Annotated in this window: 55 protein-coding genes, 1 rRNA gene, 2 pseudogenes and 1 riboswitch (1 of these 59 running past the window's edge); of the genes and pseudogenes, 39 read left to right on the top strand and 19 right to left on the bottom strand. The window is 71.3% G+C overall.

Translation table 11 applies throughout. From position 1 onward, the window contains the following. From rrf to ABZX30_RS20640, 11 genes are all read left to right on the top strand, one after another. Window positions 1-95: ribosomal RNA gene (gene rrf / locus ABZX30_RS20590) — 5S ribosomal RNA — on the top strand; the annotation flags it as partial. A 108-nt stretch (window positions 96-203) separates the two neighbouring features. Continuing rightward, window positions 204-812, top strand: coding sequence for a CDP-alcohol phosphatidyltransferase family protein (locus ABZX30_RS20595; RefSeq protein ID WP_355935322.1), 609 nt, complete (start codon window positions 204-206; stop codon window positions 810-812). A 116-nt stretch (window positions 813-928) separates the two neighbouring features. Continuing rightward, on the top strand, window positions 929-3,424 hold the full coding sequence (locus ABZX30_RS20600; protein ID WP_355935323.1) for a mannose-1-phosphate guanyltransferase: 2,496 nt from the start codon (window positions 929-931) through the stop codon (window positions 3,422-3,424). Between the two features lie 167 nt (window positions 3,425-3,591). Next, window positions 3,592-4,431, top strand: a complete 840-nt coding sequence (locus tag ABZX30_RS20605; protein ID WP_355935325.1) for a DUF881 domain-containing protein — start codon at window positions 3,592-3,594, stop codon at window positions 4,429-4,431. Continuing rightward, the gene (locus ABZX30_RS20610; RefSeq protein ID WP_003988855.1) at window positions 4,428-4,760 is read left to right on the top strand and encodes a small basic family protein; all 333 of its coding nucleotides are present in this window, start codon (window positions 4,428-4,430) and stop codon (window positions 4,758-4,760) included. Before ABZX30_RS20605 ends, ABZX30_RS20610 begins: the two co-directional genes overlap by 4 nt. Before the next feature lie 5 nt (window positions 4,761-4,765). Beyond that, entirely contained in the window at window positions 4,766-5,602 is an 837-nt protein-coding gene (locus ABZX30_RS20615; protein WP_355935327.1) for a DUF881 domain-containing protein, read from the top strand. Between the two features lie 190 nt (window positions 5,603-5,792). Then, the gene (locus tag ABZX30_RS20620; RefSeq protein WP_355935329.1) at window positions 5,793-6,608 is read left to right on the top strand and encodes an FHA domain-containing protein; all 816 of its coding nucleotides are present in this window, start codon (window positions 5,793-5,795) and stop codon (window positions 6,606-6,608) included. Between the two features lie 40 nt (window positions 6,609-6,648). Beyond that, a complete protein-coding gene (locus ABZX30_RS20625; protein ID WP_355935331.1) occupies window positions 6,649-7,386 on the top strand; it encodes a MerR family transcriptional regulator in 738 nt (245 codons plus the stop codon). An 85-nt stretch (window positions 7,387-7,471) separates the two neighbouring features. Beyond that, a complete protein-coding gene (locus ABZX30_RS20630) occupies window positions 7,472-7,945 on the top strand; it encodes a bifunctional nuclease family protein (RefSeq protein WP_093771173.1) in 474 nt (157 codons plus the stop codon). A 261-nt stretch (window positions 7,946-8,206) separates the two neighbouring features. After that, window positions 8,207-8,890 carry a MerR family transcriptional regulator gene (locus ABZX30_RS20635; protein WP_355935333.1) on the top strand — a complete coding sequence of 228 codons (684 nt, stop codon included), beginning with the start codon at window positions 8,207-8,209 and terminating at the stop codon, window positions 8,888-8,890. 103 nt (window positions 8,891-8,993) lie between these two features. Beyond that, entirely contained in the window at window positions 8,994-10,376 is a 1,383-nt protein-coding gene (locus ABZX30_RS20640; protein WP_355935335.1) for a DNA polymerase IV, read from the top strand. A 111-nt stretch (window positions 10,377-10,487) separates the two neighbouring features. On the opposite strand, the gene ABZX30_RS20645 is transcribed toward ABZX30_RS20640, so the two are convergent. After that, window positions 10,488-10,871: a PRC-barrel domain-containing protein gene (locus ABZX30_RS20645; protein WP_355935336.1), complete on the bottom strand. Its 384-nt coding sequence runs from the start codon at window positions 10,869-10,871 to the stop codon at window positions 10,488-10,490. 113 nt (window positions 10,872-10,984) lie between these two features. Continuing rightward, window positions 10,985-11,080: riboswitch (glycine riboswitch) on the top strand. A gap of 176 nt (window positions 11,081-11,256) precedes the next feature. Here ABZX30_RS20645 and gcvP point away from each other — a divergent pair. After that, a complete protein-coding gene (gene gcvP, locus ABZX30_RS20650; protein WP_355935338.1) occupies window positions 11,257-14,142 on the top strand; it encodes an aminomethyl-transferring glycine dehydrogenase in 2,886 nt (961 codons plus the stop codon). Window positions 14,143-14,205: 63 nt separating this feature from the next. On the opposite strand, the gene ABZX30_RS20655 is transcribed toward gcvP, so the two are convergent. Together ABZX30_RS20655 and ABZX30_RS20660 are read right to left on the bottom strand one after the other, a co-directional pair. Next, the gene (locus tag ABZX30_RS20655) at window positions 14,206-14,625 is read right to left on the bottom strand and encodes a TOBE domain-containing protein (RefSeq protein WP_355935339.1); all 420 of its coding nucleotides are present in this window, start codon (window positions 14,623-14,625) and stop codon (window positions 14,206-14,208) included. A 114-nt stretch (window positions 14,626-14,739) separates the two neighbouring features. Next, the gene (locus ABZX30_RS20660; RefSeq protein ID WP_355935341.1) at window positions 14,740-15,141 is read right to left on the bottom strand and encodes a helix-turn-helix transcriptional regulator; all 402 of its coding nucleotides are present in this window, start codon (window positions 15,139-15,141) and stop codon (window positions 14,740-14,742) included. A 744-nt stretch (window positions 15,142-15,885) separates the two neighbouring features. Between ABZX30_RS20660 and ABZX30_RS20665 the strand changes: the two genes are divergently transcribed. The 4 genes from ABZX30_RS20665 (at window position 15,886) to ABZX30_RS20680 (ending at window position 20,143) form a co-directional block, all read left to right on the top strand. Further along, on the top strand, window positions 15,886-17,178 hold the full coding sequence (locus ABZX30_RS20665) for an extracellular solute-binding protein (protein ID WP_355935343.1): 1,293 nt from the start codon (window positions 15,886-15,888) through the stop codon (window positions 17,176-17,178). A gap of 9 nt (window positions 17,179-17,187) precedes the next feature. Further along, window positions 17,188-18,186 carry a sugar ABC transporter permease gene (locus ABZX30_RS20670; protein ID WP_355935345.1) on the top strand — a complete coding sequence of 333 codons (999 nt, stop codon included), beginning with the start codon at window positions 17,188-17,190 and terminating at the stop codon, window positions 18,184-18,186. 65 nt (window positions 18,187-18,251) lie between these two features. Further along, entirely contained in the window at window positions 18,252-19,016 is a 765-nt protein-coding gene (locus ABZX30_RS20675) for a carbohydrate ABC transporter permease (protein ID WP_355935421.1), read from the top strand. Window positions 19,017-19,093: 77 nt separating this feature from the next. Beyond that, on the top strand, window positions 19,094-20,143 hold the full coding sequence (locus ABZX30_RS20680; RefSeq protein ID WP_355935347.1) for an endo-1,4-beta-xylanase: 1,050 nt from the start codon (window positions 19,094-19,096) through the stop codon (window positions 20,141-20,143). A gap of 124 nt (window positions 20,144-20,267) precedes the next feature. Here ABZX30_RS20680 and ABZX30_RS20685 read toward each other — a convergent pair whose 3' ends face one another. Both ABZX30_RS20685 and ABZX30_RS20690 read right to left on the bottom strand, forming a co-directional pair. Then, entirely contained in the window at window positions 20,268-20,474 is a 207-nt protein-coding gene (locus ABZX30_RS20685; protein WP_355935422.1) for a DUF5999 family protein, read from the bottom strand. A 370-nt stretch (window positions 20,475-20,844) separates the two neighbouring features. After that, window positions 20,845-21,429, bottom strand: a complete 585-nt coding sequence (locus ABZX30_RS20690; protein WP_355935348.1) for a hypothetical protein — start codon at window positions 21,427-21,429, stop codon at window positions 20,845-20,847. Window positions 21,430-21,987: 558 nt separating this feature from the next. Between ABZX30_RS20690 and ABZX30_RS20695 the strand changes: the two genes are divergently transcribed. Together ABZX30_RS20695 and ABZX30_RS20700 are read left to right on the top strand one after the other, a co-directional pair. Beyond that, a complete protein-coding gene (locus ABZX30_RS20695; RefSeq protein WP_355935350.1) occupies window positions 21,988-23,505 on the top strand; it encodes a glutamate--cysteine ligase in 1,518 nt (505 codons plus the stop codon). A 156-nt stretch (window positions 23,506-23,661) separates the two neighbouring features. Next, complete coding sequence (locus ABZX30_RS20700; protein WP_355935352.1) at window positions 23,662-24,462, top strand: type II CAAX endopeptidase family protein; 801 nt, start codon at window positions 23,662-23,664, stop codon at window positions 24,460-24,462. Window positions 24,463-24,544: 82 nt separating this feature from the next. Here the strand turns inward: ABZX30_RS20700 and ABZX30_RS20705 are convergent, their stop codons facing one another. Continuing rightward, window positions 24,545-25,354: a PhzF family phenazine biosynthesis protein gene (locus ABZX30_RS20705; RefSeq protein WP_355935353.1), complete on the bottom strand. Its 810-nt coding sequence runs from the start codon at window positions 25,352-25,354 to the stop codon at window positions 24,545-24,547. A 219-nt stretch (window positions 25,355-25,573) separates the two neighbouring features. On the opposite strand from ABZX30_RS20705, the gene ABZX30_RS20710 reads away from it, so the two are divergent. Next, a complete protein-coding gene (locus ABZX30_RS20710; RefSeq protein ID WP_355935355.1) occupies window positions 25,574-26,191 on the top strand; it encodes a PadR family transcriptional regulator in 618 nt (205 codons plus the stop codon). A 105-nt stretch (window positions 26,192-26,296) separates the two neighbouring features. Here ABZX30_RS20710 and ABZX30_RS20715 read toward each other — a convergent pair whose 3' ends face one another. After that, the gene (locus tag ABZX30_RS20715; protein WP_355935357.1) at window positions 26,297-26,725 is read right to left on the bottom strand and encodes an SRPBCC family protein; all 429 of its coding nucleotides are present in this window, start codon (window positions 26,723-26,725) and stop codon (window positions 26,297-26,299) included. Between the two features lie 235 nt (window positions 26,726-26,960). On the opposite strand from ABZX30_RS20715, the gene ABZX30_RS20720 reads away from it, so the two are divergent. Together ABZX30_RS20720 and ABZX30_RS20725 are read left to right on the top strand one after the other, a co-directional pair. Beyond that, a complete protein-coding gene (locus ABZX30_RS20720; RefSeq protein ID WP_355935359.1) occupies window positions 26,961-27,512 on the top strand; it encodes a Clp protease N-terminal domain-containing protein in 552 nt (183 codons plus the stop codon). Between the two features lie 82 nt (window positions 27,513-27,594). Further along, window positions 27,595-28,599, top strand: coding sequence for an EamA family transporter (locus tag ABZX30_RS20725; RefSeq protein WP_355935361.1), 1,005 nt, complete (start codon window positions 27,595-27,597; stop codon window positions 28,597-28,599). 161 nt (window positions 28,600-28,760) lie between these two features. On the opposite strand, the pseudogene ABZX30_RS20730 reads toward ABZX30_RS20725, so the two are convergent. Both ABZX30_RS20730 and ABZX30_RS20735 read right to left on the bottom strand, forming a co-directional pair. Then, window positions 28,761-29,385 (bottom strand): annotated as a pseudogene (locus tag ABZX30_RS20730) (FMN-binding negative transcriptional regulator). Then, the gene (locus ABZX30_RS20735) at window positions 29,385-30,068 is read right to left on the bottom strand and encodes a pyridoxamine 5'-phosphate oxidase family protein (RefSeq protein WP_355935362.1); all 684 of its coding nucleotides are present in this window, start codon (window positions 30,066-30,068) and stop codon (window positions 29,385-29,387) included. The pseudogene ABZX30_RS20730 and the gene ABZX30_RS20735 overlap by 1 nt, the downstream one beginning before the upstream one ends. A gap of 46 nt (window positions 30,069-30,114) precedes the next feature. Here ABZX30_RS20735 and ABZX30_RS20740 point away from each other — a divergent pair, with 46 nt between their 5' ends. Beyond that, window positions 30,115-31,446, top strand: a complete 1,332-nt coding sequence (locus ABZX30_RS20740) for an aminotransferase class I/II-fold pyridoxal phosphate-dependent enzyme (RefSeq protein ID WP_355935363.1) — start codon at window positions 30,115-30,117, stop codon at window positions 31,444-31,446. 29 nt (window positions 31,447-31,475) lie between these two features. On the opposite strand, the gene ABZX30_RS20745 is transcribed toward ABZX30_RS20740, so the two are convergent. Next, window positions 31,476-32,414 (bottom strand): DMT family transporter, encoded by a 939-nt coding sequence (locus ABZX30_RS20745; protein WP_355935365.1) that lies wholly within the window; start codon window positions 32,412-32,414, stop codon window positions 31,476-31,478. Between the two features lie 74 nt (window positions 32,415-32,488). On the opposite strand from ABZX30_RS20745, the gene ABZX30_RS20750 reads away from it, so the two are divergent. Beyond that, window positions 32,489-33,391, top strand: a complete 903-nt coding sequence (locus tag ABZX30_RS20750) for a LysR family transcriptional regulator (protein ID WP_355935366.1) — start codon at window positions 32,489-32,491, stop codon at window positions 33,389-33,391. 54 nt (window positions 33,392-33,445) lie between these two features. On the opposite strand, the gene ABZX30_RS20755 is transcribed toward ABZX30_RS20750, so the two are convergent. Then, complete coding sequence (locus ABZX30_RS20755; protein WP_355935368.1) at window positions 33,446-33,913, bottom strand: pyridoxamine 5'-phosphate oxidase family protein; 468 nt, start codon at window positions 33,911-33,913, stop codon at window positions 33,446-33,448. Window positions 33,914-34,073: 160 nt separating this feature from the next. Between ABZX30_RS20755 and ABZX30_RS20760 the strand changes: the two genes are divergently transcribed. Then, a complete protein-coding gene (locus ABZX30_RS20760) occupies window positions 34,074-34,718 on the top strand; it encodes a cysteine hydrolase (RefSeq protein WP_355935370.1) in 645 nt (214 codons plus the stop codon). A 9-nt stretch (window positions 34,719-34,727) separates the two neighbouring features. Here ABZX30_RS20760 and ABZX30_RS20765 read toward each other — a convergent pair whose 3' ends face one another. After that, a complete protein-coding gene (locus ABZX30_RS20765) occupies window positions 34,728-35,234 on the bottom strand; it encodes a Rieske (2Fe-2S) protein (protein ID WP_355935372.1) in 507 nt (168 codons plus the stop codon). 508 nt (window positions 35,235-35,742) lie between these two features. Here ABZX30_RS20765 and ABZX30_RS20770 point away from each other — a divergent pair. Then, window positions 35,743-36,831, top strand: coding sequence for a PP2C family protein-serine/threonine phosphatase (locus tag ABZX30_RS20770; RefSeq protein ID WP_355935423.1), 1,089 nt, complete (start codon window positions 35,743-35,745; stop codon window positions 36,829-36,831). A gap of 34 nt (window positions 36,832-36,865) precedes the next feature. Further along, window positions 36,866-37,405 (top strand): MarR family transcriptional regulator, encoded by a 540-nt coding sequence (locus tag ABZX30_RS20775; RefSeq protein WP_355935374.1) that lies wholly within the window; start codon window positions 36,866-36,868, stop codon window positions 37,403-37,405. Window positions 37,406-37,622: 217 nt separating this feature from the next. Here ABZX30_RS20775 and ABZX30_RS20780 read toward each other — a convergent pair whose 3' ends face one another. Further along, window positions 37,623-39,302, bottom strand: coding sequence for a chloride channel protein (locus ABZX30_RS20780; protein WP_355935424.1), 1,680 nt, complete (start codon window positions 39,300-39,302; stop codon window positions 37,623-37,625). Window positions 39,303-39,596: 294 nt separating this feature from the next. On the opposite strand from ABZX30_RS20780, the gene ABZX30_RS20785 reads away from it, so the two are divergent. From ABZX30_RS20785 to ABZX30_RS20815, 7 genes are all read left to right on the top strand, one after another. After that, window positions 39,597-40,361 carry a HipA family kinase gene (locus ABZX30_RS20785; RefSeq protein WP_355935376.1) on the top strand — a complete coding sequence of 255 codons (765 nt, stop codon included), beginning with the start codon at window positions 39,597-39,599 and terminating at the stop codon, window positions 40,359-40,361. Continuing rightward, the gene (locus ABZX30_RS20790) at window positions 40,358-40,774 is read left to right on the top strand and encodes a DUF3037 domain-containing protein (RefSeq protein ID WP_355935377.1); all 417 of its coding nucleotides are present in this window, start codon (window positions 40,358-40,360) and stop codon (window positions 40,772-40,774) included. The genes ABZX30_RS20785 and ABZX30_RS20790 overlap by 4 nt, the downstream gene beginning before the upstream one ends. A gap of 126 nt (window positions 40,775-40,900) precedes the next feature. Continuing rightward, window positions 40,901-41,662: a 3-oxoacyl-ACP reductase FabG gene (fabG, locus tag ABZX30_RS20795; RefSeq protein WP_355935379.1), complete on the top strand. Its 762-nt coding sequence runs from the start codon at window positions 40,901-40,903 to the stop codon at window positions 41,660-41,662. Between the two features lie 20 nt (window positions 41,663-41,682). Beyond that, window positions 41,683-42,444: an SDR family oxidoreductase gene (locus tag ABZX30_RS20800; RefSeq protein ID WP_355935381.1), complete on the top strand. Its 762-nt coding sequence runs from the start codon at window positions 41,683-41,685 to the stop codon at window positions 42,442-42,444. A gap of 201 nt (window positions 42,445-42,645) precedes the next feature. Further along, window positions 42,646-44,220: an ABC transporter substrate-binding protein gene (locus ABZX30_RS20805; RefSeq protein WP_355935383.1), complete on the top strand. Its 1,575-nt coding sequence runs from the start codon at window positions 42,646-42,648 to the stop codon at window positions 44,218-44,220. Window positions 44,221-44,313: 93 nt separating this feature from the next. After that, window positions 44,314-44,997, top strand: coding sequence for a uracil-DNA glycosylase (gene ung, locus ABZX30_RS20810; RefSeq protein WP_355935384.1), 684 nt, complete (start codon window positions 44,314-44,316; stop codon window positions 44,995-44,997). Window positions 44,998-45,103: 106 nt separating this feature from the next. Further along, window positions 45,104-45,625: a hypothetical protein gene (locus ABZX30_RS20815; protein ID WP_355935386.1), complete on the top strand. Its 522-nt coding sequence runs from the start codon at window positions 45,104-45,106 to the stop codon at window positions 45,623-45,625. 628 nt (window positions 45,626-46,253) lie between these two features. Here ABZX30_RS20815 and ABZX30_RS20820 read toward each other — a convergent pair. Both ABZX30_RS20820 and ABZX30_RS20825 read right to left on the bottom strand, forming a co-directional pair. Beyond that, on the bottom strand, window positions 46,254-46,766 hold the full coding sequence (locus ABZX30_RS20820; protein ID WP_355935387.1) for a DinB family protein: 513 nt from the start codon (window positions 46,764-46,766) through the stop codon (window positions 46,254-46,256). 62 nt (window positions 46,767-46,828) lie between these two features. Further along, a pseudogene (locus tag ABZX30_RS20825) lies at window positions 46,829-47,031 on the bottom strand (TetR/AcrR family transcriptional regulator); the annotation flags it as partial. A gap of 49 nt (window positions 47,032-47,080) precedes the next feature. Between ABZX30_RS20825 and ABZX30_RS20830 the strand changes: the two are divergent. Then, window positions 47,081-47,248 (top strand): hypothetical protein, encoded by a 168-nt coding sequence (locus ABZX30_RS20830; protein WP_355935389.1) that lies wholly within the window; start codon window positions 47,081-47,083, stop codon window positions 47,246-47,248. Then, window positions 47,245-48,159 (top strand): Gfo/Idh/MocA family oxidoreductase, encoded by a 915-nt coding sequence (locus ABZX30_RS20835; RefSeq protein ID WP_355935391.1) that lies wholly within the window; start codon window positions 47,245-47,247, stop codon window positions 48,157-48,159. The genes ABZX30_RS20830 and ABZX30_RS20835 overlap by 4 nt, the downstream gene beginning before the upstream one ends. On the opposite strand, the gene lnt is transcribed toward ABZX30_RS20835, so the two are convergent. Both lnt and ABZX30_RS20845 read right to left on the bottom strand, forming a co-directional pair. Beyond that, complete coding sequence (lnt, locus tag ABZX30_RS20840) at window positions 48,074-49,657, bottom strand: apolipoprotein N-acyltransferase (RefSeq protein ID WP_355935393.1); 1,584 nt, start codon at window positions 49,655-49,657, stop codon at window positions 48,074-48,076. The genes ABZX30_RS20835 and lnt overlap by 86 nt on opposite strands. Window positions 49,658-49,761: 104 nt before the next feature. Then, window positions 49,762-50,244, bottom strand: a complete 483-nt coding sequence (locus ABZX30_RS20845) for a nuclear transport factor 2 family protein (protein ID WP_355935395.1) — start codon at window positions 50,242-50,244, stop codon at window positions 49,762-49,764. A 100-nt stretch (window positions 50,245-50,344) separates the two neighbouring features. On the opposite strand from ABZX30_RS20845, the gene ABZX30_RS20850 reads away from it, so the two are divergent. Both ABZX30_RS20850 and ABZX30_RS20855 read left to right on the top strand, forming a co-directional pair. Continuing rightward, window positions 50,345-50,962: a DUF4291 domain-containing protein gene (locus ABZX30_RS20850; protein WP_355935397.1), complete on the top strand. Its 618-nt coding sequence runs from the start codon at window positions 50,345-50,347 to the stop codon at window positions 50,960-50,962. A 391-nt stretch (window positions 50,963-51,353) separates the two neighbouring features. Then, window positions 51,354-51,908 (top strand): hypothetical protein, encoded by a 555-nt coding sequence (locus tag ABZX30_RS20855; RefSeq protein ID WP_355935399.1) that lies wholly within the window; start codon window positions 51,354-51,356, stop codon window positions 51,906-51,908. Window positions 51,909-52,297: 389 nt separating this feature from the next. Here ABZX30_RS20855 and ABZX30_RS20860 read toward each other — a convergent pair whose 3' ends face one another. After that, window positions 52,298-52,477 carry a hypothetical protein gene (locus ABZX30_RS20860; protein ID WP_355935401.1) on the bottom strand — a complete coding sequence of 60 codons (180 nt, stop codon included), beginning with the start codon at window positions 52,475-52,477 and terminating at the stop codon, window positions 52,298-52,300. A 95-nt stretch (window positions 52,478-52,572) separates the two neighbouring features. Next, window positions 52,573-53,448, bottom strand: a complete 876-nt coding sequence (locus ABZX30_RS20865) for an undecaprenyl-diphosphate phosphatase (RefSeq protein WP_355935402.1) — start codon at window positions 53,446-53,448, stop codon at window positions 52,573-52,575. A 272-nt stretch (window positions 53,449-53,720) separates the two neighbouring features. Between ABZX30_RS20865 and ABZX30_RS20870 the strand changes: the two genes are divergently transcribed. Both ABZX30_RS20870 and ABZX30_RS20875 read left to right on the top strand, forming a co-directional pair. Then, complete coding sequence (locus ABZX30_RS20870) at window positions 53,721-54,869, top strand: Gfo/Idh/MocA family oxidoreductase (protein WP_355935404.1); 1,149 nt, start codon at window positions 53,721-53,723, stop codon at window positions 54,867-54,869. Next, window positions 54,866-55,412, top strand: partial view of a PmoA family protein gene (locus tag ABZX30_RS20875; RefSeq protein WP_355935406.1) — the 5' portion only. Its footprint extends 389 nt past the window's final position; the window shows 547 of its 936 coding nt (coding positions 1-547); the start codon lies at window positions 54,866-54,868; its stop codon lies beyond the right edge, outside the window. Before ABZX30_RS20870 ends, ABZX30_RS20875 begins: the two co-directional genes overlap by 4 nt.

Here is a 55,412-nt window from a genome sequence, read left to right on the forward strand (position 1 = left end):
AAACGCCCGGTTACATTCCGAACCCGGAAGCTAAGCCTCACAGCGCCGATGGTACTGCAGGGGGGACCCTGTGGGAGAGTAGGACACCGCCGAACTCCTTTTAGAGCTCTGGCTCTTGGGCATCAGCCCAGGGGCCAGAGCTTTTTTGCGTTGAGGTAGGGTCAGGGGGCATCGTCGATTCGTTTCCCACAGGAGGCCCCCGGGTGGAGGTCCAGGAGACCCGCGTCCAGACAGACCGGGTCCTCACCATCCCGAACATCCTCAGCATGGCCCGGCTCGTCGGCGTACCCGTGTTCCTGTGGCTGATTCTCCGGCCGGAGTTCGGGGGGCCCAAGAGTGACGGCTGGGCGCTGCTCGTGCTGGCCCTGAGCGGGATCAGTGACTATCTGGACGGCAAGCTCGCGCGGCGCTGGAACCAGATCAGCAGCCTCGGCCGGCTCCTCGATCCGGCCGCGGACCGCCTCTACGTCCTGTCCACGCTGCTCGGACTCACCTGGCGCGAGATCCTGCCGCTCTGGCTGACCGCAGTACTCTTGGCACGAGAGCTGGTTCTCCTGGTGATGGTGGGCATCCTCAGGCGGCACGGCTACCCGCCACCGCAGGTGAACTTCCTGGGGAAGGCGGCGACCTTCAACCTGATGTATGCCTTCCCCTTGTTGTTGCTCAGTGACGGACACGGATGGATCGCGTCACTGGCCGCTGTTTTCGGATGGGCGTTCGCAGGATGGGGTACAACCCTCTATTGGTGGGCAGGAGTGCTCTACGTGGTCCAAGTCCGCCGGCTGGTTCGTGCGGACGCCATGGCCGACTGAACTGGTCGATTGTCCGGACGTAGTGGCTTGCGATGGCCCGCGACGGAAAAGTGCGGGACAATCTGGACGGGTGAAGTCGGCTGGACCGTCGTCTCTTAGAGGAGGACGCTTCCGACATGAAGGCCGTCGTGATGGCCGGTGGTGAAGGCACTCGCCTTCGCCCCATGACCTCGAGCATGCCCAAGCCGCTCCTGCCCGTGGCGAACCGCCCGATCATGGAGCACGTGCTACGGCTGCTCAAAAGGCATGGGCTCACCGAGACCGTCGTCACCGTGCAGTTCCTGGCTTCGCTCGTCAAGAACTACTTCGGTGACGGCGAGGAGCTCGGAATGGAGCTCACGTATGCCAATGAGGAGAAGCCACTCGGTACCGCCGGAAGCGTCAAGAACGCCGAGGAGGCGTTGAAGGACGATGCCTTCCTTGTCATCTCCGGCGATGCCCTGACCGACTTCGACCTCACCGAGCTGATCAATTTCCACAAGGAAAAGGGCGCGCTGGTCACCGTCTGCCTGACGCGCGTGCCCAATCCGCTGGAGTTCGGCATCACCATCGTCGACGAGGAAGGCAAGGTCGAGCGCTTCCTCGAGAAGCCGACCTGGGGACAGGTTTTCTCCGACACCGTGAACACGGGCATCTACGTGATGGAGCCCGAGGTCTTCGACTACGTCGAGCCGGACGTGCCCGTGGACTGGTCAGGTGATGTCTTCCCGCAGCTGATGAAGGAGGGCAAGCCGGTATACGGCTACGTCGCCGAGGGCTACTGGGAGGACGTCGGTACCCACGAGTCGTATGTGAAGGCGCAGGCCGACGTCCTCGAGGGCGAGGTCGACGTCGAGATCGACGGATTCGAGATCTCCCCGGGCGTGTGGGTGGCCGAAGGCGCCGAGGTGCACCCGGACGCCGTGCTCAGGGGACCGCTCTACATCGGCGACTACGCCAAGGTCGAGGCGGGTGCGGAAATCCGCGAGCACACCGTCGTCGGCTCCAACGTGGTCGTGAAGAGCGGCGCCTTCCTGCACAAGGCCGTCGTGCACGACAACGTCTACGTCGGCCAGCACAGCAATCTGCGGGGCTGTGTCGTCGGCAAGAACACGGACATCATGCGTGCCGCCCGGATCGAGGACGGCGCGGTCATCGGTGACGAGTGCCTGATCGGTGAAGAATCGATCGTGCAGGGCAACGTACGGGTCTACCCGTTCAAGACGATCGAGGCCGGTGCCTTCGTCAACACCTCGGTCATCTGGGAGTCCAGGGGCCAGGCGCACCTGTTCGGCGCCCGCGGTGTCACCGGAATCCTGAACGTCGAGATCACACCCGAACTGGCGGTGCGGCTGGCCGGCGCGTACGCCACGACCCTCAAGAAGGGCGCCACCGTCACCACGGCCCGCGACCACTCCCGTGGTGCCCGTGCGCTCAAGCGGGCGGTCATCTCCGCGCTCCAGGCCAGTGCCATCGACGTGCGGGACCTGGAGAACGTACCGCTGCCAGTGGCCCGGCAGCAGACCGCGCGGGGCAGCGCCGGCGGGATCATGATCCGGACCTCTCCGGGTGTGCCGGACTCCGTCGACATCATGTTCTTCGACGGGAACGGGGCGGACCTCTCGCAGGGGAGCCAGCGCAAGCTGGACCGGGTGTTCGCGCGGCAGGAGTACCGGCGCGCCTTCCCGGGAGAGATCGGTGATCTGCACTTCCCGGCGAGCGTCTTCGACTCGTACACCGGCTCGCTGCTGCGGAACGTCGACACGACCGGGATCTCCGAGTCGGGGCTCAAGGTCGTCGTGGACGCCTCCAACGGCAGCGCCGGGCTCGTCCTGCCCAGCCTGCTCGGCAAGCTCGGTGTGGACTCGCTGACCATCAACCCCGGTCTCGACGAGTCCCGGCCGACGGAGACCGCCGAGATGCGGCGCTCGGGGCTCGTACGGCTCGGCGAGATCGTGGCGTCCTCGGGTGCCGCGTTCGGCGTCCGGTTCGACCCCGTGGGCGAGCGGCTGTCGCTCGTCGACGAGAAGGGCCGGATCATCGAGGACGACCGGGCACTCCTCGTGATGCTGGACCTTGTGGCCGCCGAGCGGCGCAGCGGCCGCGTGGCGCTGCCGGTGACCACGACCAGGATCGCCGAGCAGGTCGCGGCCTACCACGGCACCCAGGTCGAATGGACCACCACGTCCCCCGACGACCTCACGCGCGTGGGGGGCGAGGAAGGGACCATCTTCGGTGGTGACGGCAAGGGCGGGTTCATCGTCCCCGAGTTCAGCAGCGTCTACGACGGTGCGGCGGCGTTCGTACGGCTGATCGGGCTGGTGGCGCGTACGCAGCTCACCCTCAGCCAGATCGACGCCCGTATCCCGCGGGCACACGTCCTGAAGCGGGATCTGGCGACTCCCTGGGCCGTCAAGGGGCTGGTCATGCGCCGGGTCGTCGAGGCGGCCGGAGAACGCCATGTCGACACCACCGACGGTGTGCGGGTCGTGGAGACCGACGGGCGCTGGGTGATGGTGCTGCCCGACCCGGCCGAGGCCGTCACGCACCTGTGGGCGGAGGGGCCGGACGATGCCTCCGCGCAGGCCCTGCTCGACGAGTGGGCGGCGGTCGTGGACAGCGCCGGACGGTAAAAACCGCCGCACGCGCGCGTGCCGGACAAGTGTCCCCAAGGGGGCCTGTCCGGCATGCCGGTGGGGCCGTTCGGAGGTACTGGCCGCGACATGCGACGATGTGCGGCATGCCGCAGCAACCCCCCGTTCGGAGCACACCCTCGCGGCCCGCGCGTCCGGATGCCTCCATGTCGTTGATCACCAACGTCATGGACCACAGCCTCGACGACGGGTACGCCGAGGCCGCTGCCCGGAGGAAGGCCCAGGGGGAGGCGGGCGGCCTGCCCAAGACCCTCCGGGCGAAGCTCGGTCTCGCCTCCGGTCTGGTCCTCGCGGCGCTCGTGGTGACCGTGGGGGCGGCGCAGGCACGCGTGGCGGCGCCGGTGGTCGCCAAGGAGCGCCAGGAGCTCATCGACCGCATCGACCGTGAGACATCGGCGGCGGACAAGCTCGAGGGCGACGTGGACAAGCTGCGCGACGACGTGAGCGAGCGCCAGCGGGCCGCGCTGAGCAAGAGCGGCGGCAGCGGCCAGGCGGACCTGGTGGGCGTTCTGTCGGGCGCCACGGCAGTGCACGGGCCCGGCGTCAAGCTCGTCGTGAACGATGCCAAGGAAGCCACCACCGGCGGCGGCGGGAACCCGCGCGAGACCGCGGACTTCTCCGACACCGGCCGGGTCCGCGACCGCGACATGCAGCGCGTGGTCAACGGGCTGTGGGCCTCAGGCGCCGAGGCCGTCTCCATCAACGGACAGCGGCTGACCGCCCTGTCGGCGATCAGGGCGGCGGGTGACGCGATACTGGTCGACAACAAGCCGCTGGTGCCGCCGTACACGGTCCTGGCGGTGGGGGACGCCAAGAAGCTGAGCACCAGGTTCCAGAACAGCGCCGACGGGCTGTATCTGCACGCCCTGGAAGAGAACTACGGCATCCGGACCAGCATCTCCACCGAGAGTGACGTCCGGGTGCCAGCCGCACCGAGTGTGATCGTACGTACAGCACAGCCGAGCACTGAGAAGGGCACATCGTGATCGCCGTACTGGGCCTCGTCGTGGGAGTCGTGGCCGGCCTGTTGGTCCGGCCTGAGGTTCCGGCGGTCGTCGAGCCTTATCTGCCGATCGCCGTCGTCGCGGCGCTGGACGCCGTCTTCGGTGGCCTGCGGGCCATGCTCGACGGCATCTTCGACGACAAGGTCTTCGTGGTGTCGTTCCTCTCCAACGTGGTCGTTGCCGCGCTGATCGTCTTCCTGGGCGACAAGTTGGGCGTGGGCGCCCAGCTGTCCACCGGCGTCGTGGTGGTCCTCGGCATCCGCATCTTCTCCAACGCCGCGGCGATCCGGCGACACGTGTTCCGGGCGTGACATCGATGAGCAACCAGGACGAGCAGCCGGAGAACAGGCTGCGCAAGGAACTGCCCGCCGAGGTGCCCGCGCCGGTCCCCGCGGCCGAGCAGGCCGCCGGGGAGCAGCCTCAGCAGGAGCTGACCGGCCGCCGGCGCCTGGTCCAGGGACTGTGGCCGCCGAGGGTCACCCGGGCCCAACTGATCGTCGCCGTCCTGCTGTTCGGCCTCGGTTTCGGTCTGGCCGTGCAGGTGGCGTCGAACAGCGACAGCGACAGCGCCCTGCGCGGCGCCCGCCAGGAGGATCTCGTCCGTATCCTCGATGAACTCGACGACCGCACTCAGCGTCTTGAGGACGAGAAGCAGGGACTGGAGAAGCAGCGGCAGGAGCTGCAGAGCAGCTCCGACCAGGCCGCGGAGGCGCGCAAGCAGACCGCCGAGAAGGAGAAGCAACTCGGCATCCTCGCGGGCACCGTGGCGGCCGAGGGTCCCGGCATCACGATGACGGTCGACGACACGAAGGGGACGGTCCAGGCGGACATGCTGCTCGACGCGATCCAGGAACTGCGCGCGGCCGGCGCGGAGGCGATCCAGGTGAACGGCGTCCGGGTCGTCGCCGGTACGTACCTCACCGAGTCCGGCAAGAGTGTGAGCGTCGACGGGAACAAGATCAACGCCCCCTATCGTTTCAAGGTCATCGGTAAGCCGCAGGACCTCGAGCCGGCGCTCAACATCCCCGGAGGCGTGGTACAGACTCTCGAGAAGGAGCAGGCCACCGTGACCGTCGAGCGGTCGACCAAGATCGTCGTGGATGCCTTGCGAGCGGCGAAGCGGCCTGACTACGCTCGGTCGTCCCCGCGGTGAACCGAGAGTGCATGGCGGACGTCCGGCAGGGGCATGAGCTTGCGGGGGGTCGGCGCACCGAAGGGGTGGTGCGTGGTGGAAACTGTCTGGTGGCTACGGACGTTGTGAGGGTGTCCGGGTCGGCCGGTGTAGGCAATCAGGGTTCGTCCTGCCCCACGGGCGGGTCTGTTTCGGTCAAGGGGAATCGCCCGTGAAGTTGTTTGCGAAGTTGTTCGGCAAGAGCGCGCGAGAGGGCAGCGACAACGCGACCTCCCGTCATCGCGCACAGCCTGACGCAGAAGGTCAGCGCCCGCTGTTCCGTGACCAGGTCGCTGGTCCGGGTGGTGACATTTCCGGAGGTCAGGGCGCGCCGTCTGTTGACCCTGCCCAGTCCGGCGGCATAGGTTTCGGGCAACCGTCAACCTCAGGTACGGGTGGAGGGTTTACCTCCGGCCCGTACGCGTCCAACGCTCCGGCGGGGCAGGAGGATCCGTCCATGTCGGTCCTGGTGTGCACGAGGTGCGGTAACCGCAACGCGGAGAACGCGCGCTTCTGTTCCAACTGCGGCGCGCCGCTGCGCCCCGGAGCCGTGCCGGAGCGGGCGTCCGAGACGACGTCCACGATCTCCATCTCGGGTCTGGAGGCCTACGACGCCGAGGCGACCGGCCAGACGCCGATGCTCTCCCCGGAGGCTCAGGCGGCCGTCGACGCGCTGCCGCTGGGCTCGGCGCTGCTGGTGGTGCGCCGTGGGCCGAACTCGGGCAGCCGCTTCCTGCTGGACAGCGAGCTGACCACGGCCGGGCGTCATCCGCAGAGCGACATCTTCCTGGACGACGTGACGGTCTCGCGGCGCCACGTGGAGTTCCGTCGTTCTCCGGACGGCTCCTTCACGGTGGCCGACGTGGGCAGTCTGAACGGCACGTACGTCAACCGTGAGCGGATCGACCAGGTCGCTCTGTCGAACGGTGACGAGGTGCAGATCGGCAAGTACCGGCTGGTCTTCTACGCGAGCCGGCAGAGCATCTGACCCTCCCCGGACGCCGTCCGGGGGACCCCAGGGAAGGTCCATGCAGCGAACACCGAGCGGCGGTGCCGGGCACGGCGCCGCCGCCGCGGACGGTGGGCTGATGAGCATCGGCTCGGTGCTGAGCGTGCTGCGCGAGGAGTTCCCCGAAGTCACGATCTCCAAGATCCGGTTCCTGGAGTCGGAGGGGCTGGTCGAGCCGCAGCGGACCCCTTCGGGGTACCGCAAGTTCTCGGCCGGGGACGTCGAGCGCCTCGGTCACGTCCTGAGGATGCAGCGGGACCACTACCTGCCGCTCAAGGTGATCCGCGAGCACCTGGACGCGATGGAGCGCGGCGAGGCCGTGCAGTTGCCGGTCGTGGGGCGCCAGCGCGCCGGCGAGACCGCGCTGGAACCCGTGGAAGGGCCCACGGCCGCCCGGATCGGGCGGGCCGAGCTGCTGGCGGCCGCCGGGATCGACGAGAACGATCTGAAGGTGTGGGAGTCGTACGGACTCATCGCTCCCCTCGAGGGCGGCGTGTACGACGTGGAGGCCGTCACGGTGGCCTCCCTCGTCGCCGAGCTGGGGCGGTTCGGGATCGAGCCGCGCCACCTGCGGGTCATGAAGGCCGCCGCCGACCGGGAGGCCGGACTGGTGGACCAGGTGGTGGCCCCGCTCAGGCGCCACCGCAATCCGCAGACCAGGGCGCACGCCGAGGCCCGCACGAAGGAGCTGGCGGCGCTCACGGTGAGGCTGCACGCGGCTCTGGTGCAGACCGCGCTCGGGGTCCGGCTGCCCTGAGTGGTACGGGGAGCGAGGGGCCGGATCGGACGCCCGTTACCGGCCCGACTACCCAAACATCCCGAGCACGGCCTAGGGTTGCTGTGTGAACGAGCTCGATGTCGTAGGTGTCCGGGTGGAAATGCCCTCCAACCAGCCGATCGTGCTCCTGCGTGAAGTGGGTGGCGACCGGTACCTCCCCATCTGGATCGGACCGGGGGAGGCGACGGCGATCGCCTTCGCCCAGCAGGGCATGGCCCCCGCGCGGCCGCTGACCCACGACCTGTTCAAGGACGTGCTGGAGGCCGTCGGCCAGGAACTCAGCGAAGTGCGTATCACGGACCTGCGTGAGGGCGTCTTCTACGCGGAGCTGGTCTTCGCCAGCGGGGTCGAGGTGAGCGCCCGCCCCTCCGACGCCATAGCGCTGGCCTTGCGTACCGGTACGCCGATCTACGGCAGCGACACGGTGCTCGACGACGCGGGCATCGCGATTCCGGACGAGCAGGAGGACGAGGTGGAGAAGTTCCGCGAGTTCCTCGACCAGATCTCGCCCGAGGACTTCGGTACCAGCAACCAGTGAGCGGGCCGGCCTGCGGCGGGCACGCGGTTCGTGACCGGCCGGCCGACGGTTCGTGACCAGCGGTTCCGAGAGCACGGGCCGACGGTCGGTGAGAGCGTCCTGACGCTCCCCGCCAGCGCATTCGGCTAGCCTTTCCCCGCGGTGGGGCACGGGAAACCACTCTTAGGGTGATTATCACTCGGCGTGCCGAGTGTGGCGATCGTTGACGCACCCCTGGTGACTGCCTACCGTCGAGAAGGCAGGTCAAGGACGGAGGTCGGCGTGAGAAGCAGCGGCGACGGTACGGCTGGGGGTGCCCCCGGACGAGGTTTCGGGGAAAGCGGTCCGTACCCTCCCTCGGGCTCTCGGCTCCGCTCGAGCAGGGGGTATCCCCAGCAGGGCGGCGCGGCCGACCAGGTCCCGCAACGACCGACGGCCGTGCCGAGCGGCGGAGGGGCGGCGTCCATGGCGTCCGAGCAGATCGGCTACCGCGGCCCGACGGCCTGCGCGGCCGCCGGTATCACGTACCGGCAACTGGACTACTGGGCCCGTACCGGGCTGGTCGAGCCGAGCGTGCGGCCCGCCTACGGGTCGGGCACACAGCGGCTGTACAGCTTCCGGGACGTCGTCGTCCTGAAGATCGTGAAGCGCTTTCTGGACACCGGTGTCTCGCTGCAGAACATCCGCACCGCCGTCCAGCACCTCAGGGAACGCGGTTTCCGCGACCTGGAGCGCATGACGCTGATGAGCGACGGAGCCACGGTCTACGAGTGCACCTCCCCCGACGAGGTCCACGCCCTGCTCCAGGGCGGTCAGGGGATCTTCGGGATCGCCGTGGGCGTGGTGTGGCGGGACGTGGAAAGCGCGCTCTCCCAGCTCCACGGGGAGCGCATCGACACCGGGGAGACCCTCGTCGGGCAGAACCCCTCCGACGAACTGGCGCGGCGGCGCAACCGGGCGGTCTGACGGCGCCTGCCCCCGCACGGCGGAGGGCGCCCTGCGTGCCCGCGCCGGGCTGCCCGAGGTGGCCGCCGGGGCATTGTCAGTGGCGTGGTGCAGCATCGGAGATGTGAGAAACGCGCCCACGATCCTGCATCTCGACATGGATGCCTTCTTCGCCTCGGTGGAGCAGGCTTCCAAGCCGAGTCTGCGCGGGAAGGCCGTCGTCGTGGGCGGGCTGGGACCGCGCGGAGTGGTCGCCACCGCGTCGTACGAGGCGCGGGTCTTCGGGGTCCACTCGGCGATGCCGATGGCCCAGGCGCGTCGGCTCGCCCCCAACGCCGCCTATCTGGTCCCGCGCTTCGGGCTGTACCGGTCGATCAGCGAACAGGTGATGGCCTTGCTGCGGGCGCTGTCGCCGCTCGTCGAGCCGCTGAGCCTGGACGAGGCGTTCGTGGACCTGGAGGCGGGGGGAGCGGCCCGGGACGGGGACTCGGCCCGTCTGGCGGGGGAGAAGCTGCGCGCGGACATCCGGGCCGTCACGGGACTGACGGGGTCGGTGGGGCTCGCCGCCTCCAAGATGCTCGCGAAGATCGCCTCCGAGCAGGCCAAGCCGGACGGGCTGGTCCTGATCGAACCGGGGACGGAGCGGGGACTGCTGGGCCCGATGACGGTGCGGACCCTGCCCGGAGTGGGGCCGGCGACGGGGGACCACCTGCGGCGCGCCGGGATCACCACGGTCGGCGAACTCGCCGAGGCGGGCGAGGACGAGCTCGTACGGCTGCTGGGGAAGGCCCACGGCCACGCTCTGTACGCCATGGCACTGGCGCATGACGAGCGGCCCGTGGTGGCGGAGCGGGAGGCCAAGTCGGTGTCGGTCGAGGACACCTATGACGTGGACATTCACGACCGGCTCCGGGTCGGCCTGGAGGTGCAGCGGCTCGCGGATCGGTGCGTCGGGCGGCTGCGCGGGGCCGGGCTGTCGGGGAGGACCATCGTGCTGAAGGTGAGGCGGTACGACTTCTCGACGCTGACCCGGTCGGAGACGCTGCGGGGGCCCACGGACGATGCGGCGGTCGTGCGGGAGGCGGCGGCCCGGTTGCTGGACTCCGTCGACACCACCGGCGGGGTGCGGCTGCTCGGCGTGGGTGTCTCCGGGCTCGCCGACTACACGCAGGAGGACCTGTTCGCTCAGGCGGCGGGTGAGCCGGCTCCGACGGCGCAGGAGGCGGTGCCCGAACCCGTCGCGGAACAGCAGCCGCCGGCCGAACGGCGCTGGCCCGCGGGCCATGACGTGCGGCACGCGGAACTCGGGCACGGCTGGGTGCAGGGCAGCGGGCTCGGGCGGGTCACCGTGCGCTTCGAGACCCCCGGCTCCGAGCCCGGCCGGGTGCGGACGTTCCGGGTCGACGACCCGGCGCTGGAACCGGCGGATCCGCTGCCGTTGGCCGCCGTAGCGGCTGTGAGCGGGCTCCATGGCGGTGTGGCGGGGGCCGGGAGCGGGACGGAGTGACCCGAGGGCGGTGGGGAGCGGGCCTCCGTCCGGGCGGACAGGGGCGGGAAAGGTGCGGGCAGACCCTGACGTGGTGCGGACGAGCCGCTTGGCGGACGGCCCGGGGGTTCGCTACGCCGGTCCGGCCGTCTCGTCCGTGCCCGCCAGGTGGCCGAAGTCGTGGTCCGGGAGCGGGTGCGACGAGGTCACGTCGAGGCCGTAGTGGTGGTAGAGCTGGAGTTCCTGCTCGGGGGAGAGGTGACGGCCGACGCCGAAGTCGGGCGCGTCCTTGATGAGGGACCGGTCGAAGGGGACGCGGAGGGCGCCGTCGATCAGTTCGCTGGGTTCGAGCGGGACGAAGGCGTCCCTGGAGAACAGGCCGGTACGTATGGCCGCCCACTCCGGTTCGCCGGTCGCGTCGTCGAGGTAGACCTCGTCGATCGTGCCGATCTTGTCGCCATTGCGGTCGAACGCCTTGCGGCCGATCAGGTGGCGCGGATCGATATCGGTTCGCACGGTCCCTCCTCTTGGTCGCAACTCATCCGTAAGCACCACAAAAGAGCACATTCAGGAAGGTGGCCACTCGAGGCCCGCGCGTCGGCCTCGCTGGTAGGCTGGCAAACGGCCGCTGACCCCGTGCGGGAGAGTCCTCCGGACACCACCGGAGGCGCCGAAGGAGCAAATCCTCCCCGGAATCTCTCAGGCTCACGTACCGCACGGACGAGGTCACTCTGGAAAGCAGGGCGGTGTCTCCACGGCTTCCGCCCTCACCGACGGTGAAAGCCGGGGCCCTCGGGCGACCCGGTGAAGCTCTCAGGTCGAGATGACAGAGGGGGAGGCCGTCGGGGTACCCGTGCCGGGGTGCCCCTCGAAGGTCGCGTCAGACCAGGAGGCCTCCGCAATGACCGCCCACCGCACCCCGCTCTCCGAGCTCGAACAGGGCATCCCCTTCGAGCAGCGCCACATCGGTCCCGACCAGGAGGCGCGGGCCAAGATGCTCGCGCACGTCGGATACGGCTCGCTCGACGAGCTGACCGCCGCCGCGGTGCCGGATGTGATCAAGAACGCCGACGCCCTGGATCTCCCGGGCGCCCGCACCGAGGCGGAGGTGCTCGCCGAGCTGCGCGCGCTCGCCGGCCGCAACCAGGTCCTCGACTCGATGATCGGGCTCGGGTACTACGGGACCTTCACACCGCCGGTCATCCTGCGCAACGTGATGGAGAACCCGGCCTGGTACACCGCCTACACGCCGTACCAGCCGGAGATCTCCCAGGGACGTCTCGAGGCCCTGCTGAACTTCCAGACCATGGTCGCCGAGCTCACCGGGCTGCCGACCTCCGGTGCCTCACTGCTCGACGAGGGCACGGCGGCGGCCGAGGCGATGGCGCTGTCCCGGCGCATGGGCCGGAACAAGAAGGGCCTCTTCCTCGTCGACGCGGACGCGCTGCCGCAGACCGTCGCCGTGATCCGGACCCGCGCCGAACCGACCGGCGTGGAGGTCGTGGTCGCCGACCTCAGCCAGGGCATCCCGGCCGAGCTCGCCGAGCGTGAGATCAACGGCGTGCTGATCCAGTACCCGGGCGCGTCCGGCGCCGTACGCGACATCAAGCCCGTCATCGACCGGGCGCACGAGCTCGGCGCGCTCGTCACCGTCGCCGCCGACCTGCTGGCGCTGACGCTGCTCACCTCCCCGGGCGAGCTCGGCGCGGACATCGCGATCGGTACGACCCAGCGCTTCGGCGTGCCCATGGGCTTCGGCGGCCCCCACGCCGGCTACATGGCGGTGCAGGAGAGGTTCGCCCGCAGTCTGCCCGGCCGTCTGGTGGGCGTGTCCATCGACGCGGACGGCCACCGGGCGTACCGGCTGGCGCTGCAGACCCGCGAGCAGCACATCCGCCGCGAGAAGGCCACCAGCAACATCTGCACCGCCCAGGTGCTGCTCGCCGTCATGGCCGGCATGTACGCCGTCTACCACGGGCCTGAGGGCCTGAAGACCATCGCGCGGCGCACCCACCGGTACGCCACCCTCCTGGCCGAGGGGCTGCGGGCGGGGGGTGTCGAGGTCGTCCACGGCGCCTTCTTCGACACGGTCACCGCGCGCGTGCCCGGCCGGGCCGCCGAGGTCGTGGCCGCCGCCCGGGCGGGCGGGGTCAACCTGCGGCCCGTCGACGGCGACCATGTCTCGGCCGCCTGCGACGAGACCACGACCCGCGCCCAGCTGGTCGCCGTGTGGACCGCGTTCGGGGTCGAGGGGGACATCGAGGCGCTGGACGCGGCGACCGCGGACGCGCTCCCCGCGGCCCTGCTGCGGACCGACGACTACCTCGCCCACCCGGTCTTCCACCAGCACCGCTCCGAGACTGCGATGCTGCGCTACCTGCGCCGGCTCGCCGACCGCGACTACGCGCTCGACCGCGGCATGATCCCGCTGGGCTCCTGCACCATGAAGCTCAACGCGACCACGGAGATGGAGCCGGTCACCTGGCCGGAGTTCGGGCAGCTGCACCCCTTCGCGCCCGCCGAGCAGGCGCAGGGCTACCTCACGCTCATCCGTGAGCTGGAGGAACGTCTCGCCGAGGTCACCGGATACGACAAGGTCTCGCTGCAGCCGAACGCCGGTTCGCAGGGCGAGTTCGCCGGTCTGCTCGCCGTGCGCGGTTACCACCGCGCCAACGGCGACGACCAGCGCACCGTCTGCCTCATCCCGTCCTCCGCGCACGGCACCAACGCCGCCAGCGCCGTGATGGCGGGCATGAAGGTCGTCGTGGTGAAGACCGCCGAGGACGGCGAGATCGACATCGCGGACCTGCGGGCGAAGATCGAGCAGTACCGTGACGAGCTGGCGGTGCTGATGATCACGTACCCGTCGACGCACGGGGTGTTCGAGGAACACGTCGCCGACATCTGCGCCCAGGTCCACGACGCCGGCGGCCAGGTGTACGTCGACGGCGCCAACCTCAACGCGCTGGTCGGCCTCGCCGCGCCGGGCCACTTCGGCGGTGACGTCTCCCACCTCAACCTGCACAAGACGTTCTGCATCCCGCACGGCGGAGGCGGTCCCGGCGTCGGTCCCGTGGCCGTGCGCGAGCACCTGGCGCCGTACCTGCCGAACCACCCGCTCCAGCCGGCGGCGGGTCCCGCGACCGGTGTCGGCCCGATCTCGGCCGCGCCCTGGGGCTCGGCCGGCATCCTGCCGATCTCGTGGGCGTACGTCCGCCTGATGGGCGGTGAGGGCCTCAGGCGCGCCACCCAGGTGGCGGTGCTCTCCGCCAACTACGTCGCCAAGCGCCTCGAGCCGCACTACCCCGTGCTCTACACCGGCCCGGGCGGTCTGGTGGCGCACGAGTGCATCATCGACCTGCGCCCGCTGACCAAGGCGACCGGGGTGTCCGTGGACGACGTGGCCAAGCGGCTCATCGACTACGGCTTCCACGCGCCGACGATGTCCTTCCCGGTGGCCGGCACGCTGATGATCGAGCCGACCGAGTCGGAGGACCTGGCCGAGCTGGACCGGTTCTGCGACGCGATGATCGCGATCCGCGGGGAGATCGAGAAGGTCGGCTCGGGCCAGTGGCCCGCCGAGGACAACCCGCTGCGGGGCGCCCCGCACACCGCCGCCGCGCTCGGCGGTGAGTGGAAGCACGCCTACGGCCGCCAGGAGGCCGTGTTCCCGGCCGGGGTCTCGGCCGCCGACAAATACTGGCCGCCGGTGCGCCGCATCGACCAGGCCTTCGGCGACCGCAACCTCGTCTGCTCCTGCCCGCCGCTGGACGCGTACGAGGACTGAGCGAGCGACCGGGGCCGGTCTGCCCCGGGGCCCCGTCCGAGTCCGGGCGGGGCCCTCGCGCGTTCACGCGGTCGCCAGCGACACCTCGGTCGACTTGATCAGGGCGATGACGTCCGAGCCCACGAAGAGACCGAGGTCGGCGGCCGCTTCCTTGGTGATCGCCGCGGTGAGTTCGGCACCGTCCACGGTGATCTTCACCGAGGCCATCGCGGTTCCCGTCGTGAGGCGGGTGATGGTGCCCGGGAGCTGATTGCGGATCGAGAGGCCGTCGACCCGGCTGGTGGCCAGGGAGACCTCCGTCGACTTCACCAGAGCGCGGACGGTGGTGCCCGGGGCGAGGGCGAGTTGCCCGGCGGCCTCCGACGTGATGACCGCCGTGACGTCCTGGCCACCGTCCAGGTGGATCTTGACGATGGTCATGACCTCACCGGGCTGGACGGCGGTGACGGTGCCGGGAAGCTGGTTGCGGATGCTCAGGGTCATGGCCCCACACCGTAGTGTGCCGGGTCGTTCAGGCGGGGCATGCGGGGACACGCGTCGCCTTGAGCCCCGCGCGTCGGCCCGGCGCTCCCCGCACCTCGCCGCGGGTACCTGCCGTCACGCCGTGTCGATATGTACGTTCGTCGACTTCACGCGTGCGGTGGCCTCCATGCCGACCTCCAGCCCCAGTTCCTCGACGGCCTCGCGGGTGAGCAGGGAGACCAGGCGGTGGGGGCCGGCCTGGATCTCGACCTGGGCCGCGACGTCGCCGAGCTTGATCGCGGTGACGATGCCGGGGAAGGCGTTGCGGACCGAGGTGCAGGAGGTGCCCGCGTCGTCCTCGCCGCCGCCCGCCTTGGCGAGTTCCACGGAGAACGCGGCGAGGTCCTTGCCGTCGATGAGTCTCCGTCCCGCCTCGTCGCGGTGGGTCGCCATCCGGCCCGCGTCCGCCCAGCGGCGGGCGGTGTCCGGGCTCACGCCGAGCAGCCGTGCTGCCTGGCCGATCGTGTAGGACTGCATGCCGGTCACGATAGGGCGCAGGCGCCGGGGACCGTGGAGAGGGGCCGGTCGTCGGGACGACGCGACAGGGGGTCCGGTCCGGCCATCACCCGGACGGCCGCACCGGCGTATGCGGAGAGTGATGCGTGCGCCTCTGATTCCCGTCCGGGGTGGGCGCCAGGTGCGCGTGGAGAACGCCTCACTGGGCGCCGACGGCCCGGAGGAGGCCAGGTCGAGGGGGTACGGGCCGTCCTCGGGTCGTGCCGGAGGGCGAGGAGACGCCGTCGGCGGCCGGGGCCGACATCGGCAACGCTGTGTGTACGCGGGCCGGACGTCGCCGCTCATCGCCACGGCCACCGGCCGGAGATCCCCGGTGTCCGGGCGGGCGGCCCCGGCGCCGGCACCTCCTCGGCCGCGGGCCGCGCCGCCCCCGATCGATCCGGTCGCCGGCCGGCCGGTCCGACTACCTGGTGCACGACACCTTGACGCCCCTGAACGGCCTTTCTAGAGTCGCCGTTCGGAACGTTCGGTGAGATCGCCGAATGTTTCGATTCGGCCCGGTCCGGGGAAGCCCGTTCCCACCGTCAGTGCAGAAGCCGCAATGCGCGAACCGCACGCACGACTGCGGTGCTTCCGGCCGCGGGGGTCCCAATTCCTGTCGCAGCCGGCGTCGTACAGAGGGTTGCCACGTGCCGAGGGCGGTCTCTAAGGTGCGGCGCAGCTTTCCGGGGTGGTTTCGAAAGTTTCGAACAGAAGGAGCGCATGATGGGCGACCCTGCTCTCTCCCGCCGCGGCTTCCTGGCGGCCTCCGCCGCAGCCGGCCTGGGCATGACGGCACTCAGCGGCTGCGGCGGTGACTCGGACGGAGGGTCGTCGAACGGCACGACCACGATCGAGTGGTGGAACATCTCCACCACCCAGCCGACGAAGACGGTCTGGGCCGGTCTGGCCAAGAAGTTCGAGGCACAGAATCCCAAGGTCAAGATAAAGATCGTCCAGATGGAGAACGACGCCTACAAGTCGAAGATGACGGCGCTGATCGCCTCCGGGAAGCTGCCGGACATCTTCCACACGTGGGGCGGCGGCGTGCTCCAGCAGCAGGTCGACGCGGGGCTGGTCGAGGACCTCACCGACAGGACCAAGCCCTGGGCCGACGGGATGCTGTCCGTCGCCAAGCAGGCGTATCTCCTCGGCGGCAAGCTGTACGGCATCCCGTTCGACATCGGCATGATCGGCTTCTGGTACAACAAGGCGCTCTTCAAGCAGGCCGGCATCAGCACCCCGCCCACGACCTGGAGCGGCTTCCTCGACGCCGTGCGGAAGCTGAAGGCGAAGAACATCACGCCGATCGCGGTGGCCGGCAAGGAGAAGTGGCCCGAGATGTACTACTGGGCCTACCTCGCCATGCGCACGGCCGGTATCGACGCGTTGAAGAAGGCCGACGAGGCCAAGGACTTCAGCGACCCCGGCCTCGTCCAGGCCGGACAGCACCTCAAGGACCTGGTCCAACTCCAGCCGTTCCAGAAGGGGTTCCTGGGCGCCGGGTACTCCACCCCGACCGGCCAGGCGGCCACCGTGGGCAACGGCAAGGCGGCCATGGAGCTCATGGGGCAGTGGGCCCCGGTCGTGGAGGCCGACGCGGGCAAGGGCCTCGGCTCGAACCTCGGTTTCTTCCCCTTCCCTGCCGTCGAGGGCGGAAAGGGCGCGATCACCGAGGTGTTCGGCGGTGGCGGCGCGCACGCGCTGCGCAAGGGCGCCCCGCAGGCGGCCGTCGACTTCCTGAAGTTCTTCGCCTCCGAGGCCACCGACCTGGAACTCGTCAAGAAGACCAACACCCTTCCGGTGGTCCCCGGCGCCGAGAAGGCGCTCTCCGACCCCAACACCAAGGCCGTTCACGACCAGTTGACGGGTGCCACCGGCTTCCAGCTCTACCTCGACCAGGCGTACGCGCCCTCCGTCGGCCAGGAGGTCAACGACAGCGTCTCCGCGCTGATCGCCGGCTCCAAGTCACCCGAGCAGGTCACCCGGTCGATCACCAAGGCCGCGAAGGAAGCGTAGTAGCCGGCGATGACCTCGACCTTCCTCCCGGACAAGCGGACGGACCCCGGCGTCGCCCCCTCCTCCCCGGCGGCGGCGCCGGCCCGGGGACGGGCGCGCCGGCGCCTGCTGAACTGGCTGACCGCGGTCGGCTTCCAGGTGCCCGCCCTGGTGCTGTTCATCGGGCTGGTGCTGCTGCCGATGCTGTTCGCGCTGTACGCCGCCTTCTTCCGCTGGGGCGGCTTCGGCATGCCCTCCGACTACGTCGGCACGGACAACTTCAGCCGGCTCTTCCAGGACGACGTCTTCCTGGGCGACCTGTGGCGCTGTCTGCTCCTGGTGGCCCTGTCCCTCGCCCTGCAACTGCCGTTCGCGCTCGCCATGGCCGTCGCGCTCAACCAGCGGCTGCGCGGGCGGGCCGTGTACCGGATGCTGTTCTTCGCGCCCTACGTCCTGTCCGAGGCGATCACCGGCGTGCTGTTCAGCATGATCTTCGCCCCGGACGACGGGCTCGCCGACCACGTCCTGGGCGCCATCGGGCTGGGCGGCGTCGGCGGGGAGTGGTTCGCCGACCCCTCCTACGTCATGGCGACGCTGTTCCTCGTCATGACCTGGAAGTACTTCGGCTTCCACATGATGCTCTACCTCGCCGGACTGCAGTCCATCCCCGCCGAGCTGACCGAGGCGGCGCTGATCGACGGCGCGAACCCCTGGCAGCGGTTCCGCAACGTCACCCTGCCGCTGCTCGCGCCCACCCTGCGCATCAGCGTCTTCCTGTCCGTCATCGGGGCGATCCAGCTCTTCGACCTGGTCTGGGTGATCACCCAGGGCGGGCCCGACCACCATTCCGAGACGATGTCCGTGACCATGTTCCAGTACGGCTTCAAGCGCTACCAGATCGGCTACGCCAGCGCGATCAGCGTGGTCATGTTCGGCATCTGCCTCCTCTTCGCCCTCGCCTACCAGCGGTTCGTGCTCCGCCGTGACCTCGAAGGGGCCACCACGACGATGAGGGGAGACGGCAAGTGACCCGCAGGACCAAGGCCGTACGCGAACTGCCGCTGCACCTGGTGCTCGTCGCCGTCGGCGCGTTGATGGTCGTACCCCTGCTGTACGCCGTCCTGTCCGGCTTCAAGTCCACCGCCGAGCTCTCCCGCAACCCCTTCGGACTGCCCGAGCACTGGCTGACCGGCAACTACAAGGACATCCTCGGCTCGGGCGACTTCTGGCGGCTGGTGGGCAACAGCACGCTGGTCGCGGTGGCGACGACCGTGCTCGTGGTCGCCGCGTCCGCGCTGGCGGCCTTCTCCTTCGCGCGGTTCGCCTTCCGGGGGCGGGAGTTGCTGTTCACCTTCTTCACGATGGGGCTGATGTTCCCCTTCGCGGTGGCCGCGCTGCCCCTCTTCCTGCTGCTGCGCTACCTCGGCCTGCTGGACAACCCGCTCGGCGTGATCCTGCCGCAGGCGGCCTTCGGGCTGCCGATGACCATCATCATCCTGCGCGGCTTCTTCCGGCAGATCCCCGGTGAGCTGGAGGAGGCGGCCACGCTCGACGGGTGCACCGCCTTCGGCTTCTTCTGGCGGGTGCTGCTGCCCATGGCGCGGCCCGCGCTCGGCACGGTGTCGGTGCTGGCCGTCGTCGCCAGCTGGAACAACTTCATGCTGCCGCTGCTGGTGTTCACCGACTCGAAGTGGTGGACGCTGCCCCTCGGCGTCGCGCAGTTCCAGGGCCAGTACTCGGCGGAGTACGCCCGTGTCTTCGCCTACCTGGTCCTGGCGATGGTCCCGGCCCTCGCCTTCTACTCGGTCGCCGAGCGCCAGCTCGTCGGCGGCCTGACCGCCGGCGCGACGAAGGGATGACCCGCGCCGACGGGTGTACGGCCCCGTCCACACCCGCGTACGACCCCACCCCGCACCGGACCACGAGGAGTCGCACCATGCCCAGGACCCGTACACGCCTCGGACTCGCCGGCGCCCTCGCGGCCGTTCTGGTCGCCGCGGGCATCGCCGCCGGCCCCGCCGCCCAGGCGCACGGGCGGCAACCCACGCTCGCCGAGCTCGCCCACCGGCACGGGCGTTACTTCGGCAGCGCCACCGACAACCCCGAGCTGACCGATGGCGCCTACACGAAGATCCTCGGCACCGAATTCGACATGATCACGCCGGGCAACGGCATGAAGTGGTACGCGACCGAGCCGCGGCAGGGCGTCTTCGACTGGTCGAAGGGCGACGAGATCGTCTCCCTCGCCCGCGGCGACCACCAGCGGGTCCGCGCCCACACCCTGGTCTGGCACAGCCAGCTGCCCGACTGGCTCACCGCACGGGAGTGGACCGCCGCCGAGCTGCGGTCCGTGCTGAAGAAGCACATCACCGAAGAGGTGCGGCACTACCGGGGCGAGGTGTACTCCTGGGACGTCGTCAACGAGGCCTTCAACGAGGACGGCACCTACCGCGAGACCCTCTGGTACAGGACACTCGGACCCGGCTACATCGCCGACGCGCTGCGCTGGGCCCACCAGGCCGACCCGCACGCCAAGCTGTACCTCAACGACTACAACATCGAGGCGACCGGCTCGAAGAGCGACGCCTACTACGCCCTGGCCAAGGACCTCAAGGCGCGGGGCGTGCCCCTGGACGGCATCGGCTTCCAGGCGCACCTGGCCCTCCAGTACGGCTATCCCACCACCCTGGAGGACAATCTCCGCCGCTTCGCCCGCCTGGGCCTGGACACCGCGCTCACCGAGGCCGACGTCCGCATGCGGCTGCCCGCCACGGACGCCAAGCTGGCCGAGCAGGCGACCTGGTACCGGGACCTGGCCGAGGCCTGCCTCGCGGTGCGCCGGTGCGTGGGGCTGACGGTGTGGGACTACACCGACAAGTACTCGTGGATCCCGGCGGTCTTCCCGGGCGAGGGCGCGGCCCTGCCGTGGGACGAGCAGCTGAAGCCGAAACCCGCGTACGCGGCGCTTCGCGACGCGCTCGGCTGACAGCCGGACACGCTCAGTAGTCACCCCCGGACGCGCGTCGGGGCCGGTGCGCACCGAGCGGGTGCGAACCGGCCCCTCAGGTCACCGCGCGGCACGGAGCCGCCCGGCCGGTGCCGGAAAAGGCCTAGGCGGCCGTCATCACCCGGCTGGGGTCCAGCAGGCGGTGCGGGGCGATGATCTGGCCGTCGGGCAGGAGCTCACCGGTGTCCTCGAAGAGCAGGACGCCGTTGCACAGCAGGCTCCATCCCTGCTCCGGGTGGTGCGCCACGAGACGGGCGGACTCCCGGTCGGCGGATTCTGCTGTCGGGCACGGTGGCTGGTGCTGGCACATGGGTGGGATCTCTCGCTCTGTCGTGGTCATGTCCGCCCCCGTGGTCATAAGTCGTTCGGAACCCAGTGTTGCCCTCCGGGCGTCAATCCGCAGGTATTTCGCAGCACCGCTTCTCACAGGTTGATGACGCATCGCCCACATGTTTCGGTTCACCCTCACCGCACTGTCATTTCGGGTGGTTCTCGGTGGCCGGATGGGGCTGGTCAGGGCCGCACGGAGACGTTAGTGGCTCTTGAGAGCGGGCAATTGCTCGTACGAGCGCAACGGTGTCGGCATATCCGCGTGTACCCCGCCACCGAAGGGGCGGCGGGGTACGGAGGCAGTACGCGAGAAGCGGGAGAAAGCCGGCGACAGGGAGGGGGAAGCGGCGTCAGGCGGGTGAGCCCAGCAGCGGGACGGGAGTCGCCCGGTGGGTCAGCACCGGGAGCAGTTCGGCGACCTGGTGCGGACGGTGGGCCGCGATTCCGGGCGGGGCGGGAGCCAGCGGGACGAGGAGGTCGGTGGCGGCGGGATGGCCCTCGGCGCCGTCCGCGGCGCAGTCGCCGTGCAGCCACAGTGTGAGCATGTACAGGCCCGGTACGGACAGCAGGCGGGCCTGGTAGGGCTGCTGCACCGTCTCGGCCTGGCGCAGGGCGCGTTCGGTGGAGGCGATGTAGGGACCCTCGAAGAAGTGCGAGAACGCCCAGCCGTCCGGCGTCAGCCGGGTCTCGGCCGCGGCCACCGCACGGTCGCCGCACCGGATCAGGAACCGCCAGCCGGTCAGCCGGGTCGCGGACACGCCCTCGGCGGTGATCCGGTCCAGTACGTGCAGCGGCAGGGGCAGCTCGGGTGTGGCGGGTCCCTGGGCGGCTCGCAGGGAGGGGGTCCGGGCCTCGCGGACGGCGGTGGGGGACCCGAGGGCCGTCAGGACGGAGCGCAGGGCGGGCACGGGGGCAGGGGGAACGTGCAGGGGCATGGTGGGTCGCCTCTCAGTCGACAGGCGCGAGGGCGCGAGGACGGGGTGGGCGGACGGCGCTGTCAGCTCATGGGGTCAGAGAGGCGGGGGCCCGGGGCGGTGAACGAGAGGTGCGGACGCGGCCTGCCGCACGTCGCCTGGACGGCGGGAACCAGAACGGTGGGCGCCAACCTTCTGCCTTCTTCGCGGAGTTTATACGACTTGTGTTCGGACGATGTTTCGTCTAACCGTTTCCGGCGAGGAGAACAAGTCCGTATTCGGTCGGCGATTCGCGGGAATCATCCCGTTTTCCGGTGCGGGCTGCCCCTGCTGACCTCGGAATACGCCGCCGTAGCGGACGGCCCATTCTCATCGGCGTTTTTCACGAGGCCGATGGGGCACACGAAGATGCGTGCTGCCCCATGCCCCGTGAATGTGCCGCGGGACACATTCCCACAGAGTACCGGGGACGGGGCCCGCGCGGGACGTTATCGATCGCGTCGGGTGGGCATCATCCCACCTGACCCTGGACCCCGGCGGCCGGAGCTTCCGCCCGCCCATCCGAGGAGGGACGCTTCGATGGGGGAGAAGGTCGTGGCAGGGCCGTTCGACCTGTCCGATCGGCAGCGCTACCGGGAAAAGCTCCGCACGTGCCTGACAGGGCTCGAGCGGCTGCTGGCCCAGGAGAGGTTCGATCGGCCCAAGAACCTGATGGGTGTGGAGATCGAGCTGAATCTCGTGGGCCCCGACGGCCTGCCGAAAATGCTGAATGGCCAGGTGCTGGAACGCATCGCGAGCCGCGATTTCCAAACAGAACTCGCCATGTTCAACCTGGAGGTGAACATCGCCCCGCACCGGTTGGGCGGGCGGGTATTCGACCGGCTGGCCGAGGAACTCCGCACCTCGCTGGCGTACGCCGACCGCAAGGCCGGCGAGCTGGACGCCGGTATCGCGATGATCGGCATTCTGCCCACCCTGGACCGTGACGACCTGGTCTCCTCCAACCTCTCCGAGGTCGACCGCTACACCCTGCTCAACGACCAGATCGTGGCCGCCAGGGGTGAGGACTTCCGCCTCGACATCGAAGGGGTCGAACACCTCACCTGCACGTCCCGCTCCATCGTCCCCGAGGCCGCCTGCACCTCCGTACAGCTGCACCTCCAGGTCACCCCGGGCCGTTTCGCCGACGTGTGGAACGCCGCCCAAGTGGCCTGCGCGCCGCAGATCGCCGTCGGCGCCAACTCCCCGTTCCTCTTCGGTCACGAACTCTGGCGAGAGTCCCGCCCTCCGCTCTTCCTCCAGGCCACCGACACCCGCCCGCCCGAGCTGCAGGCCCAGGGCGTGCGGCCGCGCACCTGGTTCGGGGAGCGGTGGATCTCCTCGGCGTACGACCTGTTCGAGGAGAACCTGCGCTACTTCCCGGCCCTGCTGCCCATCTGCGACGACGAGGACCCGCTCGAGGTCATCGAGGCCGGGGGCGCGCCCAAGCTCGCCGAACTCGTCCTGCACAACGGCACGGTGTACCGCTGGAACCGCCCCGTCTACGACGTCGCCGACGGCGTGCCGCACCTGCGGGTGGAGAACCGCGTCCTGCCGGCCGGGCCCACCATCACCGACGTCATCGCCAACGCGGCCTTCTACTACGGGCTGGTGCGCGCCCTCGCCGAGGAACCCCGGCCCGTGTGGACCCGGCTGCCGTTCGAGGCGGCGGCCGCCAACTTCGACGCCGCGTGCCGGTACGGCATCGACGCCCGCCTGGTCTGGCCGCGGCGCGGGCGGTACGGGGGCACGGGCGAGGTCGACGCGGTGACGCTGGTACGCGACGAGCTGCTGCCGCTCGCCGAGGCGGGGCTGAAGGGGTGGGGCGTCGAGGCCGCCGACCGTGACCTCTACCTCGGTGTGATCGAGGAGCGGTGCCGACGCCGGGTCAACGGCGCGTCGTGGCAGGCCGCGACCTTCCACCGGGCCCTCGAACAGGGGCTCTCCCGGGACGCCGCCCTGGCGGCCACGACCCGTCGCTACTGCGCGCTGATGCACCTCGGTGAGCCCGTGCACACCTGGCCGGTGGGGCTGCCGGAGCCGGTGCCGCTGGGCTAGGAGCGGGGCGCGCGGCGCCGGCGCGGGCGGCGGTGGGACGGGGGCCGGTCGTGTCCGGTCGGCGGTGATCGGGCAAGCTGGGACCTCCCGTGACGGTGGTGCCCCATCTTCGTCCTGTCGCCCGACAGCCTGTGGCGCACCCAACTGGAGGCAGGTGTGCAGGTGCAGGCAGGCTCGGTGGCCGATTCCCTTCCGCAGGGACCGGCCTCACGACGGATCCTCCGGGACGAGACCCTGCTCGTCCTGGCCCTGTCGCTCGGCGCGAGCGGCGTGTCCGCCGCGATCAGCTTCATCGGATCCGTCACCAAACCCGGCGGCCTGAAGGACCAGGCGGCCACCCTCAACGCCTCGGCCGCGCCGGGACGCCCCTGGCTCGATCTCGCGTGGCAGCTGTTCGGCATCGCCTCGGCGCTGGTTCCCGTCGCCCTCGTGGCGCACTTCCTGCTGCGCGAGGGCGAGAGCCTGCGCACCCTCGGCTTCGACCGGAGCCGGCCCTGGGCCGACCTGGGCCGCGGGGCCTCGGTCGCGGCGGTGATCGGCAGCACCGGCATCGCCTTCTACCTGGCCGCACGCGGACTCGGCTTCAACCTCACGGTGGTGCCGGAGGCGCTGCCCGGCGTGTGGTGGAAGTACCCTGTGCTGATCCTCTCGGCGATGCAGAACGCGATCCTCGAAGAGGTGATCGTGGTCGGCTACCTGCTGCGCCGGCTGGGCCAGTTGGGCTGGACCCCGGGGACCGCGCTGGTGGCCAGCTCCGTGCTGCGCGGTTCCTACCACCTGTACCAGGGCATCGGCGGTTTCGTCGGCAACATGGTCATGGGCGTGGTGTTCGTCTTCCTGTACCGGCGTTGGGGGCGGGTCGGCCCCCTGGTGGTGGCGCACTCCCTGCTCGACATCGGGGCGTTCGTGGGCTACGCGCTGCTGGCGGGAAAGGTGGGCTGGCTGCCGACGGCGTGAGGGGCCGGGGAGGGGGGCGTACGAGACCGCCGTACGCCCCCCTGCGTGTCGCCCGGGTACGTGCCGCCCGGGTTCCCGCCGCTCAGGCGAGCAGTTCGCCGTCGATGACCGTGACCGCGCGACCGGTCAGCAGGGTGCGGTCGCCGCGCAGCCCGGTGCGGACGACGCCGGTGCGCCGGGAGGCCTGGAGGCCCGTGAGGTCGGGGCGGCCCAGGCGCTCGGACCAGTAGGGGGCCAGGGCGGTGTGGGCGCTGCCGGTGACCGGGTCCTCGTCGATGCCGACGTTCGGGAAGAAGCAGCGGGAGACGTAGTCGTGGCCGCGGGCCGGGTCCTCGGCGCAGGCGGTGGCGATGACGCCGCGTGCCGAGTGCGCGGCCAGGGCCTTGTGGTCGGGGGAGAGGCCGAGGACGGTCTTCTCGTCGGCGAGTTCCAGCAACAGGTCGCCGACGTTCGGCCCGGTGTCGACGGCGGCGACCGGCGCCGCGCCGAGCGCCTCCGCGAGACCGGCCGGGATCTCGACCGGGGTGAGCGGGGCGGTGGGGAAGTCCAGGGTGATCGAGCCGTCCTCGCCGGGCGTGGCGATGAGCACGCCGCTGCGGGTGGCGAACCGCACCTGACCCTGGTGGGCGCCGGTGGTGTGCAGGACGTGGGCCGTGGCGAGCGTCGCATGGCCGCACATCGCCACCTCGGTGACGGGCGTGAACCACCGCAGCGCCCAGTCCGCGTCCCCGCCCTCGGGCAGGCGGTGGGCGAAGGCCGTCTCCGCGTGGTTGACCTCCATGGCGACCCGCTGGAGCCGGTCGTCGTCCGGAAAGGCGTCGAGCAGCAGGACCCCGGCGGGGTTGCCTGCGAACGGGCGGTCGGTGAAGGCGTCGACGATTCGGATGCGCATGGGCCGACGCTAGGGGGTGCGGCCGCCGTGCGGCCAAGGCCAATCGCCGTGTGGTGGACCGAGTTTGTCACCTGCCGAGCCGACCGGTCCGGCTCGCCCGTCGCTGGTGCGCGCCAGGCGCTGGTCACGCGGCTCGGTCAGCGAGGGGCTTGTCGCGCGATCGGTTCCGATATATCGTTGAATCATCGCGACAGATCGACGATGGATGGAGTGATGGCGATGCGTACCCACGGATTCGAGCGTGGACACCGTCAGGACGGCCCCCACGGGCGAGGCCGGGAGGGACTGCGGGCGGCCTTCGGGCCCTTCGGGCCGGGTGGTCCGGGATTCGGTCCCGGCGGGCCCGGTTTCGGGCCGGGGCCCTGGGGGCCACGGGGGCGTGGTGGCCCGAGGGGGCGGGCGCGGCGCGGTGATGTGCGAGCCTCGATCCTGGCCCTGCTGCGAGACCGGCCGATGCACGGCTACGAGATGATCCAGGAGATCGCCGAGCGCAGCGGCGGCGCGTGGAAGCCCAGCCCCGGCTCGGTCTACCCCACCCTTCAGCTGCTGGAGGACGAAGGCCTGATCGCCAGCGCGAGCGAGGGCGGCAAGAAGCTGTTCTCCCTCACCGACGAGGGCCGGACCGCGGCCGAGGCGGGGCCCGAGGCTCCCTGGGAGGAGGCGTCCCGCGGGGTCGACTGGGAGGCTCTCGGTGAGATCCGCCAGGCCGGGTTCGGCCTGATGGAGGCCTTCAGCCAGGTCTGGAAGACCGGAAGCAAGGAGCAGCGCGAGAAGGCGCTGGCCGTGATCAACGACGCCCGCAAGAAGCTGTACCTGATCCTCGCCGACCAGGACTGACGACGGCACTGACGGCCGTACGGCCGTCCAGGCGCCCCGTGGAGCGATCCGCGGGGCGCCTCCGTCGTGCACGGGGGGTGTGGGTGGTGAGGCCGGGTCGCCGGGTCAGGTCACCAGGCCGCCCAGTTTGCGCAGCGACTCGTTCAGGGCGGCCGTCGCGGAATCCTTGAGCTTGCCCGCCATCAGGGAGACGGCCGCGCCGGTGAACTCGCCGTCGATGCGCACCGTCGTGCCCTCGTCCTGCGGGGTGAGCGTGTAGCGGGTGGCTACGTTCACCGCCATCGGGCCCTTGCCGCGAATGGCGAACACCCGGGCCGGCTCCAGTTCCTCGATGGTCCACTCGACCTCCGCCGGGAAGCCCATCAGCTTCATGTTCTCCTGGAAGGTTCCGCCCACCTCAAGGGTCTCGGGGCCGCCCTTGGGGAAGCTGGTGTGGGTCGCGTTCCACTCCCCGTACGCCGACCAGTCCGTGAGCTTCGCCCACACCTTCTCGGCCGGTGCCTGGATGCGTGCCTCCGCGCTGACTTCGGCCATGCGACCACCCCTTCGTGTCGGGCTACGGTGTCGCGGAACGTAGCCGCAGGATCCCGAACATTCAATACTGACGAACCGTCAGAATGTGTGGAGACCGGCATCCCCCCGATGTCCTCCGGGTCTGATCTCCTCCGCAAGGAGGAGATGGCGAACGCCGGTGTCCACTCTCCGTGGGAGGCCGAGATGGTTCCCCTCGCCGATGACACAGGCGGGGGCGACTGATGAGGTAGGGGATGTGCAACCCCGTATGCCCCGCCAGTACGCCCGTGACCAGGGCGTCCACCGCGCGGACGACGAAACCGGGCTCGATGTGGAGCCGGCGGAGGCGGTGGCCGTCGCCCGCCGCCGGGCCGTCCGGGACGGGGACCGGCAGATCGACACCGCCCACCTGCTGCACTCGCTCCTGGAGACCGATGCCGAGGTGCGCGCTGCCATCGGCGACGTCCGCAAGGTCGTCCGGCTGCTCGGCTACCTCGTCCAGCGCAGCATCGGCTACGGCCTGCGCTGGCAGAGCAGCGTCGAGGACTCCGGCGCGCTGTCCTTCGTGAAGCACACCGAGGGCTGGTCGCCGGTCGCCGCGGCCGCCGTGCGCAGTGCCCGCGAGCGTGCCGCGCGGCGCGGCGAGGAACGGGCCCGCGGCATCGACCTCCTCGCGGCGCTCACCGCCGACCCGCAGGCCCGGGCGGTGGAGGTGCTCCGGCGTGCCGGGGTCGAGCCGGCCGGACTGCTCGCGCGGATCGACCTCGCGACCGCCGAGTGCGTCGGCGACGGCGGACCGGCACGCTGAGCGGTGTCCGGCCGCCCGGCTCCGTCCAGCCGTTGAGACAGGTGCCAACGAGGATGACGCTCATGTCCTCGCCTGTCATCATGTGCCGGTGCGTACGTCCGAGGGCAGCCATGGCGGTGGCGGTAAGGGTGTCGGGCTGGGCCTGGCGCTCGGCTCCGCGCTCGCCTTCGGGGGATCCGGGGTCGCGGCCAAGCCGCTGATCGAGGCGGGGCTCGACCCGCTGCACGTGGTGTGGCTGCGCGTGGCGGGCGCCGCGCTCGTGATGCTGCCGCTCGCGGTGCGCCACCGCGTCCTGCCACGCCGCTGCCCCGCCCTGCTCGCGGGATTCGGCCTGCTCGCCGTGGCCGGCGTCCAGGCCTGCTACTTCGCCGCGCTCTCCCGTATCCCGGTGGGGGTCGCGCTGCTCGTGGAGTACCTCGCGCCCGCGCTCGTCCTCGGCTGGGTGCGGTTCGTGCAGCGGCGGCCCGTCACCAGGGCGGCCGCGCTCGGGGTGCTCCTCGCCGTCGGCGGCCTCGCCTGCGTGGTGGAGGTGTGGTCCGGCCTGGGCTTCGACGCCCTCGGGCTGCTCCTCGCGCTCGGCGCGGCCGGCTGCCAGGTCGGCTACTTCGTCCTGTCCGACCAGGGCGCCGGGACCGGCGAGGAGGCGCCGGACCCGCTCGGCGTCATCGCCTACGGCCTCCTCGTCGGCGCCCTCGTGCTGACCTTCGTCGCCCGTCCCTGGACCATGGACTGGTCGGTGCTGCGCGGCACCGCGCACATGAACGGCACCGAGGTCCCGGCCGTCGCCCTGCTGGCCTGGATCGTGCTGGTCGCCACGGTCGTCGCCTACGTCACCGGCGTGCTCTCCGTGCGCCGGCTGTCCCCACAGGTCGCAGGTGTCGTGGCCTGCCTGGAAGCGGTGGTCGCGACCGTGCTGGCCTGGGTGCTGCTCGGCGAACACCTCTCGGTGCCGCAGGTCGGCGGTGGTGCCGTCGTCCTGCTCGGCGCGTTCATCGCACAGTCCTCGGCACCGGCCAGGGGCGCGGCGGAGGCGGTGGCGGGCGGGGGCGCCGAAAGGGAATTGTCCGCGCGAGGAACGGCCGCCTAGGTGTATTGCCCTGGGAGCCGGTGAGCGCGGCCGTCCTCGCCGTGGCGGAGGCGCGGGCGGCGCGACGGGGGACGGCCGAGCAAGGACCGGGCTTCGTGCGCGCCGACCGGGGTGTGCCGGCCGGGGCGCGCCGGCCGGCGGTGGACCGACGGGGTTGTCGCTCAGGTCTCCCGCCGCACCAGATGGTCCCGCGCCGCCGCGTCGCGTGGGCCGTTGCGCGTCGTCAGGGCGGTGGCCAGCTGGCGGCGGACCTCGGCCGGCCGCTTGCGCGCGTACGTGAACTTGGCCCGGACCTCGGTGACTTCCAGCCGCAGGACGCGGATGCCGGACAGGAGGCGGCCGTACGGGGCCTCGCCCGGGGTGGCGCGGGCCGAGCCCCCTCCGGCTGGAAGTGGGCGACCTGGCGGTTGAGGAGCGCGGACTTCTCGGCCGGGTCGTCCACCGTATGGGCGGTCCAGCCGAGCTGGACGGCCGCGTAGAGGCTCGTGGGGACGCCGTGTTCGGTCGGGGTGCCGGGTGGGGCCTGCCAGGGGCCCGGAACGTAGACGTAGTCGTCGACCACGCTCAGCAGCACCCGCGGGTCCGCCTCCAGTGCGGCCCAGAGCGGATGGGGACGGGCGAGGTGGGTGACGGCCTCGCCGCGGCCGGGGTCGTAGGCGAAGTGCAGCGGCTGGACGAGCGGTGGTCCGCCGGGCGGGCCGTCGACCGCGAGCTGCCCGAAGTCGTGGGCGGCCAGGTCTGCCACTCGGTGTCGTCGTGGGGCGCGTCCCAGGGGTGGATCAGCATCACAGGGCCGCGAGGTAGTCGGGGAGCGGGGTGCCGGGGGCCAGGTCCGCCTCGGGGAGCGGGGTGCCGTAGCCCTTGCGCAGCGGGACCACGCCGGCCCAGTGGGGGAGGGCGAGATCCTCGGGCTCGTCGTTCACGCCGCCGGTGCGGAGCTTGGCGGAGACCTCGTCCAGGTCGAGGCGGATCACGGCGGTGGCGGCCAGCTCCTTCTTGTCCGCGGGGCGGGAGTCGGCGGCGCGGCCCGGTACGACGTGGTCGACCAGCGCGTCCAGCGCGAGCCGCTTCTCCTCGGGGTCGGTGACTTCGTACGCGGTGCCGTGCACCACCACGGAGCGGTAGTTGACCGAATGGTGGAAGGCGGAGCGGGCCAGCACCAGGCCGTCGACATGGGTGACCGTCAGGCACACCGGCAGCCCCGGATCGGCCTGGCCGGTCATCCGCAGCGGGCGCGAGCCCGTGGAGCCGTGCACGTACAGGCGCTCGCCGACCCGGCCGTAGAGCGTGGGCAGCACCACGGGCGCGCCGTCGCGGACGAAGCCGAGGTGGCAGACGTAGCCCTCGTCGAGTATCGCGTGCACCAGATCCTTGTCGTACGACGCCTTCTGCGCGGCGCGCGTGGGGACGGTGCGGCCGGTCGGGCGGTACGCGGCCGGCCGGGGCGGTGTCGGCTCGGTGTCCTGCATGACGGTCTCCCTTGCGTCTTTATTGTACTAGTGCATAATTGATTTTGTGCTAGGAGAGTATCCGATCAAAGGGCGTGGCGCAGCGGAGATTGCCGCGAGCGTCGAGGGCGCGGTGGGATCCGGTATTTTGGAGCCCGGCCAACTGCTGCCTCCGATGCGGGAGCTGGCGGTCCGGCTGGGGGTGAACCCGAACACCGTCGCGGCCGCCTACCGCACCTTGCGGGAACGGGGGATCATCGAGACCGCCGGGCGCCGGGGCAGCCGGATCCGGCCCAAGCCGGCCACCACCGTGCGGGAGCAGGTGCGCGTGGACGTCCCGGCGGGGGTCCGTGACCTGTCCACCGGCAACCCCGACCCCGCGTTGCTGCCGCCGCTCGCGCCGATACTGGCGGCCGTCGCCGAGGAGGCGGACCGGGAGCCGGTGCTGTACGGCGACGATCCCGTGGATCCGGAACTGGCCCGTGTCGCACGGGGTGAACTCGACACCGACGGTGTCCCCGGGGGTCCTCTGGCGGTGCTCTCGGGGGCCCTCGACGCCGTGGAACGGGTCCTCGCCGCCCATCTCAAGCCGGGCGACGCCGTCGCCGTCGAGGACCCCGGCTGGGGCCGCACCCTCGATCTCGTTCCGGCGCTCGGGTTGCGCACGATTCCCGTCGGCGTCGACGACGAGGGGCCGCGCCCCGAGGAGTTGCGCACGGCCCTGCGCTCCGGCGCGCGGGCCCTGATCGTCACCGACCGCGCGCAGAACCCCACCGGAGCCTCCCTCAGCGCCCCCCGCGCGCGTGCCCTGCGTGCCGTCCTCCGTGAGCACCCGCAGACGCTGCTCGTCGAGGACGACCACGGCCACGGCATCGTCGACCTGCCGCTGTACCCTCTCGCGGGCGTCACCCACCACTGGGCGTTCGTCCGCTCCGCCGCCAAGGCCTATGGCCCCGACCTCAGGCACGCCGTGCTCACCGGCGACCCGGTCACCGTCGACCGGGTCCGCGGCCGGCAGCGGCTCGGGCCGGGCTGGGTGAGCCTGCTGCTGCAACGGACGGTGCTCCGGCTGCGTGCGAGCGGCGCGGTCGACGGACCGGCGGTGGCGGCGGCGTACCGCAACCGGCGAGAGCTGCTCATCGACGCGCTCGCCGAGCGCGGGGTCCGCGCGCACGGCCGCAGCGGGATGAACGTCTGGGTACCCGTCCCCGACGAAACCGGCGCGGTCGCCCGCCTCCTGCACGCGGGCTGGGCCGTCTCGCCCGGCGCCCGTTTCCGCCTCGACGCCCCGCCCGGCATCCGGATCACCGTCTCGACCCTGACCCCGGCCGAGGTCGCCCCGCTGGCCGACGCCGTCGCCTCCGCGGTCGGGCCGGCCCCGGCGCGCGGTTATGTCTAGCGGTCGGGCCGGGGCGCATGTCCGTGGCCCTAGGCCGCCCGCTTGTCCCGCGCCTGCGTCAGCGCCGCGCCCGCCAGCACGATCACCGCTCCCACCGGGGTGGTCCAGTGCAGTGTCTCGTCCAGGATCGCGACGCCGGCGGCTGTGGCGATGACCGGGATGAAGTAGGTGACCATCTGGGCCGTCGTCGGACCGACCTCGGTGACCAGGCCGTACTGGATGAGGACCGCGAGGCCGGTGCCCAGCGCGCCGAGGGCGGCGACGGCGAGCAGCGGTATGAGGGCGAAGCGGGCGGGGGCGGTCGTGAACAGAGGGGTGACGACGGCCAGCTGGAGCGTGGCCAGGAGCAGCTGGGCTCCCGTCATCGACAGGTGGGAGTTGCCGGTGCCGGCGAGTGTGCGGCGGACGTATATCCAGCCGACCGGGTAGCTGAGCGAGGCCAGCAGGGCCAGTGCGGTGCCCGTGGCGTCGAGGCCGGTGAAGCCCTGCCAGGCGCCCAGGACCGTCAGCACCCCGAGGAAGCCCAGGCCGAGCCCGGCGACCCGCAGCCGCGTCGGCCGGTCCTCGGAGAGGGCGACCACGGACAGGGCCATGCCCCACAGGGGTGAGGTGGCGTTGCAGATGCCGGCCAGTGTCGACGGGATGGTCAGTTCCGAGTAGGCGAAGAGGGAGAACGGCAGGGCGTTGAGCAGGAACGCGGCGACCGCCAGATGACCCCAGGTGCGGGCCCCGCGCGGGAGGCGCTCCCGCTTCACCGCCATCGCGGCCCCGAGCACCGCCGTACCGAAGACCAGTCGCCCGAGGGTGACCTGGAAGGGTGCGTAGTCCTCCGTGCCCACCTTGATGAGCAGGAAGCTGAAGCCCCAGATCAGGGACAGGGCGCCGAAGCGGAGACGCCAGTCGAGGCGGGCGCGGGGGCGCGCGGTGGTTTGCGGGGCTGCGGTGCGAGGGGCAGTGGCGGTGCTCATGGCCTCCACGATGCGGCAGCCGACCTCGTAGCACAATTGAGATTTCCACAGCGATACCTCTTAGTATTACTTATATGTTGAACCTGGAGCGCCTGCGCACCCTCGACGCCCTCGCCCGGCACGGCTCCGTCAGCGCGGCGGCCGAGGCGCTGCACGTCACGACGTCCGCGGTCTCCCAGCAGCTGGGCAAACTGGAGCGTGAGGCCGGCCAGCAGCTGCTGGCCAAGAACGGCCGGGGCGTCCGGCTGACCGACGCCGGCCGGCTGCTCGCCGAGCACGCGGCGCGCATCCTCTCCCAGGTGGAGCTCGCCCAGTCCGACCTGGAGGCGCACCGGGGCCAGGTCGCCGGAGAGCTGCGGCTGTCGGCGTTCCCGACCGCCGCGCGCGGCCTGTTCCCCGCCGCGCTCGCCGACCTGCGCGCCCGGCACCCGGCGCTGCGCGTCCGCTCCTGTGAACTGGAGCCGGAGAACGGCGTCGCCGGAGTGGTGCGCGGCGACCTGGACCTCGCGGTCGTCCTCGACTGGTACAACAAGCCGATGCCGGTGCCCGACGGCCTGGTCAAGGCGCCCCTGCTCGACGACCCGGCCGACGTGGCGATGCCGGTCGGCCACCCGCTCGCGGGCCGTGCCGAGGTGGACCTCGGGGAGTTCGCCGAGGACGAATGGATCACCTGGGGCGAGGGCGAGTTCTGCCACGAGTGGCTGATGTTCACCCTGCGCTCGCGTGGCGTCGAGCCGCTCGTCGGCCACCGTGCCGCCGAGACCCATACCCAGCTCGGCCTGGTCGCCGCGGGGCTCGGCGTGTGCATCGCGCCGGTGCTGGGCCGCCACCCGGTGCCCCCCGGGGTCGTCACGGTGCCGCTCAAGCAGGGGGTGCGCCGGCATGTGTACGTCGTATGGCGCGCGGACGCCGACCGCCGGCCGTCGATCCGCGCGGCGGTCGAGGCGCTGCGGACCGCGGCCGGGGAGGTGGGCTGACCCGGGCCACGCCCACGGCCGGCCGTCCTCCTCCGCCGCCGCGGCCGCGAGGTCCTACGCCGGACCCAGCTTGCGGAAGTCCCAGGAGACGATCTTCTCCGGTGTCAGCCGTGCCCAGGCATGCCGCCCGTCGTGGGGCATCTCGTCCAGGCCGAAGTTCTTGCGCGCGAACAGCGTCTCCGCGGTGTCCAGTTCGGCACACAGCTCCCCGATGCGCGGCACCTCCCCGACGAACTCGACCGTGCCGCTCAGCTCGACGCCGCGCAGCTGCTCGTACTCCTCCCCCGAGTCGACCACGATCGCCACCCGCGGATCGCGGCTGAGGTCCGCCCAGCGCTTGCTGCGCACCACCGAGTACAGCCACAGCGACACGCCGTCCCAGGCGTACCACAGGGCACTCACGTGCGGCGCGCCGTTCGCCGACACGGTGGCGACCCGGCAGGTGCGCTGGGTGGTGAGGAACTCGTCCACCTCACCCGGTGTCATCATGATCTTCCGGCCACGGCGCTGAGTGACGGACATGCGGCCCCCTCTTCTCCCACGTCGTGCCAGAGGAGACGGTCCGGGTCCTGTCCGGTGCCTAGATCCTCTGACATCACGTCAGAAAAGAATGAGTCGTCTTCCCCACGGACGCAATGCCGGTTAGTCTCGCCCGCCCCGGACCCCGGCGAAAGGGCGCGACATGGCGTCGCACGAGCGGCTCGCGGAACTCCTCGAGCCCAGGAGCACCGTCCTGCTCACCGTGGAGTGCCAGCAGGGCGTGGTCGGCCCGGACAGCGCGCTGCCCGAGCTCGCCCGACAGGCCCGTTCCTCCGGCGCCCTGGGCAACATCGCCCGGCTGGTCGCCGCCGCTCACGGCAGCGGCGTCCAGGTGATCCACGCCATCGCCGAACGCCGCCCCGACGGCCGGGCCGCCAGCCGCAACGCCCGGCTGTTCCGCGCCGCCGAACGGCTCCCGGTGCGGCAGCTGTCCGGCAGCACGGCGGTGCGTGTCGCGCCGCCGATCGAGGTCACCGAGGAGGACATCGTCGTACGACGGCTGCACGGCCTGTCGCCGGTGCAGGGCACCGAGGTCGACGCGCTGCTGCGCAACCTGGGCTGCCGCACACTGGTCGTCACCGGGGTCTCGGCCAACGTGGCGATCCCCAACGCCGTGTTCGACGCGGTCAACCTCGGCTACACCGCCGTCGTGCCGTCCGACGCCATCGCGGGGGTGCCGCCCGAGTACGTCCCCGCGATGATCCGCAACACCCTCGCGCTGGTCGCCACGGTCACGACCACGGACGAGGTGCTCGGCTGCCTCGGGCGGCCGCGCCGCCGGGGCTGACGCCCCCTTTCACGTCAGCTTGATCTCGTCCCCGGCGACGGTGATGTTCGCGGCGGCCAGCGGCTGCGTGGCCGGCCCCTGCTTCACACTGCCGTCCGCGGCGGAGAAGTGGCTGTTGTGGCACGGGCAGACGATCACGCCGTCGGCGACGCTGCCCACCGCGCACCCCGCGTGGGTGCACTTGGACGAGAAGGCCTTGTAGGTACCCGCCGTCGGCTGGGTGACCACCACGCCCTGGTCCTTGAAGATCTTGCCGCCGCCCTCGGGGATGTCCGAGGTCTTGGCGAGCGCGGTGCCGCCGGCGCTGCCGCCGCTCTCCTGCGCGCCGGGCGAGCTGTCGGTTCCGGTCGATCCCGTGGTCCCGGCCCCGGCCGCTCCGACCGCGCTGGAGTTGTCCGACGACTTGTCGTCCGACCCGCAGGCGGTCAGCGCGACGGCGAGTCCCGCCGCTCCGGCCGCCGCCACGACGGTACGGCGGGCCGGTCCCGCTGCGGGGGTGGGCGATGCGCTGGTCATGAGGGGTTCCCTTCCGCGGAGCTTTTCGTGATCCGTCCAGGGGTACGGTCTCGGGGCACCACCTGTTCAGACGGCATCGAGATCTTGTCTTCCTGGGGGTGAGGCGACCGTAAACTCAAGCTGTCGTTCCGCTGTCGATCCGGCCTCGCGTCGGCGTGGCAGCCCCCGGCCGGGAGGCCTCGTCGCTCGGGGGTCAAGCCGGCGGCCGGTATGCCGCCCAAACCCGTACCGGTGCCGATCACTCCTGGGCGCCGGGCGACGCGACCGCCGACTTGCCCCCTCCGTGCAAGTTTTGCATGATGCAATCTTCTAGGCCAGGGATTGGATGAAGTCCCTGTCCGGCGGGGCGCGGCGGTCGTCCCGGACGGGGGAGGAGGCTGGGGGCCTTTGGCGCGGAAACTCTTGCATAGTCTAAGGACGGGGCGGGGATGCCTGTGCCAGAAGTCATGAGAAGGCGGCTCCCAGGACCGCCGGACCACTGGAGGACGTCGTGACCGAGCACAAGCCGATGCCCGGGTCCGCCGTGCTGTCCTGGATGCCGGCGGCGGTGATGGCCGTGGTCGCGGGAGCGGACCTGATCTCCGGGCCGGGGGTGGGGTTCCTGCCGTTGGTCTCGCTCGGACCGGCGTTCTCGGGACTGGTGGGAGGGTGGCGGCGTACGGCGCTGATCGGCGCGGTGGCGCTGGCGCTGTGCGTGGGGCTCGGGCTGTACGACGGGCTGTTCGAGGAACGCCGGGGGTTCTCGGCGATGGTGTCGGTGGCGGGTGTCACCGGTGTCGGCGTCGCGGCGGCCGTGATGCGCTCGCGCAGGGAGGCGGAGCTGGCCAGCGTGCGGTCGATCGCGGAGGTGGCCCAGCGGGTGCTGCTGCGGCCGGTGCCGAGGACCGCCGGGCCGCTGCAGGCGGCGGTGTCGTACACCTCGGCGGTGGCCGAGGCGCGGATCGGGGGCGATCTGTACGAGGTGGTCGCCTCGCCGCACGGGATCCGGGTGATCGTGGGGGACGTGCAGGGCAAGGGGCTGGCCGCGGTGGAGACCGCCGCCGTGGTGCTCGGCGCCTTCCGGGAGGCGGCCCACGACGAGCCCGGCCTGGCCGGGCTGGGCGAGCGCCTGGAACGCAGTGTGGCCCGGGAGCTGGAGGGGGAGAGGTTCGTCACCGCGGTCCTCGCCGAGATCGGCTCCGGCCGTGAGGTCGTCTTCCTCAACTACGGCCATCCGGCCCCGATGGTCGTACGACAGGACGGCACCCCCGAGTTCCCGCAGCCGCCCGCGTACGCCCTTCCCCTGGGGCTGGGCGCCCACGGGAGCGAGGGCCCCACGCCCTACACAGTGGCCTTCGTGCCCGGCGACCAACTGCTGCTGTACACCGACGGAGTGACCGAGACCCGGGACGCGGCAGGCTCCTTCTATCCTCTCGGTGACCGGTCGCACCTGCTCAAGGAGCCGGACGCGGACCGCGCCCTGGAGGCCGTACGGGAGGACCTGGTCAGACATGCCGACGGGCCGCTGCACGACGACGCCGCGATGCTGCTGCTCAGATACCACGGTCACGGGGGTCACGTCGGGCACGGGGAAGGAAACTCTGTCCCCCTTGCGTGAGGAGGCACCGGCTTCGGCACGGTAGAAAGGACGCATGCCGGAGCGTGAGAACCCCGTGGGGGTCATGGACGACGTGGACGCGGTCACCCGAGCGGTGCTGACCGCCTCCCGTCTGCTGGTGGCGGTCTCCGCCCGTTCCCTCGCCGAGGTCGAGGAGCGAGTGACACTCCCGCAGTTCCGGATGCTGGTGGTGCTGGCCACCCGGGGCGACACCAAGCTGGTGGCGCTCGCCGACCTGCTCCAGGTGGCCCCCTCGACGGCGATGCGGATGGTGGACCGGCTCATCGCGGCCGGACTCGCCGACCGGCAGACCAATCCCGACAACCGCCGCGAGACCCTGCTGCGGCTCACCGAAGAGGGCCGCCGCACCGTCGAGCACGTCACCGCCCGGCGCCGCTCCGAGATCGCGGCGATCGTCGCGCGGCTCGGGCCCACCCAGCGGCTCGCGCTCATCGAGGCCCTGGGTGCCTTCAACAGGGCCGGAGGCGAGCCCCCGGCGACGGCTGCCGCGGACCACCCCGATCCGCACCCCCTGGGCTGGACCGGGGACGAGGCGATGGTCCACGACATGTGACCCGTGCGGGACCATCCGGTGGTGAGCGCCCCACCGACAGCGAGGGTTCCGATCGGGCTGCGGGAGATGGGCATGGCCTCCTTGCGGGAGATGGGCATGGCCTCCTGGTGCGAGACCGCATGGCTGCCCGGACGTACGCAGGCGGCACGGAAGAGAACCTTTGTGCAGGGTAAAGATTGCATGATGCTAACTAGGGGGGGCCGCGCGGCCCGTTCCCTCAGGTCCGCGCGTGCACCGCGCGCAGCGCACTCTGGTGGCTGAGCCAGCCGACCGGCTCGCCGTGCCCCGGGTCGAGGACCGGCATACCGGTGCCCGCGGCTGCCAGCAGGGCGTTCAGCGCCTGGGCGAGGGACTGGTCGGCGGTGACCGGGGCGGGCGGTTCGGCGAGCCGGCCGACCCGGGTGGGGGCCGCCTGCGGCTCCTCCGCCAGGGCCTCGGCGACCGCCTGGGCCGTGACCACGCCGATGTACGCCCCGGCATCGTCGACGACCGGGAGAGCGCCGTGCCCCGAGCGGCTCAGCAGGGCGGCGGAGTCCGCGAGCGTCGTCGACGCGGGCAGCGGGGTGGGCAGGGGGTCCATCACGGAACCGACCAGCTGGCTCCCGAGCCTCGCGCCCTGGGCGGGGCCTTCGAGGTCGATGCCGCGGCGGCGGAGTTTGAGGGTGTAGACGGTGTCGGGCGACAGCAGGTGGCTGGTGGCGGTGGCCAGCACGATGGCCAGCATCAGCGGCAGGATGATCGAGTACTCGCCGGTGAGCTCGAAGAGGATCACCACGGCGGTGATCGGTGCCCGTGCCGCGCCGGCGAACACGGCGCCCATGCCGACCAGTGCGTACGCGCCGACCGCGCCGGCGGACGAGGGCAGCAGGTGGTGGACGCCGATGCCGTACGCCGAACCGAGCATCGCGCCGATGAACAGGCTGGGAGCGAACACCCCGCCCGAGCCGCCGATGCCGATCGTCAGGCTGGTCGCCAGCATCTTGCCCGCCAGCAACAGGAGCAGGAAGCCGGCCGCGTAACCGCCCTCGGTCGCCTTCTCCAGCACCGGATAACCGACGCCGTACATCTGGGGCAGGAAGAGGAGTACCAGGCCGAGCGCCAGCCCGCCGGCCGCCGGGCGGAGCCACTCCGGGCCGCGCCAGAGCCAGTCGCAGGCGTCCTCGACCAGGTACAGGAACCGGGCGAAGCCCACTCCGGCCCCCGCGGCCCCGACGCCGAGCGCGGCGAACAGGCCGTACTGGGCAAGGTGGTCCACGTGGAAGTCGGGAAGCCTGAGGAAGGCGACATTGCCGAAGGCGGCGCGTCCGATGACGCTCGCGGTGACGCTGGCCAGCACCGTGGCGCCGAAGGCTTCCGCGCTGAACGTGCCCAGGATCAGCTCCATGGCGAAGAACACGCCGGCCAGCGGCGCGTTGAACGTGGCCGCGATACCGGCCGCCGCACCGCACGCGACCAGCAGCTTCAGCCGGCCGTCGGTCACCTTCGTCAGACGGCCGAGAGTGGAGCCGAGCGCCGAGCCGATCTGCACGATGGGGCCTTCGCGGCCGACCGAACCCCCCGAGCCGATGCACAGGGCGGAGGCGAGGGTCTTGACCACGGCGACCTTCGGGCTGATCCGCCCGCCGCGCTGGGCGACGGCCAGCATCACCTCGGGCACGCCGTGGCCGCGCGCCTCCTTGGCGAACCGGTTCACCAGGGGGCCGTAGAGCAGCCCCCCGATCACCGGGGCGAGCAGCACGAAGTACGGGCCGAGCCACGGCACGTGCGGATTGTCCGTACCCGCGGCGGCCGCGTAGTCCGCGTGGCCGGAGAAGAGGCGGGTGAAGGCCTTGATGCACCAGCGGAAGACGATGGAGCCGACGCCGGCACCCGCGCCGATCACCACGGCGAGCGCCATCAGGCCCCACGGGGCGGTACGCAGGCCCCCCAGGCTCGGTGCGGGCGTGAAACCACTCGTTGCGTTGCTGGGCACGTGCTTCCTGTCCGTTGCTGCCGGTGTGGCGCTCGTCGATGCGGTCTCCATATCTTTGCATTATGCAAAAACGGTGGGAAGGGCGGGTCGTGGGACGCTCCCGGCCGCACCCACGGCCCGAGCGTGCTGAAGGCTTCCTCGCCCGCGGTCACCCTCGGTTACTATGCTCACTTCATCGGGGGAGCGCTGCGAGGGTGAAGAAACGGGTGGCCTGGGAACATGCTGAAAGCGGTCACCGCAACCCGCTACATCACGCCATTGCGTGAGGGCGGCTCGCTGCCGGGGCTCGTCGAGGCCGACGACCTCGGGACGTACGTCATCAAGTTCACCGGCGCCGGTCAGGGCCGCAAGACGCTGGTGGCCGAGGTCGTCTGCGGCGAACTGGCCCGCCGCCTCGGCTTCCGGATGCCCCGGCTGGTGACGGTCCAGCTCGACCCGGTCCTGGGGCTGGGCGAACCCGACCAGCAGGTCCAGGAACTGCTCAGATCTAGCGGCGGCACCAACCTCGGCATGGACTTCCTCTCCGGCGCCCTCGGCTTCGACCCGCTCGCCTTCACGGTGAGCGGCGAGGAAGCCGGGAGGATCGTCTGGTTCGACGCACTGGTGAACAACGTCGACCGCTCCTGGCGCAACCCCAACCTGCTGATGAGCCGGGGGGAGCTGTGGCTCATCGACCACGGCGCCACCATGATCTGGCACCACAACTGGCCCGGCGCCGAGACCTCCGCGGCCCGCCCGTACGACGCCTCGGACCACGCTCTCGCACGTTTCGCACCGGATGTCGCGCGCGCCGCCGCCGAACTGGCGCCCCTGGTCACCGAGGAACTGCTCGCCGAGGTCACCGCCGAGATCCCCGACGCCTGGATCTGCGACGAGCCCGGCTTCGCCACCCCGGACGAACTCCGGCGGGCCTACGCCCGGCCGCTGCTCGCGCGCGCCGCCGGGATCCACGAGAACGTCACCGGCATCGAGGGGAACAAGTGACTGAGCGCCACATCACCCGGGCGGGCCAGGGCGGTGACCGCGACGTCTTCGAGTACGCGCTGCTCAGGGTCGTACCCCGGGTGGAACGGGGCGAGTGCATCAATGCGGGAGTGATCGTCTACTGCCGCGCGAAGGCGTACGTCGGTGCCCGTACCCACCTCGACGAGGCCCGGCTGCTGGCGCTCGATCCGGACGCGGACGTGGCGGGCGTGCGGGCCGCGCTGGGCGCCGTCGAGGGCGTGTGCACCGGGGGCGCGGCGGCCGGTCAGGCGGCGGGGGACGACGCCGGGCGGCGCTTTCGCTGGCTGATCGCGCCCCGCTCGACGATCGTGCAGCCCGGGCCCGTGCACACGGGGCTCACGACCGATCCCGTGGGCGAGGCGCAGCGGTTGCTGGACCTCCTGGTGAGGTAATGGATCACACGCACCCGGTGTGCCGTTGACACCGGGTGCCAGGGCTTCTAGCGTCACGTGTGCTGAAGGTACTAAGCGGTCGCTCACCCATCGGGCGCACCTTCTCTAGGGCGAGGAGAAACAGCAATGTCCACCACTGAGCAGCGGGTCGCCGTGGTCACCGGCGCCGCGCGCGGCATCGGTGCCGCCACCGCCGTACGACTGGCCGCCGAGGGCCGCGCGGTCGCCGTGATCGACCTCGACGAGGCCGCCTGCAAGGACACCGTGGAGAAGATCACCGCGGCCGGCGGCAAGGCCATCGCGGTCGGCGCGGACGTCTCCGACGAGGCGCAGGTCGAGGCGGCCGTCGCGCGCGTCGTCGAGGAGCTGGGCGCGCCGACCATCCTGGTGAACAACGCGGGCGTGCTCCGCGACAACCTGCTGTTCAAGATGACCACCTCCGACTGGGACACCGTCCTGGGCGTCCACCTGCGCGGCTCCTTCCTGATGGCCAAGGCCGTCCAGAAGCACATGGTGGACGCGGGCTTCGGCCGCATCGTCAACCTGTCCTCCTCCTCCGCGCTCGGCAACCGCGGCCAGGCCAACTACTCCGCCGCCAAGGCGGGCCTGCAGGGCTTCACCAAGACCCTCGCCTTCGAGCTGGGCAAGTTCGGCATCACCGCCAACGCCGTGGCCCCCGGCTTCATCGTCACCGAGATGACCAAGGCCACGGCCGAGCGCGTCAAGATGGGCTTCGAGGAGTTCAAGGCCGCCGCCGCCACCCAGATCCCGGTGCAGCGCGTCGGCGAGCCCGAGGACATCGCCAACGCCATCGCGTTCTTCACCGGCGAGGCCGCCGGCTTCGTCTCCGGCCAGGTCCTGTACGTCGCCGGCGGACCGCTGAACTAGGAACACTGGGGATCACGGACATGACTGAACTGCCTGAACTCTCCGGCAAGGCGGCCCTCGTCACGGGCGCCAGCCGCGGCATCGGCCTCGGCGTCGCCGAGGCGCTGGTGGCGCGCGGCGACCGGGTGTGCATCACCGGCCGCAACGAGGAGGCCCTGAAGGAGGCCGTCGAGAAGCTCGGTGCCGACCGGGTCATCGGCGTCGCCGGCAAGGCGCACGACCTCGCCCACCAGGCCGAGGCCGTCGGGCGCACCATGGAGGCCTTCGGCCGCGTCGACTTCCTGGTCAACAACGCCGGTACGAACCCGGTGTTCGGGCCGATCGCCGACCTCGACCTGGAGGTCGCGCGCAAGGTGTTCGAGACCAACGTGATCTCGGCGCTGGGCTTCGCTCAGAAGACCTGGCACGCCTGGCAGAAGGACAACGGCGGCGCGATCGTCAACATCGCCTCGATCGCGGGTCTCGCGGCCTCGCCGTTCATCGGCGCCTACGGCGTCAGCAAGGCCGCGATGATCAACCTGACCCAGCAGCTCGCGCACGAGTTCGCGCCCAGGGTGCGGGTCAACGCCATCGCGCCGGCCGTCGTGAAGACCAAGTTCGCGCAGGCCCTGTACGAGGGCCGGGAGGAGGAGGCGGCCGCCGCCTACCCGCTCGCCCGGCTCGGCGTGCCCTCCGACATCGGCGGCGCCGCCGCGTTCCTCACCTCGACGCAGTCCGACTGGATCACCGGGCAGACGCTCGTGGTCGACGGGGGCATCTTCCTGAACGCCGGCGTGGGCTGACGGCACCCGCCGTTCTGCGCCCCGGGCGCCGTTCCCCACGGGAGCGGCGCCCTGTTCGCGCCGCAAGAGGTACGGACAGGGCGATGACAACGTCGTCATCACACAGTGGATCAAGGAGCCTGGTCACAGGGGTGGCTCAGGTGGCGTGACGCTGCGGTATGGTCTGCCGACCCTTGGTATGGCGGATCGAGGAGCGTGCGCGTGTTCAACCGGAACCGAGGCCTGCAGAAAGTGGCTGCGGTCCTGTCCATATCGTTGGTGGCCGGCTGCGGAATCTTCTCCGACGGCGACCAGAACGGCGGCGGGCCGATCGTGGTGGGCACCACGAGCGCGCCCAGCACCCTGGATCCGGCCGCCTCCTGGGACCAGTCCTGGGAACTCTTCCGCAACATCTACCAGACCCTGCTCAACTACCCCGTCGGCGCGACCACACCGCAGCCCGACGCGGCCGAGAGCTGCCGGTTCACGGAGTCGAACACCGTCTACACCTGCAAGCTCCGCGCAGACCTGACCTTCTCCAACGGGCACAAACTGGACGCTCAGGCCGTCAAGTACTCGTTCGACCGGATCAAGAAGATCAACGTCAGCACCGGCCCGGCCGGCCTGCTGACCGGCCTCGACCGGGTCCAGGCGGTGGGCGACCGCGAGGTCGTCTTCCACCTGGACAAGCCGGACGCCACCTTCCCGTTCGTGCTGGCGACGCCCGGCATGTCGATCGTGGACCCCGCGGAGTACTCGCAGACCGCGCTGCGCAAGGACGCCCGGGTGGTCGGGTCCGGGCCGTACGACCTGCAGTCCTACCAGCAGGGCAAGCAGGCCGTACTGGTCGCGAACAAGCGCTACAAGGGCTTCGCGAAGCGCAGGAACGACGCGGTGACCATCCGCTACTACCAGGACTCGCGCCTGCTGGCCGACGACCTGCGCAAGAAGAAGATCGAGGTCATCTTCCGAGGCCTCGGCGCCGCCGACATCCTCTCCTTCCAGAACCAGGCCAGCGGCGACATCGATCTCATCGACGGGTCGAGCAACGAGATCGAGTACCTGGTGTTCAACCCGAAGGACCCCTGGGCCCGCAAGACTCCCGTCCGCAGGGCCGTCGCCCAGGTCATCAACCGCAGCGAGCTCGTCCACCAGGTCTACAAGGACACCGTCCAGCCGCTGTACTCCATGGTCCCCGCGGGCCTCACCGGGCACACCTCCGTCTTCTTCGACGACTTCGGGGACCCCAGCGTCTCCAAGGCCCGCAAGATCCTCGCCGACGCGGGCATCACCCAGAAGGTGCCGCTGACGCTCTGGTACACCACCGACCGCTACGGTTCGGCGACCGCGAAGGAGTTCCAGGAGATCAAGAGCCAGCTGGAGGCCTCCGGCCTGTTCACCGTCACCCTGCACGGTGCTCCGTGGAACACCTACGTGACGGGCTACCAGAAGGGCGAGTACCCGGTGTTCGGGCGTGGGTGGTCCCCCGACTACCCCGACCCCGACAACTTCATCGCTCCGTTCGTCGGCAACCAGAACGCCGTCGGCACGCCCTACTCGACGCCGAAGATCACTGACGAACTGCTGCCCCGCTCCCGTCGGGAGGCCGACCGCAGCCGTGTGGTGAAGGACTTCCAGGAGGCGCAGACGATCCTGGCGAACGACGTGCGGCTGCTGCCGCTGTGGCAGGGCAAGCAGTACCTGGCCGTGAGCGACGACATCTCCGGCGCGGAGCGGTCGGTCGACCCGTCCACGATCATGATGGTGTGGGAGCTGTTCCGGAAGACCAGCTGGTAGAGGAGGCGTTCTCCGATGACGGGGGCACCGTTGTCAGTGGTCGCCTGTAGGTTCTGAGACCTGCAAGTGACCGCACATCGTGAGGACGTTGACGTGACCGACATCGCCATGCTGCCCGAGTCCTGGCGCGGGGTTCTGGGTGACGAGCTGCAGCAGCCCTACTTCAAGGAGCTGACCGAGTTCGTCGAGGAGGAGCGGTCGAAGGGTCCCGTCTTCCCGCCGCGCGAGGAGGTCTTCGCCGCGCTGGACGCCACGCCGTACGAGAAGGTGAAGGTACTGATCCTCGGCCAGGACCCCTACCACGGCGAGGGCCAGGGCCACGGCCTGTGCTTCTCGGTCAGGCCCGGCGTGCGGATCCCGCCGTCGCTGCGCAACATCTACAAGGAGATGCACGAGGAACTGGGCACCCCGATCCCGGACAACGGCTATCTGATGCCGTGGGCCCAGCAGGGCGTCCTGCTGCTGAACGCGGTGCTCACGGTCCGCAGCGGCGAGGCCAACTCGCACAAGGGCCGGGGCTGGGAGCGGTTCACGGACGCCGTGATCCGCGCGGTGGCCGGCCGGCCCGACCCGGCGGTCTTCGTGCTGTGGGGCAACTACGCGCAGAAGAAGCTCCCGCTGATCGACGCCGATCGGCACGCCGTGGTGAAGGGCGCGCACCCTTCGCCGCTGTCGGCCAGGAAGTTCTTCGGCTCCCGTCCGTTCACGCAGATCAACGAGGCCGTCGCCGCGCAGGGCCACGAGCCGATCGACTGGAGCATCCCGGACATCGGCTGACCGCGGCCGGGTGGTCCTGTGCCGTACGGGGCCGCCTGACCGGGTTTGCCGGTCCGGCCGGTTAGCGTCATCCGGGACAGGCCCCTACGTGTGCCCGGAGGACGCGGTGGCGGAGCGACAGGACCAGGCGGCGCCGGACGCCGTGCTGACGCGGATCGGGCAGGTCGTGATACTGCATCACGGCGGGGACCGTGAGGAGGCCCGGCGCCGGTTCCTGGATCTGTGGGCGGAGCTGGCGGAGGACGGGGACCCGCTGCACCGCTGCACGCTGGCGCACTACCTGGCCGACACCCAGGACGACCCCTCCGACGAACTCGCCTGGGACCTGCGGGCGTTGTCGGCGGCTGAGGAACTGGCCCAGGATCACGAGGCCGGGCCTGGGAGCCCGGCCGCGGTGCGCGCCTTCTACCCCAGCCTGCACCTGAACCTCGCCGCCGACTACGTGAAACTGGGCCACTCCGAGGCCGCCCGCACGCATCTGCGCCGGGCCCGCGGGGCGGCCGACGCGCTCGGCGACGACCGGTACGGGGACGGGGTGCGGGCTGCGATCAGCCGGCTGGAGCTGCGGCTGGGGGAGGACGGCCCCTCCGGAGGAACCTGGGGGCCGCCGAGGCAGCGTCCGATGTAGCGCCGGTCCGCGGCCGGGGAAGGTGCCCTCACGGTCGCTGTGCTGACGGCCGGTGCCCGTAGACCTGCTCGCAGATCACCGCCTGCCGGCTGTCCGGGCGCCAGCCGCCGTACTGCTTCCCGAGCGCGCAGACGTCGGGGCTCCGCGGTACGGGCTTCGACGCGCCCGGAACCTTCACGTGCGGCTGGCCGGCAGGCCTGTGAGGGGGCCGTGGACGCGCGACGCGGGGCGCCGGCTGCCAGGGTTCCGGCGGACGGTGCGGGGCGGGTGTCGCGGAGGGGCCGGGCCGGCGGGACGGACCGACCCTCTCCAGGGCCTCCCTGGCCGGCGCCTGCACGTCCCACGACCGGGTGCTGCCGTCCGGCTGGGGCACCGAGGTCCGGGCCGATGCCACACCCGACGCCACACCCGGCGCCGGCCCGGGTGCCGGTGCGCGCTGGACCGTCACACAGCCGGAGAGGGCCGAGACGGCCACGGTGGCCAGGAGTGCTGCGGTGGTCGTCGTTCGATGCACCCGCGCAACTCTGCTGGCCGACGCCCGGGTTGGAAACGGCATGGGCACCGATGGTGACCCGCACGGGTGATCTCGTGCCCCGTACGGGTGGGTGCGGGCGTGCCGGGGCTGACGTCAGTCGCCGGTGGCGCCGTCCAGCCGTTCCCGGATCAGGTCGGCGTGGCCGTTGTGGCGGGCGTACTCCTCGATCATATGGCTGTAGATCCAGCGCAGGCTGAAGGGTTCGCCGGTGGACCTGCCGGTGCCCTTGGAGAGGTCGTCGAGACCGAATCCGGCCGCGTGGCGGCGGGCCATCCCGATCTCGGCCTGCCACGTGCCGTACGCCTCCTGCCAGGTGTCGGCCTCGGTGAGGTGGAACTCGCCGTCCTGGTCCTCCTCGCTGTAGTAGATCGGCCCGGGATCCTCGCCGGCCAGCACCTTGCGGAACCAGCCCCGCTCCACCTCCGCCATGTGCCGCACCAGCCCCATCAGCGACAGCTCGGACGGTGGCACGGACGCCGTGCGCAGCTGTTCGTCGGTCAGGCCCTCGCACTTCCAGGCCAGCGTCCGGCGGTGGTACTCCAGCCAGCCTTCCAGCATGGTGCGTTCGTCGGCATCCTGGGCAGGCTCTTCCCGCTCGATCGTCATGCTCCCATCCTGGCCCGACTCCGCGGCCGTGCCCATCGGTTTTCCGCGCACACCGTTCCCCGTCAGCGCCCGAGCATCCCGCGCAGCAGCTCCCGCACCCCCGCCCGCACCTCCGCCAGGCTCGGCACCTCGGCGTTGAACGACCCGGCCACGCACGAGAACATCAGCCCGTCCACCCAGCCGACCAGCGACAGCACGTGCCGGGCCGGGTCGGCCGAGCCGACGGCGGTGAGCATCGCGGCCAGCACACGGCGGCCCGGCTGCCCCGCACGACCGCCATCGCCCGCCAGGCGGTCAGGGCCGCCCGGATGAGCATGACCGACAGCCGTGCGCCCGTGGCCGTGCGCGACACCGCCGTCGCGGTGCTGTCGAAGGCCGCCCCCGCGCTGTTGCTGCGCGGCTTCGACGGCATCGCGGACTGGCGGCCCCCGTATGCTTCCGGCAGGACACCCGGGGGCAACCAGGACAAGGAGCGCACGTGAAGGTCGGCTGCATCGGACTCGGCGACATCGCGCAGAAGGCCTACCTGCCGGTGCTGGCCGCGCAGCCGGGCATCGACCTCCACCTGCACACCCGCACGCCCGCCACGCTCGCCCGGGTCGCCGACGGCCTCCACCTCCCGGCCGGCCGGCGGCACCCCACCCTGGACGCCCTGCTCGCCCAGGACCTCGACGCCGCCTTCGTGCACGCGTCCACCGTCGCGCACCCCGAGATCGTCACCCGGCTGCTCGAGGCGGGCGTACCGACCTACGTCGACAAGCCGCTGGCCTACGAACTCGCCGACTCCGAGCGGCTGGTGGAGCTCGCCGAGCGGCGCGGCGTCTCGCTCGCCGTCGGCTTCAACCGGCGGTACGCCCCCGGGTACGCGCAGTGCGCCGACCATCCGCGTGAGCTGATCATCATGCAGAAGAACCGGGTCGGGCTGCCGGAGGAACCTCGCTCGGTGATCCTCGACGACTTCATCCACGTCGTCGACACCCTGCGGTTCCTGGTCCCGGGCCCGGTCGACGACGTGACCGTGCGCGCCCGCACGGAGGACGGCCTGCTGCACCACGTGGTGCTCCAGCTCGCCGGCGACGGCTTCACCGCGCTCGGCGTGATGAACCGGCTCAGCGGCTCGGCCGAGGAGATCCTCGAGGTCTCCGGCCAGGACACCAAGCGCCAGGTCGTCAACCTCGCCGAGATAATCGACCACAAGGGCCAGCCGACAGTGCGCCGCCGCGGCGACTGGGTACCGGTCGCCCGGCAGCGCGGCATCGAGCAGGCGGTACTGGCGTTCCTCACCGCGGTGCGCGCGGGCGAGGTGCTCAGCGCGCGGGACGCGCTGGTGTCTCACGAGGTGTGCGAGCGGGTGGTGCTTGCGGTCCAGGGGCGGCCGTCCGGCGCAGTCTGAGGGCGCGCAGCCCTTCGCCCACGCCCAGCGTCGCGAGTATGAGCAGGGCACCGTGCACCGGCCAGTCGCCGTAGCGGACATACGGGGTGGTGCCGTGCGCGAGGGGCACGTCGTACACCCGGGTCGTGCTCGCATCCGTGCCGAGCCAGGGGCCGACGCGCTGCCCGGCGGGCCCGTACACCGCGGAGACGCCGGTCAGCGTCGCGTGGACCATGGGACGACCGGTCTCGGCGGCGCGCAGCGCGCCCAGTGAGGCGTGCTGGGCGGGGGCCCAGCTGCCCTGGAACGACGACGTCGACGACTGGCCGAGCAGGACGTCCGCGCCGTCCTCGGCGAGATGGCGGCTCATGTCGGGGAACGCGGTCTCGAAGCACACCAGGGGACCCACGCGCAGCCCGTGGCCCACGTTCATCACCACCTGCCGGGTGCCGCGCCGCCGGTCCTCGCCCGCCGCCTTGCCCACGGAGGTGGCCCAGCCGAGCAGCGAGCGGGCGGGTATGTACTCGCCGAACGGGACGAGCCGCATCTTGTCGTACCGTTCGCCGGTCGGGCCGCCCGGGCCGATCAGTATCGAACTCTTGTAGATGCCGGGCCGGTCGGCGCGGCGGGCGTCCACGTTGACCAGTACGTCGGCGCCGGTCGAACGGGACAGCGCGGCCAGCCGGCGGGCCAGGTCGGGGCGGTCGTCGAGGTCGTACCCGACGCTGCTCTCCCCCCACACGACCAGGTCGACGTGGTGCCCGGCGAGCCTCCGGGTGAGCGCCTCCTCGCGGTCGAAGCGCGCGTCGGGCCCCTCGATCACGCCGGGCTGGACGACCGCGACGCGCACCCGGCCGTCCACATGCGGCCGCGGTGACCACACCCAGGCCGCCGAGGTCGCGGCGGCGACGGTCACCAGCGTGGCGACGGCGGGCAACCGGAATCCGCGCACCGACACCAGCAGGGCGATCGCGACGTTCACGGCCACCACCAGGAAGCTCAGCAGCCACACCCCGCCCACCGAGGCGAGCCGCAGTGCCGGGGCCACCTGCCACTGCGTGGCACCGAGCATGCCCCACGGGCCGCCCAGCCCCTGCCAGGAGCGCACCAGCTCCACCGCCAGCCAGGCCGACGGCAGCACCAGCAGCGCGGCCGCTCCCCGGCCGCGACCGGTCACCCCGCTCCCCGGCCGGTCGCCGAGGAGCCGGCGCGTCAGCCAGCCCCACGGCGCCCAGAGGGCACCCAGCAGGGCGGCCAGCAGGAAGATGAACACGTGCAGGCTCGGCAGCAGCCAGTGGTGCACCGCCAGCAGGAACCCGAACCCGCCGCACCAGCCGTCGTACGCCGCCCGCCGCCCCGTCGGCGCCGTGCGCGCGAGCAGGATCCACGGGACGAGCGCGACGAACGCGAACCACCACAGCGAGGGCGCGGGAAACGCGAGCACGGGAAGGGCACCCGCGAGCACGGCGGCGAGGGAACGCCACCACGGGGAGGCGAGCCAGCGGTCGAACGTATCCATAGATCGCCTCCCTACCCAGTGAACGGCAGCATGTGCACACCGATGTACCGGCGGGTGGCTCCAGTGTGCGCGCCGGGAGGGGGTGCCGGACAGGGGCCCCGGGCTCACCCCGCCGGTGCCGGCCGCCGATCCGGCAAGCGGCGCCATTTCTCCTCGACGACGACCTCGCGCAGGCGCCAGCCGTCGGCGGTGCGCAGCAGGGCGAAGGAGTAGCGCCCGCCGCACACGAGGTCCGGCGCGGTGGAGCCGCCGTCGCCGCCCGCGAACCGCATCGGGTTGACGTAGTCGGCCTGCACCTCGGCGGTGTCCCCGGTGTCCTGCTCCAGGACGCCGAACCGCACCCGCCGGTTGACGATCAGGTGCTGCCGCATCCCGAACAGCCCCAGGCTCTGCGCGAGCCACCCGGCGACCCGTCCCACGTCCCCCTCGATGCCGCCGGCACTGCGGTAGTCGGCCCGGCCGTCCGCCGTGAACAACCCCTGGTACGCCGTCCAGTCACCGTCGTCCACGGCCACCGCGTAGTCGGTCACCAGCCCGTCCACGGCCAGCCGGTCCATCACGGTCGCGAGCTCCACGCGCTGCGTCATCGGCACAGTGTTGGGCACCGGGCGGGAGGAGCCAAGAGGCGTGCGGGGACCCGGGGATATTCGGTGGTGCCGGGCGGGCGCGACGGCGGAGGCTGGTCCCGTGAACGTCTCGTCGAACGACCGGCCGGCCGCGCCGGAACCCAGGTTCCGGATCCGCGCCCGCCACACGGATTCCACGATCACCGTCTACCAGGCCTACCCTCCGGAGATCGGCCGCCCGGCGGCCCGGCACGGCCGCTTCCCGTCCTCCTGGAAGCGCGACCGCATGACCTGGATCAAGCCGTCCTTCCTCTGGATGATGTACCGCTGCGGCTGGGCTGCGAAGGAGGGACAGGAGACCGTTCTGGCCGTCGAGATCACCCGCGAGGGCTTCGAGTGGGCGCTGCGGCACGCCTGCCTCTCGCACTACGTGCCCGAGCTGCACGGTGACCAGGCCGAGTGGAAACGGCGGCTGAGGAGGGCGCCGGCGCGCGTGCAGTGGGATCCGGAACGCGATCTGCACCTGCGCCCGTTGCCCCACCGCTCGCTTCAGCTGGGTCTCGCCGGGGAGGCCGCGGCCCGGTACGCGGACCAGTGGATCGTCGGCATCGAGGACGTCACACCGCTCTCCAGGCAGGTCCACTCCCTCGTGCGGTGCGGTGAACTCGACCGCGCGGCAGCCTTGTTGCCCGTGGAACGGCCATATCCCGTCGGGGACGAACCGCCGGCCCACCTGTGACCGTGACCGGACACGCCGTTGAGGTACTTCGTGCGGCGGCGGGAGGGCAACGGATGATCCGGGCCGCGGTGTCCGGCACGGTGCCCGGCGCAGCGCTGCCGTTACGCCGGATGCCGTCTCCGGATGCGTGCCGGGGCCGCCCCGCCAGAAGATCCTGATCATGCGGACATCCACTGTCATACGATCCAGTCCTCTGCCGACGCGGCGCGGTGGCGCGCGGCAGACCATATCCGCGGCTCTTGCCTGCGGCGCCCTGCTGACCGGCACCGCCGCGTGCGCCGGAGCCGACGGGCACCGGAACCACGCCGGCGCACCGGGTGTCAACAACCCGGCGGTGTCCGGCTCCCCCGGTCCGCAGGCCGGTCCGCCTCTTCCGGGTGTCGGAAGACGCATGGGGAAGCGGGTACCGGCCGACACCCGCCAGGCCGTGGTCGTCTACGGCGACGGCCGGGACTCCGCCGAGAGCACCGTCGTGCTCTACGAGAGGCAGGGCACGGCCTGGAAACGGGCGGGCAGCTGGCCCGCCCACAACGGCAGGGAAGGCTGGACGACCGACCATCGCATGGACGACGAGCGCAGTCCCGTGGGTGTGTTCTCCCTGACGGACGCGGGTGGGTCTCGCAAGGATCCGGGCAGCCGCCTGCGCTACTGGTACGACGACAACGCCTTCGCGTCCATGACGGAGGACGGCGACGAGCACGCCCACGACTTCGACTACGTCATCGCCATCGACTACAACCGGCTCAAAGGCGTCGCGCCGTTCGACTGGAGCCGTCCTCAGGGAGTGGAGAAGGGCGGCGGCATCTGGCTGCACCTGGATCACGGCGACGGCACGTCTGCCTGTGTCACCGTTCCCGAGTCCGGGATGAAGACCCTGCTGCGCACCATCGATCCCCGCCTCCACCCCGTGGTGGTCATGGGGGACCGGGAGCGGCTGAGAGCCTGACGGCCGGCCGGTGCCCGGTCCGCGGGTGCGGCGTCCGGTGGCGTATCCCTCGGGGCACCGCGCCGGCTCGCTCCGAGACGCGCTGTTCTCCGCCCGCGTTCGGCAGGGACGCGCGGGCGCGGCGGTGCCGCGGACGTGACACCGCGCAAGAGGCGCGGGCGCCGGCCGGCTTCCGCGCCCATCAGGCGCACGGCTCACCCGAAGCCGTCGCGAAGCGTCTCACGCACCTGGTGGACGTCACCGGTGCGGACGAACTCATGCTGGTGACGCCGGTGTACGCGTTGGCCGACCGGTTGGCCTCGTACGAACTGGTCAAACGGCACGTCACGATGCCGACGGTGCCCTGAGGAGGCGGTGCGGGGCGGGCGGGTTCGCCGGGGCGAGGGCCGTCAGGCCGCCTCGACGATCCCGTCGCGGATCGCCTCGGCCCACTCGATCACCAGCAGTTCGTACTCCGTCCGCTCCTGGGCCGACAGGGATCCGCCCGCACGCAGCCACAGGGCGCGGATCTGCTCGTTCACCTCGGCAGCAGACCGCACGGAACCAGGGGTCATGGAATCGGGGAACACGCGGACAAGCCTAGGGGCAAGCACTGACACTGCGCTACCACGCCGCTACACAGAACGTATGGGGTCGGTCACGGCCCGGCCGGCCCGGCCGCGGCTCAGCTCGCCGACTCGGCCGCGTGCGGGCTCAGTACACCCGCTGTGACGAGGGCGATGATGACGATGCCGAGGGCGACGCGGTACCAGACGAACGGCATGAAGCTCTTCGACGAGATGAACTTCATGAACCAGGCGATCACCGCGTACCCGGACGCGAAGGCGATCACCGTGGCGAACAGCGTCGGCCCCCACGCCACATGCCCGCTGCCCACCGCGTCCTTCACCTCGAAGGCGCCCGAGGCGAGCACCGCCGGTACGGCGAGCAGGAAGGAGTAGCGGGCGGCCGCCTCGCGGCGGTAGCCCATGAACAGGCCGCCGCTGATCGTGGCGCCCGAGCGGGAGACGCCCGGGACGAGGGCGCAGGCCTGGCAGAGGCCGTAGACGAGACCGTCCTTGACGCCGAGGTCGGCGAGGGTCTTGCGCTGCTTGGGCGCCCGGTGCCGCCCGCCCGTCTCGTCGCGCGCCGCCAGCCGGTCGGCGATGCCGATGACCACGCCGACGACGATCAGCATCGTCGCGGTGATCCGCAGATCGCGGAACGGTCCCTCGATCTGGTCCTTGAGCGTCACGCCCAGGACCCCGATGGGTATGGAGCCGACGATCACCAGCCAGCCCGTCTGGGCGTCGTGGTCCCGGCGCATCTCCTTGTCGGCCAGTGACCGGAACCAGGCCGAGACGATCCGCCCGATGTCCCTGCGGAAGTAGATCAGCACCGCGGTCTCCGTGCCGATCTGGGTGATCGCCGTGAACGCCGCGCCCGGGTCCTTCCAGCCGGAGAAGGCCGCGGTCAGCCGCAGGTGCGCGCTGGAGGAGACGGGGAGGAACTCGGTCAGCCCCTGGACGAGTCCGAGGACGAGGGATTCAAACCAAGACATGAAGGTGTCGTGTCCAAGTGCTGAGTGGGCCGAGGGGGTTGAGGGCGATCCCGCGCTGGTCCCGACGGCGGTCCGGCGGTGATCTTGTGCCGTGAGGGCAGCAGCGTACCGCCCTGACGTGACAGGTCCGACACAGGGGTGGGCCGGGCGGGCCCGGCAGGGGGGTGTTGACCGGCCACAATGTCGCCACATACGTTGCAGAGGTCAGGGAAAGCGCTTGCCGTGCTGGTCCGCGCCCGCCCGCCGTCCCCGGAGGAGTGCTGATCACGCCCATGCCCCGCCCCACCACCCCGCTCGCCGGCCGGCGCATCCGGGCCGCCGTCGTCGGCACCGGCGCCATCGGACGCGGTTCCCACCTGCCCGCGCTCGCGCGGCTCGCCGAGGAGGGCGAGACCGAGGTCGTCGCCGCCATGGACGTCGACGCCCGGGCCGCCGAGGCGTTCTGCGCCGAGGCCGGCATCCCGCACGCCTACACCGACCTGCAGCGGATGCTCGAGGAGCAGCGGCCCGACCTGGTCTCCATCTGCACCCCGCCGACGCTGCACCGCGAGCAGAGCGTGGCCGCGCTGCGCGCCGGGGCCTGGGTGTGGTGCGAGAAGCCGCCGGTGCCGACGCTCGCCGACTACGACGCCGTGGAGGCGGAGGAGGGAACGGACGGCGGCCCGTACGCGTCGATCGTCTTCCAGCACCGCTTCGGCTCGGGCTCCCGGCACGTGCGCCGGCTGATCGCCGAGCGGGCGATGGGGCGTCCGCTCGTGGCGCACTGCCAGACCACCTGGTACCGCGACACCGCCTACTACGCCGTGCCCTGGCGGGGCCGCTGGCACACCGAGGGCGGCGGGCCCGCCATGGGCCACGGCATCCACCAGATGGATCTGCTCCTGGACCTGCTCGGCCCGTGGCGCGAGGTGCGCGCCATGGCCGGGCGGCTGGTCCACGACGTGGAGACCGAGGACGTCTCCACCGCGCTGGTCCGGTTCGAGAGCGGCGCCATGGCGACGGTCGTCAACAGCGTGCTGAGCCCCGACGAGGTGAGCCGCATCCGCATCGACTGCGAACGGGCCACCGTCGAACTCACCCACCTCTACGGCCACGGCAACGCGAACTGGCGCATCACCCCGGCCCGGGACGTGCCGGACGCCGAGGCCGCCGCCTGGCAGAACTTCGGCGCCGACGTGCCCAGCTCGCACCTGGAGCAGCTGCGGGAGCTCGTCGCGAGCATGCGCGCGGGTGAGCGGCCGCGCAGCAGCGGGGCGGACGGGCGCACCAGCCTGGAGCTGATCGCCGCGCTGTACAAGTCGGCGTTCACCGACACCACGGTGAAGGCGGGCGAGATCGGGCCCGGCGACCCGTTCTACACGGCGATGCACGGGGGCGTGCCCGGCTGGGCGCCCGTCGTCGCGGAGGAGGTGTCCGCGTGACCCCCACGGGCCGGCTGGAGGTCGTGCACGCCCTCGGTGACCGCATCACCGTCACGGAGCCCGGCACCGGCGTCGAACTCCTCGCCTACGTCTACCGGCCGGAGGCCGCCTGGGAGGCGCCGAAGCCGTACCTCCACCCGATCCGGACGTTGGCCGGCGACGTCGTGACCGACTACCGGCCCAACGACCACCGCTGGCACAAGGGCCTGCAGCTGACGGCCTCGCACCTGTCCGGCGCCAACCTGTGGGGCGGCAACTCCTACGTCCACGGCGAGGAGTACCTCGAACTCCCGGAGCGGGTCGGCTCGATGGCGCACGTCGCCTTCGACGAGGTCACCGCGCACGACGGCCGCGTGGTCATCGCGGAGCGGCTGACCTGGCACCCCTGCACCGGTGAACTGTGGGCGGAGGAGGAACGCCGGATCGAGGTGCACGACGTGGACCCGGCGTCCGGTTCCTGGGCGCTGACCTGGACCAGCGCCATCACCAACCGGCGGGCCGAGCCGCTCCGCTTCGGCAGTCCGACCACCGCGGGGCGTGAGA

Origin of the sequence: Streptomyces sp. NPDC004542, assembly GCF_040610035.1 — a bacterium.
Lineage (GTDB): Bacteria > Actinomycetota > Actinomycetes > Streptomycetales > Streptomycetaceae > Streptomyces.

Coding starts and splice junctions, on each gene's coding strand:
- ABZX30_RS20690 (WP_355935348.1), bottom strand. CDS start 21,429: ATGCCCCTGCACGTTCCCCCTGCCCCCGTGCCCGCCCTGCGCTCCGTC.
- ABZX30_RS20660 (WP_355935341.1), bottom strand. CDS start 15,141: ATGCAGTCCTACACGATCGGCCAGGCAGCACGGCTGCTCGGCGTGAGC.
- ABZX30_RS20715 (WP_355935357.1), bottom strand. CDS start 26,725: ATGGCCGAAGTCAGCGCGGAGGCACGCATCCAGGCACCGGCCGAGAAG.
- ABZX30_RS20755 (WP_355935368.1), bottom strand. CDS start 33,913: ATGTCCGTCACTCAGCGCCGTGGCCGGAAGATCATGATGACACCGGGT.
- ABZX30_RS20695 (WP_355935350.1), top strand. CDS start 21,988: ATGGGGGAGAAGGTCGTGGCAGGGCCGTTCGACCTGTCCGATCGGCAG.
- ABZX30_RS20775 (WP_355935374.1), top strand. CDS start 36,866: ATGCCGGAGCGTGAGAACCCCGTGGGGGTCATGGACGACGTGGACGCG.
- ABZX30_RS20800 (WP_355935381.1), top strand. CDS start 41,683: ATGACTGAACTGCCTGAACTCTCCGGCAAGGCGGCCCTCGTCACGGGC.
- ABZX30_RS20830 (WP_355935389.1), top strand. CDS start 47,081: ATGACCGACAGCCGTGCGCCCGTGGCCGTGCGCGACACCGCCGTCGCG.
- ABZX30_RS20870 (WP_355935404.1), top strand. CDS start 53,721: ATGCCCCGCCCCACCACCCCGCTCGCCGGCCGGCGCATCCGGGCCGCC.
- ABZX30_RS20865 (WP_355935402.1), bottom strand. CDS start 53,448: ATGTCTTGGTTTGAATCCCTCGTCCTCGGACTCGTCCAGGGGCTGACC.
- ABZX30_RS20675 (WP_355935421.1), top strand. CDS start 18,252: ATGGTCGTACCCCTGCTGTACGCCGTCCTGTCCGGCTTCAAGTCCACC.
- ABZX30_RS20655 (WP_355935339.1), bottom strand. CDS start 14,625: ATGACCCTGAGCATCCGCAACCAGCTTCCCGGCACCGTCACCGCCGTC.
- ABZX30_RS20735 (WP_355935362.1), bottom strand. CDS start 30,068: ATGCAGGACACCGAGCCGACACCGCCCCGGCCGGCCGCGTACCGCCCG.
- ABZX30_RS20600 (WP_355935323.1), top strand. CDS start 929: ATGAAGGCCGTCGTGATGGCCGGTGGTGAAGGCACTCGCCTTCGCCCC.
- ABZX30_RS20685 (WP_355935422.1), bottom strand. CDS start 20,474: ATGTGCCAGCACCAGCCACCGTGCCCGACAGCAGAATCCGCCGACCGG.
- lnt (WP_355935393.1), bottom strand. CDS start 49,657: ATGGATACGTTCGACCGCTGGCTCGCCTCCCCGTGGTGGCGTTCCCTC.
- gcvP (WP_355935338.1), top strand. CDS start 11,257: ATGACCGCCCACCGCACCCCGCTCTCCGAGCTCGAACAGGGCATCCCC.
- ABZX30_RS20845 (WP_355935395.1), bottom strand. CDS start 50,244: ATGACGCAGCGCGTGGAGCTCGCGACCGTGATGGACCGGCTGGCCGTG.
- ABZX30_RS20820 (WP_355935387.1), bottom strand. CDS start 46,766: ATGACGATCGAGCGGGAAGAGCCTGCCCAGGATGCCGACGAACGCACC.
- ABZX30_RS20605 (WP_355935325.1), top strand. CDS start 3,592: ATGTCGTTGATCACCAACGTCATGGACCACAGCCTCGACGACGGGTAC.
- ABZX30_RS20750 (WP_355935366.1), top strand. CDS start 32,489: ATGTTGAACCTGGAGCGCCTGCGCACCCTCGACGCCCTCGCCCGGCAC.
- ABZX30_RS20855 (WP_355935399.1), top strand. CDS start 51,354: ATGGGGAAGCGGGTACCGGCCGACACCCGCCAGGCCGTGGTCGTCTAC.
- ABZX30_RS20615 (WP_355935327.1), top strand. CDS start 4,766: ATGAGCAACCAGGACGAGCAGCCGGAGAACAGGCTGCGCAAGGAACTG.
- ABZX30_RS20710 (WP_355935355.1), top strand. CDS start 25,574: ATGCGTACCCACGGATTCGAGCGTGGACACCGTCAGGACGGCCCCCAC.
- ABZX30_RS20785 (WP_355935376.1), top strand. CDS start 39,597: ATGCTGAAAGCGGTCACCGCAACCCGCTACATCACGCCATTGCGTGAG.
- ABZX30_RS20705 (WP_355935353.1), bottom strand. CDS start 25,354: ATGCGCATCCGAATCGTCGACGCCTTCACCGACCGCCCGTTCGCAGGC.
- ABZX30_RS20665 (WP_355935343.1), top strand. CDS start 15,886: ATGGGCGACCCTGCTCTCTCCCGCCGCGGCTTCCTGGCGGCCTCCGCC.
- ABZX30_RS20625 (WP_355935331.1), top strand. CDS start 6,649: ATGCAGCGAACACCGAGCGGCGGTGCCGGGCACGGCGCCGCCGCCGCG.
- ABZX30_RS20770 (WP_355935423.1), top strand. CDS start 35,743: ATGCCCGGGTCCGCCGTGCTGTCCTGGATGCCGGCGGCGGTGATGGCC.
- ABZX30_RS20780 (WP_355935424.1), bottom strand. CDS start 39,302: ATGGCGCTCGCCGTGGTGATCGGCGCGGGTGCCGGCGTCGGCTCCATC.
- ABZX30_RS20745 (WP_355935365.1), bottom strand. CDS start 32,414: ATGAGCACCGCCACTGCCCCTCGCACCGCAGCCCCGCAAACCACCGCG.
- fabG (WP_355935379.1), top strand. CDS start 40,901: ATGTCCACCACTGAGCAGCGGGTCGCCGTGGTCACCGGCGCCGCGCGC.
- ABZX30_RS20680 (WP_355935347.1), top strand. CDS start 19,094: ATGCCCAGGACCCGTACACGCCTCGGACTCGCCGGCGCCCTCGCGGCC.
- ABZX30_RS20670 (WP_355935345.1), top strand. CDS start 17,188: ATGACCTCGACCTTCCTCCCGGACAAGCGGACGGACCCCGGCGTCGCC.
- ABZX30_RS20760 (WP_355935370.1), top strand. CDS start 34,074: ATGGCGTCGCACGAGCGGCTCGCGGAACTCCTCGAGCCCAGGAGCACC.
- ABZX30_RS20765 (WP_355935372.1), bottom strand. CDS start 35,234: ATGACCAGCGCATCGCCCACCCCCGCAGCGGGACCGGCCCGCCGTACC.